The 55,715-nt window shown below is 63.6% G+C and carries 55 protein-coding genes (2 of these 55 cut by a window edge); 37 read left to right on the top strand and 18 right to left on the bottom strand.

Annotated elements, in window-relative coordinates:
- Positions 1 to 2,118, top strand: the 3' portion of a protein-coding gene (locus IEY62_RS00790; RefSeq protein WP_189013084.1) for a DUF2156 domain-containing protein. Its footprint begins 399 nt before the window's first position; the window shows 2,118 of its 2,517 coding nt (coding positions 400-2,517); its start codon lies off the left edge, out of view; the stop codon is at positions 2,116 to 2,118.
- A 198-nt stretch (positions 2,119 to 2,316) separates the two neighbouring features.
- Here IEY62_RS00790 and IEY62_RS00785 read toward each other — a convergent pair whose 3' ends face one another.
- From IEY62_RS00785 to nucS, 3 genes are all read right to left on the bottom strand, one after another.
- On the bottom strand, positions 2,317 to 2,520 hold the full coding sequence (locus tag IEY62_RS00785) for a cold-shock protein (protein ID WP_018776337.1): 204 nt from the start codon (positions 2,518 to 2,520) through the stop codon (positions 2,317 to 2,319).
- 276 nt (positions 2,521 to 2,796) lie between these two features.
- Positions 2,797 to 4,044: an N-acetylglucosamine-6-phosphate deacetylase gene (locus IEY62_RS00780; protein WP_189013082.1), complete on the bottom strand. Its 1,248-nt coding sequence runs from the start codon at positions 4,042 to 4,044 to the stop codon at positions 2,797 to 2,799.
- A gap of 44 nt (positions 4,045 to 4,088) precedes the next feature.
- On the bottom strand, positions 4,089 to 4,784 hold the full coding sequence (nucS, locus tag IEY62_RS00775; RefSeq protein WP_018776335.1) for an endonuclease NucS: 696 nt from the start codon (positions 4,782 to 4,784) through the stop codon (positions 4,089 to 4,091).
- 49 nt (positions 4,785 to 4,833) lie between these two features.
- Here nucS and IEY62_RS00770 point away from each other — a divergent pair, with 49 nt between their 5' ends.
- Together IEY62_RS00770 and IEY62_RS00765 are read left to right on the top strand one after the other, a co-directional pair.
- Entirely contained in the window at positions 4,834 to 5,178 is a 345-nt protein-coding gene (locus IEY62_RS00770) for an ATP/GTP-binding protein (RefSeq protein WP_189013075.1), read from the top strand.
- A gap of 19 nt (positions 5,179 to 5,197) precedes the next feature.
- Complete coding sequence (locus tag IEY62_RS00765) at positions 5,198 to 5,992, top strand: alpha/beta hydrolase (protein WP_189013074.1); 795 nt, start codon at positions 5,198 to 5,200, stop codon at positions 5,990 to 5,992.
- Between the two features lie 75 nt (positions 5,993 to 6,067).
- On the opposite strand, the gene IEY62_RS00760 is transcribed toward IEY62_RS00765, so the two are convergent.
- Positions 6,068 to 7,360: an AI-2E family transporter gene (locus IEY62_RS00760; RefSeq protein ID WP_189013073.1), complete on the bottom strand. Its 1,293-nt coding sequence runs from the start codon at positions 7,358 to 7,360 to the stop codon at positions 6,068 to 6,070.
- A 202-nt stretch (positions 7,361 to 7,562) separates the two neighbouring features.
- Between IEY62_RS00760 and IEY62_RS00755 the strand changes: the two genes are divergently transcribed.
- From IEY62_RS00755 to IEY62_RS00720, 8 genes are all read left to right on the top strand, one after another.
- On the top strand, positions 7,563 to 9,320 hold the full coding sequence (locus IEY62_RS00755; RefSeq protein ID WP_189013072.1) for a hypothetical protein: 1,758 nt from the start codon (positions 7,563 to 7,565) through the stop codon (positions 9,318 to 9,320).
- A 37-nt stretch (positions 9,321 to 9,357) separates the two neighbouring features.
- Entirely contained in the window at positions 9,358 to 10,341 is a 984-nt protein-coding gene (locus tag IEY62_RS00750; RefSeq protein WP_189013071.1) for a tetratricopeptide repeat protein, read from the top strand.
- A complete protein-coding gene (locus IEY62_RS00745) occupies positions 10,341 to 11,441 on the top strand; it encodes an NADH:flavin oxidoreductase/NADH oxidase (RefSeq protein WP_189013070.1) in 1,101 nt (366 codons plus the stop codon). The genes IEY62_RS00750 and IEY62_RS00745 overlap by 1 nt, the downstream gene beginning before the upstream one ends.
- Before the next feature lie 40 nt (positions 11,442 to 11,481).
- A complete protein-coding gene (locus tag IEY62_RS00740; RefSeq protein WP_229784967.1) occupies positions 11,482 to 12,372 on the top strand; it encodes an ABC transporter ATP-binding protein in 891 nt (296 codons plus the stop codon).
- Positions 12,354 to 13,925, top strand: a complete 1,572-nt coding sequence (locus IEY62_RS00735; RefSeq protein ID WP_189013069.1) for a transporter — start codon at positions 12,354 to 12,356, stop codon at positions 13,923 to 13,925. The genes IEY62_RS00740 and IEY62_RS00735 overlap by 19 nt, the downstream gene beginning before the upstream one ends.
- A 92-nt stretch (positions 13,926 to 14,017) precedes the next feature.
- Positions 14,018 to 14,800, top strand: a complete 783-nt coding sequence (gene nagB / locus IEY62_RS00730; RefSeq protein WP_189014341.1) for a glucosamine-6-phosphate deaminase — start codon at positions 14,018 to 14,020, stop codon at positions 14,798 to 14,800.
- A gap of 8 nt (positions 14,801 to 14,808) precedes the next feature.
- On the top strand, positions 14,809 to 15,147 hold the full coding sequence (locus IEY62_RS00725; protein WP_018776325.1) for a DUF3039 domain-containing protein: 339 nt from the start codon (positions 14,809 to 14,811) through the stop codon (positions 15,145 to 15,147).
- A 112-nt stretch (positions 15,148 to 15,259) separates the two neighbouring features.
- On the top strand, positions 15,260 to 17,035 hold the full coding sequence (locus IEY62_RS00720) for a DEAD/DEAH box helicase (protein ID WP_018776324.1): 1,776 nt from the start codon (positions 15,260 to 15,262) through the stop codon (positions 17,033 to 17,035).
- Between the two features lie 121 nt (positions 17,036 to 17,156).
- On the opposite strand, the gene IEY62_RS00715 is transcribed toward IEY62_RS00720, so the two are convergent.
- Together IEY62_RS00715 and IEY62_RS00710 are read right to left on the bottom strand one after the other, a co-directional pair.
- Positions 17,157 to 17,783 (bottom strand): isochorismatase family protein, encoded by a 627-nt coding sequence (locus IEY62_RS00715; protein ID WP_189013067.1) that lies wholly within the window; start codon positions 17,781 to 17,783, stop codon positions 17,157 to 17,159.
- Positions 17,783 to 19,111 carry a nicotinate phosphoribosyltransferase gene (locus tag IEY62_RS00710; RefSeq protein ID WP_189013065.1) on the bottom strand — a complete coding sequence of 443 codons (1,329 nt, stop codon included), beginning with the start codon at positions 19,109 to 19,111 and terminating at the stop codon, positions 17,783 to 17,785. Before IEY62_RS00710 ends, IEY62_RS00715 begins: the two co-directional genes overlap by 1 nt.
- A 37-nt stretch (positions 19,112 to 19,148) precedes the next feature.
- On the opposite strand from IEY62_RS00710, the gene clpS reads away from it, so the two are divergent.
- From clpS to rdgB, 6 genes are all read left to right on the top strand, one after another.
- Positions 19,149 to 19,511, top strand: a complete 363-nt coding sequence (gene clpS / locus IEY62_RS00705; protein WP_189013063.1) for an ATP-dependent Clp protease adapter ClpS — start codon at positions 19,149 to 19,151, stop codon at positions 19,509 to 19,511.
- Entirely contained in the window at positions 19,504 to 20,070 is a 567-nt protein-coding gene (locus IEY62_RS00700; RefSeq protein WP_189013061.1) for a DUF2017 domain-containing protein, read from the top strand. The genes clpS and IEY62_RS00700 overlap by 8 nt, the downstream gene beginning before the upstream one ends.
- Positions 20,071 to 20,134: 64 nt before the next feature.
- Complete coding sequence (murI, locus tag IEY62_RS00695; RefSeq protein WP_189013059.1) at positions 20,135 to 21,193, top strand: glutamate racemase; 1,059 nt, start codon at positions 20,135 to 20,137, stop codon at positions 21,191 to 21,193.
- Positions 21,190 to 21,987 (top strand): MBL fold metallo-hydrolase, encoded by a 798-nt coding sequence (locus IEY62_RS00690; RefSeq protein ID WP_039242026.1) that lies wholly within the window; start codon positions 21,190 to 21,192, stop codon positions 21,985 to 21,987. Before murI ends, IEY62_RS00690 begins: the two co-directional genes overlap by 4 nt.
- A 104-nt stretch (positions 21,988 to 22,091) precedes the next feature.
- A complete protein-coding gene (gene rph / locus IEY62_RS00685; RefSeq protein ID WP_308424471.1) occupies positions 22,092 to 22,850 on the top strand; it encodes a ribonuclease PH in 759 nt (252 codons plus the stop codon).
- Positions 22,847 to 23,518 carry an RdgB/HAM1 family non-canonical purine NTP pyrophosphatase gene (rdgB, locus tag IEY62_RS00680; protein ID WP_189013057.1) on the top strand — a complete coding sequence of 224 codons (672 nt, stop codon included), beginning with the start codon at positions 22,847 to 22,849 and terminating at the stop codon, positions 23,516 to 23,518. The genes rph and rdgB overlap by 4 nt, the downstream gene beginning before the upstream one ends.
- A gap of 95 nt (positions 23,519 to 23,613) precedes the next feature.
- On the opposite strand, the gene IEY62_RS00675 is transcribed toward rdgB, so the two are convergent.
- On the bottom strand, positions 23,614 to 24,378 hold the full coding sequence (locus tag IEY62_RS00675; RefSeq protein WP_018776315.1) for a DedA family protein: 765 nt from the start codon (positions 24,376 to 24,378) through the stop codon (positions 23,614 to 23,616).
- 130 nt (positions 24,379 to 24,508) lie between these two features.
- Here IEY62_RS00675 and IEY62_RS00670 point away from each other — a divergent pair, with 130 nt between their 5' ends.
- From IEY62_RS00670 to IEY62_RS00650, 5 genes are all read left to right on the top strand, one after another.
- Positions 24,509 to 24,910: a GntR family transcriptional regulator gene (locus IEY62_RS00670; protein WP_229784965.1), complete on the top strand. Its 402-nt coding sequence runs from the start codon at positions 24,509 to 24,511 to the stop codon at positions 24,908 to 24,910.
- Positions 24,907 to 25,839, top strand: coding sequence for an ABC transporter ATP-binding protein (locus IEY62_RS00665; protein ID WP_189013054.1), 933 nt, complete (start codon positions 24,907 to 24,909; stop codon positions 25,837 to 25,839). Before IEY62_RS00670 ends, IEY62_RS00665 begins: the two co-directional genes overlap by 4 nt.
- Entirely contained in the window at positions 25,836 to 26,522 is a 687-nt protein-coding gene (locus IEY62_RS00660) for a hypothetical protein (RefSeq protein ID WP_189013053.1), read from the top strand. The genes IEY62_RS00665 and IEY62_RS00660 overlap by 4 nt, the downstream gene beginning before the upstream one ends.
- 96 nt (positions 26,523 to 26,618) lie before the next feature.
- Positions 26,619 to 27,629 carry an exonuclease domain-containing protein gene (locus IEY62_RS00655; RefSeq protein WP_189013052.1) on the top strand — a complete coding sequence of 337 codons (1,011 nt, stop codon included), beginning with the start codon at positions 26,619 to 26,621 and terminating at the stop codon, positions 27,627 to 27,629.
- 67 nt (positions 27,630 to 27,696) lie between these two features.
- Entirely contained in the window at positions 27,697 to 28,245 is a 549-nt protein-coding gene (locus tag IEY62_RS00650) for a DUF4395 domain-containing protein (RefSeq protein ID WP_189013051.1), read from the top strand.
- 6 nt (positions 28,246 to 28,251) lie between these two features.
- On the opposite strand, the gene IEY62_RS00645 is transcribed toward IEY62_RS00650, so the two are convergent.
- Positions 28,252 to 29,322, bottom strand: a complete 1,071-nt coding sequence (locus tag IEY62_RS00645) for an ADP-ribosylglycohydrolase family protein (RefSeq protein ID WP_189013050.1) — start codon at positions 29,320 to 29,322, stop codon at positions 28,252 to 28,254.
- A 135-nt stretch (positions 29,323 to 29,457) separates the two neighbouring features.
- Between IEY62_RS00645 and IEY62_RS00640 the strand changes: the two genes are divergently transcribed.
- The 6 genes from IEY62_RS00640 to IEY62_RS00615 all read left to right on the top strand — a co-directional run bounded on the left by IEY62_RS00640 (position 29,458) and on the right by IEY62_RS00615 (position 36,981).
- Positions 29,458 to 29,760, top strand: a complete 303-nt coding sequence (locus tag IEY62_RS00640; RefSeq protein WP_308424470.1) for a YidH family protein — start codon at positions 29,458 to 29,460, stop codon at positions 29,758 to 29,760.
- Positions 29,761 to 29,773: 13 nt separating this feature from the next.
- Positions 29,774 to 30,136: a DUF202 domain-containing protein gene (locus IEY62_RS00635; RefSeq protein ID WP_189013048.1), complete on the top strand. Its 363-nt coding sequence runs from the start codon at positions 29,774 to 29,776 to the stop codon at positions 30,134 to 30,136.
- Positions 30,137 to 30,336: 200 nt separating this feature from the next.
- Positions 30,337 to 31,248 carry an MIP/aquaporin family protein gene (locus tag IEY62_RS00630; protein ID WP_189013046.1) on the top strand — a complete coding sequence of 304 codons (912 nt, stop codon included), beginning with the start codon at positions 30,337 to 30,339 and terminating at the stop codon, positions 31,246 to 31,248.
- Positions 31,249 to 31,319: 71 nt separating this feature from the next.
- Positions 31,320 to 32,495, top strand: coding sequence for an exonuclease SbcCD subunit D (locus IEY62_RS00625; protein ID WP_189013044.1), 1,176 nt, complete (start codon positions 31,320 to 31,322; stop codon positions 32,493 to 32,495).
- Positions 32,492 to 35,533 carry an AAA family ATPase gene (locus IEY62_RS00620; RefSeq protein WP_189013042.1) on the top strand — a complete coding sequence of 1,014 codons (3,042 nt, stop codon included), beginning with the start codon at positions 32,492 to 32,494 and terminating at the stop codon, positions 35,531 to 35,533. Before IEY62_RS00625 ends, IEY62_RS00620 begins: the two co-directional genes overlap by 4 nt.
- A gap of 86 nt (positions 35,534 to 35,619) precedes the next feature.
- Positions 35,620 to 36,981: an MFS transporter gene (locus IEY62_RS00615; protein WP_189013040.1), complete on the top strand. Its 1,362-nt coding sequence runs from the start codon at positions 35,620 to 35,622 to the stop codon at positions 36,979 to 36,981.
- Here IEY62_RS00615 and IEY62_RS00610 read toward each other — a convergent pair.
- The gene (locus IEY62_RS00610; RefSeq protein ID WP_189013038.1) at positions 36,972 to 37,583 is read right to left on the bottom strand and encodes a TetR/AcrR family transcriptional regulator; all 612 of its coding nucleotides are present in this window, start codon (positions 37,581 to 37,583) and stop codon (positions 36,972 to 36,974) included. The two genes, IEY62_RS00615 and IEY62_RS00610, sit on opposite strands and share 10 nt — an antisense overlap.
- Before the next feature lie 233 nt (positions 37,584 to 37,816).
- Between IEY62_RS00610 and IEY62_RS00605 the strand changes: the two genes are divergently transcribed.
- Genes IEY62_RS00605 through IEY62_RS00580 form a run of 6 tightly spaced genes read left to right on the top strand, consistent with a single transcriptional unit; the run spans position 37,817 to position 44,585 of the window.
- Positions 37,817 to 39,523 carry an amidohydrolase gene (locus tag IEY62_RS00605; RefSeq protein WP_189013036.1) on the top strand — a complete coding sequence of 569 codons (1,707 nt, stop codon included), beginning with the start codon at positions 37,817 to 37,819 and terminating at the stop codon, positions 39,521 to 39,523.
- A gap of 46 nt (positions 39,524 to 39,569) precedes the next feature.
- On the top strand, positions 39,570 to 40,562 hold the full coding sequence (locus IEY62_RS00600; protein ID WP_189013034.1) for an ABC transporter substrate-binding protein: 993 nt from the start codon (positions 39,570 to 39,572) through the stop codon (positions 40,560 to 40,562).
- Positions 40,563 to 40,589: 27 nt separating this feature from the next.
- Entirely contained in the window at positions 40,590 to 41,366 is a 777-nt protein-coding gene (locus IEY62_RS00595; RefSeq protein WP_189013032.1) for an ABC transporter permease, read from the top strand.
- On the top strand, positions 41,363 to 42,142 hold the full coding sequence (locus tag IEY62_RS00590) for an ABC transporter permease (RefSeq protein WP_189013030.1): 780 nt from the start codon (positions 41,363 to 41,365) through the stop codon (positions 42,140 to 42,142). The genes IEY62_RS00595 and IEY62_RS00590 overlap by 4 nt, the downstream gene beginning before the upstream one ends.
- Positions 42,143 to 42,177: 35 nt before the next feature.
- Complete coding sequence (locus IEY62_RS00585) at positions 42,178 to 42,981, top strand: ABC transporter ATP-binding protein (RefSeq protein ID WP_189013028.1); 804 nt, start codon at positions 42,178 to 42,180, stop codon at positions 42,979 to 42,981.
- Complete coding sequence (locus IEY62_RS00580) at positions 42,978 to 44,585, top strand: sulfatase family protein (protein WP_189013026.1); 1,608 nt, start codon at positions 42,978 to 42,980, stop codon at positions 44,583 to 44,585. Before IEY62_RS00585 ends, IEY62_RS00580 begins: the two co-directional genes overlap by 4 nt.
- 68 nt (positions 44,586 to 44,653) lie before the next feature.
- Here IEY62_RS00580 and IEY62_RS00575 read toward each other — a convergent pair whose 3' ends face one another.
- Complete coding sequence (locus IEY62_RS00575; protein ID WP_189013024.1) at positions 44,654 to 45,613, bottom strand: AraC-like ligand-binding domain-containing protein; 960 nt, start codon at positions 45,611 to 45,613, stop codon at positions 44,654 to 44,656.
- Positions 45,614 to 45,847: 234 nt separating this feature from the next.
- Between IEY62_RS00575 and IEY62_RS00570 the strand changes: the two genes are divergently transcribed.
- A complete protein-coding gene (locus IEY62_RS00570; RefSeq protein ID WP_189013022.1) occupies positions 45,848 to 47,323 on the top strand; it encodes an APC family permease in 1,476 nt (491 codons plus the stop codon).
- A 72-nt stretch (positions 47,324 to 47,395) separates the two neighbouring features.
- Here the strand turns inward: IEY62_RS00570 and IEY62_RS00565 are convergent, their stop codons facing one another.
- A complete protein-coding gene (locus IEY62_RS00565) occupies positions 47,396 to 48,196 on the bottom strand; it encodes a MoaF C-terminal domain-containing protein (protein ID WP_189013020.1) in 801 nt (266 codons plus the stop codon).
- A 122-nt stretch (positions 48,197 to 48,318) separates the two neighbouring features.
- Positions 48,319 to 49,065 carry an IclR family transcriptional regulator gene (locus IEY62_RS00560; RefSeq protein WP_404594111.1) on the bottom strand — a complete coding sequence of 249 codons (747 nt, stop codon included), beginning with the start codon at positions 49,063 to 49,065 and terminating at the stop codon, positions 48,319 to 48,321.
- A 126-nt stretch (positions 49,066 to 49,191) separates the two neighbouring features.
- On the opposite strand from IEY62_RS00560, the gene IEY62_RS00555 reads away from it, so the two are divergent.
- A complete protein-coding gene (locus IEY62_RS00555; protein WP_189013016.1) occupies positions 49,192 to 50,526 on the top strand; it encodes an MFS transporter in 1,335 nt (444 codons plus the stop codon).
- Between the two features lie 53 nt (positions 50,527 to 50,579).
- Here IEY62_RS00555 and IEY62_RS00550 read toward each other — a convergent pair whose 3' ends face one another.
- Positions 50,580 to 51,302: a phosphoribosyltransferase gene (locus tag IEY62_RS00550; RefSeq protein ID WP_229784964.1), complete on the bottom strand. Its 723-nt coding sequence runs from the start codon at positions 51,300 to 51,302 to the stop codon at positions 50,580 to 50,582.
- Positions 51,303 to 51,373: 71 nt separating this feature from the next.
- Here IEY62_RS00550 and IEY62_RS00545 point away from each other — a divergent pair, with 71 nt between their 5' ends.
- Entirely contained in the window at positions 51,374 to 51,787 is a 414-nt protein-coding gene (locus IEY62_RS00545; protein ID WP_189013014.1) for a MarR family transcriptional regulator, read from the top strand.
- Positions 51,788 to 51,815: 28 nt separating this feature from the next.
- On the opposite strand, the gene IEY62_RS00540 is transcribed toward IEY62_RS00545, so the two are convergent.
- The 5 genes from IEY62_RS00540 to IEY62_RS00520 form a co-directional block, all read right to left on the bottom strand.
- Positions 51,816 to 52,646 carry an alpha/beta fold hydrolase gene (locus tag IEY62_RS00540; RefSeq protein WP_189013012.1) on the bottom strand — a complete coding sequence of 277 codons (831 nt, stop codon included), beginning with the start codon at positions 52,644 to 52,646 and terminating at the stop codon, positions 51,816 to 51,818.
- A 1-nt stretch (position 52,647) separates the two neighbouring features.
- Entirely contained in the window at positions 52,648 to 52,977 is a 330-nt protein-coding gene (locus IEY62_RS00535; RefSeq protein ID WP_018776287.1) for a biotin/lipoyl-containing protein, read from the bottom strand.
- Entirely contained in the window at positions 52,970 to 54,028 is a 1,059-nt protein-coding gene (locus tag IEY62_RS00530) for an alpha-ketoacid dehydrogenase subunit beta (RefSeq protein WP_189013010.1), read from the bottom strand. Before IEY62_RS00530 ends, IEY62_RS00535 begins: the two co-directional genes overlap by 8 nt.
- Complete coding sequence (locus IEY62_RS00525) at positions 54,021 to 55,070, bottom strand: thiamine pyrophosphate-dependent enzyme (RefSeq protein WP_189013008.1); 1,050 nt, start codon at positions 55,068 to 55,070, stop codon at positions 54,021 to 54,023. The genes IEY62_RS00530 and IEY62_RS00525 overlap by 8 nt, the downstream gene beginning before the upstream one ends.
- A gap of 138 nt (positions 55,071 to 55,208) precedes the next feature.
- On the bottom strand, positions 55,209 to 55,715 hold the end of the coding sequence (locus IEY62_RS00520) for an amino acid permease (RefSeq protein WP_189013006.1). Its footprint extends 879 nt past the window's final position; 507 of the gene's 1,386 nt are visible here — the last part of the coding sequence; the start codon falls outside the window, past its right edge — the gene reads right to left on this strand; its stop codon occupies positions 55,209 to 55,211.

Below are 55,715 nucleotides of genomic sequence, written 5' to 3'. Positions count from 1 at the left end.
CAGGCTTTCGACGACGACTGGCTGGCCCGGATGGCCGACACACGTCTTATCGGGCCCTATGCTGCGGTCCTGTCCACGTGTTTGGCGGCCAGTGCGCTCCTTCCCATGCTGTGGCAACGACGCCTGCGGACCGTGGTGCTCTCGATTTCCTTGCTTCTTGTGCTGTACGTTGGCCACGCGGAAACGGTGGTGGGTTTCCTGGGCGCCTTGATCGGACTGGCTGCCGGCTGGTGGACGCAAAGCAGCCAGGGGCACCTCCACCTGCACAGGTCCACCGGCAGGGAAGTCCGGAACTTGTTGTCCCTGACGATGGCGATTTTTGCAGTTGGCCCGATTGTGACGGCCGCGGCGAAGAGCCCGTCAGGTCCCTTGGCTCTGCTCAGGGACGTCATTCTCAATCCGATACCCACGCTGGGCCAGGTTGAGAGCAACTGCGGGGGCACCATTGATGTCTCCTGTTTGGAGCTTGGCCGTCAAGGCTACACAGGGCCCTTCGGCCTGGCCTTGGCCGTTGTTCCAGTGGTGCTGCTGCTGATCTGCGCTGACGGGATGAGGCGGGGACGCCGTCTCGCGCTGGGGATCGCGATTGGCGTGCAAGTGCTGGTGGTTGTGCTCTCGGCTATCTACCTTGGTCTTTTTGCCACCATCCCGAGGCCGCAAGGTCGTCCGCATGGAGGGATGATGAACTCAGCGGTGGTACACCTGATCCCGCTTGTGCTGGTTCCCTTGATTCTCGCTGTGCTCTTGTATGCCTACCGGGGACACTTCCGGGTTGTCTCCTCGCATCGTCTCCGGCGCAGGGTGTTCTGGTCGGTTGGCCTGACCGGCGTCGGGCTTGGTCTCGCTTACTGCATCGTGTGGTTTTCTTCGGGCGGTATGTCGCGGGACGGCGGACTGCTTGGCCTCGCCGCGGAGCTTGCCCGACAGTATCTTCCGGTTCCCCTTCCAGGGGCTTACCGGAAGGTCTTTGCTGAGCGGGACGTGCTGGAAGTGTTCCTGTTCTCCTATTCCGGCACGGTGTTCTGGCTGGTGGCCCTGGTTGGGGTCTGGGTCCTGTTCATCCGCGGGAACCACACCGGAGGCCGTGATCAGGAAGCGCGGTGGCAGGCCCGTCAACTGGTGAAGTCCGGTGGGGATTCTTTGTCGTGGATGGCGATGTGGGAACCAAACAAGTACTGGTTCGCTCCGGACGGCAACGGGGGAGTGGCCTACCAGCAACACGGGCATGTGGCGTTGACGATGGCCGGTCCGTTCGGACCGGCCGGGAAACATGTGGAAACAGCAGCGGATTTCCTGGAGTACTGCTCCCAGCACGCGCTGATCCCTTGCTTCTACTCCTGCACTGATGAGCTGTGGCCCATGCTGCAAGGCCGGGGCTTCCGTCGGGTGGCGGTTGCACAGGAAACCCGCTTGCGGATCAGGGACTTGGAATTCCGCGGCAAAGAATGGCAGAACGTCAGGACGTCCCTGAACCGCGCGGCGAAGTTGGGCATCACGGCGCGTTGGAGCAGGTTCTCCGAGCTGCCCAATGGGATACGTGCGCAGATCAGTGAGGTCTCGGAGGAGTGGGCGGCCCAGAAGAAGATCCCCGAAATGGGCTTTACCTTGGGAGGCCTGGATGAGCTCGAGGATGATGACGTGCTCTGTGGCGTGGCGGTGGATGATTCCGGTCATGTCCATGGCGTGACCAGTTGGCTGCCGGTCTTTGAGGACGGGAAGGTGGTCAGCTGGACGCTGGACTTCATGCGGCGGCGCGGCGATGCCTTCCCCGGGGTGATGGAATTCCTGATCGCTTCGGCGGTCCTCCACCTGCGCGATTCAGTGGAAGTGATCTCATTGTCGGGCTCGCCGCTTGCCCGGGAGAAGGGCGAGCTCGAAGAGCAGGCCAAGGGCCTGGCAGGCTTGCTGGATGTGGTGGGGCAGGCGTTGGAACCCGTTTATGGGTTTAGGTCCCTGGCATCTTTTAAGTCGCGATTCCAACCCGAGTACCGGACGCTGTACATGTATTACCAGGACCCGCTGCACTTGCCGGCAATGGGACGGGCGCTCAGCCGTGCATACCTTCCGGGGTTGTCGGTTCGACATTCCGCCAGGCTGCTCCGGACGTTGGTTGGTTGAATTGTCAATCCTTTTATCGCCGCGCTTTCTTCGCTTTCTTCACGTTTAGTAACAGTCGCTGTCGTAATAGGACCGGGCGGCGGGCCATTGAACTGGTTTATGCGGTTGAACCAGACTCTTAAACAGGGTGGCCCCGGCTCGAAAGCCGGGGCCACCCTGTTTGTCGTTTCTGCAGGAAGCAGAAATCAACAGCTAAGACTAGACGACGGTAACGCCGGTGGCCTGGGGGCCCTTGGCGCCCTGGCCGATCTCGAACTGAACGCGCTGGTTCTCATCGAGGGTCTTGAAGCCACCGGTCTGGATCTCGGAGTAGTGAACGAAAACGTCCCCGTCCGAGTCGTCCGGGGTGATGAAGCCGAAGCCCTTTTCAGCGTTGAACCACTTTACGGTTCCCAGTGCCATGTATATCTCCTCATTATGGAACTTCAGTCCGATACACTTCGTACCGGCCTTGTTACTCCGCGAGAAGACCTGAATTCCTCCCAGGCAGACCTGGTTGGATTCGCAGGAGCTTCACGCTCGCAACTCGTCTTGCGAGCATGAAAACCACCTACACAAAGACTGCTACAACACTTTCATGTGCTCCGCCGGAGGTCAACGGTCTTTAGGCCCATTTGAGGAAAATTTAGGTAAAAAGAAGGTAACGCATCGTTGCCTGCAATTATCCGCCTGGCTTCGCTAGGACAGCCATTGTCCATTGCGCATCACACCGGTCAGTTCAAGGTCTTCATTGGTGACGACAACATCGGCACGCAGCCCGCGCCGCAGCCCGCCTATTTCATCGGAAAGGCCCAGGACCGCGGCCGGCACTGCAGTAGCGGAACAAACAACCTCAGGAAGAGCGACGCCGGCGGCCACCGTTTTGCGGACAACGTCCAGGAGCGTGGCGGTGCCTCCGGCAATCGAACCAGTGGCATCGAGCGTGGCTACGCCGTTGCTGACTGTCACCGGGGACGGACCGAGCATGTAGCTGCCGTCGGACAGGCCGGCGGCAGCCATGGAATCGGTCACGAGGACAACGTTGGCCGCTCCTACCAGCTGGAAGACCGTGGAGACCATGCTGGGGGCCAGATGCGTTTCATCGGCGATCAGTTCCACCACGGCCTTGCCTTCCTGCGCCATGCGCAGGCAAGCGGCCACGGGTCCCGGCGCGCGGTGATGCATCGGAGGCATCCCATTGAAAAGGTGGGTGACGGTGGGAAGGGAACTCACGCCGTCGAAACCTGCTGACTCAAGCCCTTCGCGGGCGGCGGCCAAGGACGCGACAGCGGTGGCGTCGTCACAGTCGGTATGTCCCAAGGAGGGCGTCACGCCGTGGGAGGTCATGAGGTCCACCAGCGCGGCCGCGCCGGGGAGTTCCGGGGCATACGTCATGGTGGCGAGCTTGCCGGCCGCTGCGGCCACCAACTCATCCATGAGTTCCAGGTCCGGCTCAAGCAGGTAATCCGGGTTCTGGGCTCCGCAGCGCGCATGGGAGAGGAACGGTCCCTCAAGGTGGATTCCGGCGACCAGTCCTTCCTCCGAGAGCTTGACGAAAAGTTCTATTCCACGCAGGAGGTCCTCCCGCGGAGCGGTGACCATGCTCGCCAGGAAAGTGGTGGTTCCCGAGCGGTGCAGGAACTCGATGGCTTTGCGGGCCGAAGCTTCTTCGCCGCTCGGAAAGTCGCCGCCATTGCCGCCGTGGCAGTGGACGTCAACCAGGCCGGGAAGGAGGTAGCTGCCGCTGGGGATTCCAAGACGGATTGCGCCTTCGAAACCTTCGAAGGCTTCCTGGTCAAAGCCGTCAGCGGGACCGGCATAGGCAATCCGGTCCCCATCGATGGCCAGCAGGCCGTCTTCCACCACCTCGCCGTCGCTGACCAGCGTTCCTTTGATGATCTGATGGCTTGGCGCGGACGATGTGGCAAAACGGGTTGCGGCAGTCATGTTCCGATTCTAGTGGCCCGCGGCACACTCACCTTGAGGCCTCTTCAGAAGAGGCGGGACTCGCTGTCATCCACGCCGCGCATGGCGTCATAATCCAGGGTGACGCAGTCGATTCCCCGGTCGTTGGCGAGGACCTTCGCTTGTGGCTTGATTTGCTGGGCGGCGAAGATACCGCGCACCGGTGCCAGCAAAGGATCCCTGTTGAGCAGTTCCAGGTACCGCGTGAGCTGTTCGACGCCGTCGATGTCACCGCGGCGTTTAAGTTCGACGGCGACCGTGGCGCCGCTGGCGTCACGGGCCAGGATGTCCACGGGGCCGATGGCCGTGAAGTATTCGCGGCGGATCAGCGAGTAACCGGCACCGAGGGTCTCGATTTGTTCGGCCAGGAGCCGCTGCAGGTCCGCTTCGACTCCATCCTTGATCAGTCCAGGGTCAGTGCCAAGGTCATGTGAGGTGTCGTGCAGTTGTTCGTAGATGTTGATGATGAGGCGGTCATCTGTCTTGGCCGACTGCACCGTCCACTGCTCCACCACGCCCTCTTCCACCTCTGTCTCCTCGGGGGTCGTTACCCGGAGCGTGGCGGGCGGGCTCATCCAGTTCAGCGGCTTGTAGGAGCCGCCGTCGGAGTGCACCAGCACCGAGCCGTCCGCCTTGACCAGCAACAGCCGGGTGGCGAGGGGGAGGTGGGCCTTAAGACGGCCAACATAATCAACAGAACAACGGGCTATGACGAGTCGCACCCGCCCCACATTACCGCCTGAGCCAGGTTCTCTGGGGCAGAATGGAGGTATGCCCCGCTCCAACCGTCCCCGCCGCAACGCGCCCGGCCCACGTCCGGGCAGTGGTGGCGGCAAATGGGCGGAACCGGTGCCGGAGCTCGACCTTGAGCGGGCCCGGGCGGGGATCGCCCGGCGTGAAAGTGCTCCGGATGGTGACTGGATGGTGCGGACCATGACGGCCAAAAAAGCGGAAAAGCAGTACATCTGTCCGGGCTGTTCAACTGCGATCCTGCCGGGAATCGCCCACCTGGTGGTGTGGTCCGACAACCACCTGTTCGGCCAGGCTGCCGGGCTGGCTGAACGCCGCCACTGGCACACCAATTGCTGGAACACCAGGACGTACCGCTACCGCTGATGCAATTAGGCTTGGATGCATGACTTTCGATCCCGCCTCGTTCGTTTTCACCCCACAGGACGCGCCCTCCGAGATCCGTGCTTCCACGGTGCTTCCCGCCAAGCGCGAGAATGTGAAGTTCACCACCGAGGACGGCAAGGTCCTGCTGGGTGAGCTCGCCCTTCCGGAATCAGGGGAGATCACCGCCACGCTGATAACGCTTCATCCGCTGCCTACCCACGGTGGCTTCATGGATTCCCATGTCTACCGCAAGGCGTCCTACAGGCTTCCTGCCCTGGCCGGCGTCGCGGTGCTTCGCTTCAACACCCGTGGCACGTCATCCCCCCGCGGGACCAGTGAGGGGCAGTTCGAAGAAGGCATCGGTGAGCGGTACGACGTCGAGGCAGCGGTGCGTTTCGCCGTTGAACGGGGCCTGCCCAACCGCTGGCTGGTGGGGTGGTCCTTCGGGACGGAACTGGCTCTGATGTACGGCCCTGTTGAGCCAGTGGCGAGCCAGGTCGAAGGCGCGGTGCTGTTGTCCCCGCCGTTGCACCGGGCCACCGACGTCCACCTCAAGGAATGGGCCGCCTCCGGGAAACCGCTGACGGTTCTGGTTCCCGAGCTTGATGACTACCTGCAGCCGGCCGAAGCTGCCGCCCGGTTCAGCCTGGTGCCCCAGGCCCGGGTTGTCGGCGTCGATGGAGCGAAGCACCTTTGGGTGGGCGAAAAGTACGCGGCGCGCGTTCTGGATGAGGTCGTCGACGACGTCACTCCAGCAGGTGCCGGCGCGCAGGGACTGCCGCGTGAGTGGGCCGGCCCAGTGGCGAATGCCTGATCCCTTGCGGAGTTGAAAGATAAAGCCCCTGAACCATCCGGTTCAGGGGCTTTATCTTTCAGTGTGACCGGACGGTCAATGCCGGTCCTGGCGGACGATGAAGACTTCCTTGATCAGGAGCATGATGGCGGCCGCGGTGGGAATGGCGATCAGTGCGCCCAGGACGCCCAGCAGGCTGCCTCCGGCAATAACGGAGATGACCGCCACTGCACCCGGCACTGCGACTGCACGCTGCATGATGCGCGGCGAGATGAAGTAGGCCTCGAATTGCAGGTATGCGAAATAGGCGATTGCGTAGACCACTGCTGTCTGCCATCCCGCTGTGAGGGCCACGAGGATAACAACGACGGCGGCGATCATGCCGCCCACCAGCGGGATGAAGGCGAGCAGTGCCACCACAAACGCCAGAAGGACGCTGAAGGGAATCCCCAGGATGGTCATGACGATGAAGGCGAAGACGGCGTTCAAGAGGGCGACGCACGCCTGGCCGATGACGTAGTTGCCCACGGAATCGGTGATGGCCTCGGAGAGGGCTTCCACGCGGGGGCGCCGGGAGCGGGGTGCCAGCCGGTAGGCCCACTTCTTCATGGAGGGCAGTGCTGCCAGGAAGTACAGGCTCAGGACAAGGACGATCAGGGAACCGAAAAGGCCGTTGGCCACGGTGGAACCGAAACCAACGACACCGCCAAAGATGCCCCCCATGGCTTCGGGGTCCTTGACGAACTTGTCCAGTTCGGTGGTAATCCGGTCGCGCACGCCGAACTGGCTGTCCACGTTGCGGAAGAAGTCGGAGTCGAGGAAACCGCGGATCCAGTCCGGGGCTTGCCGCACGATTTCGGACACCTGCTCAACGATGGTGGGAATCAGGGTCGCAAAGAAGCCCGCAACGGCGAGTACCAGGGCGGAAACGGAGATCAGGATGCCTGCCGGGCGCGGTACTTTGTGGGATTCCAGCCAGCGCACCACGGGATCAAGGCCCAGGGCAATGAAGAGGGCGGCCACGATCCACAGGATCAGTTGGGTGGTGTTGCTTGCGATATAGAACACAGCAAGGGCGACACCTACGCCTGCTGTTCCCATGAAACCGACGTAGAGGGGGTGCTGCGACGACATCCGGGGGCCAGGGGCGCCAAAGCCGTGGTCGTCTTCCGGACGGAAGCCATCCTGGTCGCCTGCTCCGTCGTCTTCCGGAGGCATCTCGAAGCGGACGCGGTTGCGCGCACCCGGGATCGGCTGCCTGAGCCTGCGGCTGATGGCCGCGAGCCGCCCGGTCCGGACGGGAACCGAGGCCGACGGCGCGTCCGATGACGCGTTCACCGCGGCTGCCCCGGGCTCATCGTCGGGACGGGACTCCATGTGGTCTTTCACGCGCTTGTACAGCCTTTTCGTTGGTGGTGCAGGGTCAATTCAGGCAATGATGAGCCCGGATATCATGATCATCGCCACACTATCAGGAGGGCGGAATCGGGCCACGGCGGCGCCACGGCAGGCTTTTTGAGGTGTCGCCGGGATCACCCCGATCTGACTCCTTGATAACAAAACGGTTACCCTTGAAGTTCAACGACCGCTGATGATAGGTGATCCTGTGCGTTTGAAGACTGCAGCCTTGCTGGTGCTGCTGGGCCTGCTGACGATGCTGGCCGGCATTGGCCAGCTGACTTTCTGGGCCCCCGCTGAGACCGTGACGGCTTCGGTTCCCAGCGATACCAAAGCTGCCCCGCTGACCGTGATCGATCAAAAACTGATTGACCTGCACGAGGGGCCGGTGAAGATCAAGATCCAGGGTGAAGGCAACTACACCATTGCCACTGGCCGCCCCGACGACGTCAATGCCTGGGTGGGCAAGACAGCCCACACCACCCTGACCGGCGTGTCGGCAGACCAGAAGTCACTCGAAGTGACCTCTGCCGACGGTGAGGCCACTGCGCCGTCCCCGGCAGGATCCGACCTCTGGGTCAGCACTGAGGACGCGAGCGGCGAGTTCGAGTACACCTGGAACCCGCCGGCCGACGGCGAGTGGTCCTTGCTGGTGGCAGCTGACGGAACCAAGCCTGCGCCGTCTGCGATCTCCATGACCTTCCCGAACAAGGAAACCACCCCCTGGGCTGTGCCGCTGATTGTTCTGGGCATCATCATCATCCTGGCAGGTGCGGCGCTGCCGTTCGTTGCCAAGGCTTTGAGCAGCCGCCGTAAAGATGGCGAAGGAGACGGGCCGCAGGGTGGCGAGGCAACCACCACGCTTCCCGTACAGTCGCCCGCGGTCGATGAGGGCCGTCGTCGTACCGGTGGAGCTGAAGGTCCGGCGCTGCGTGTCACGGCCGTCGCGGCCGCCCTGGCCGCCGTCATGGTTGGCGGGTCCGCCGTGGCCGCACAGGCCACGACTTCACCGGAGGCCACCTCCACCGCATCGGCTTCTTCATCTGCTGACGGCGACGGCGCAACGCCGGTCATGCTCGAATCGCAGCTCCAGCGCATCCTGGAGCAGGTAGCCAGCACCGTGGACGCAGCCGATGCTGCGAAGGACGCGGCCAAGCTGGCCCCGCGCGTAGACAAAATGGAACTCCAGATCCGGACCCAGAACTACAAGATCCGGTCAACCGTTTCGGCGTACGAACCGCGCATGCCCGTCCGGGCCACCAAGCTCCAAAGCAGTGTCATCAGCACCAAGAAGGACTGGCCCCGGACCGTTTATGCCCTGACCCAGGGTGAAGGAAACGTCGTTCCGCAGGTCCTCACGCTGGTTCAGCTTTCCCCGCGTGAAAACTACAAGCTGTGGGGCACCGCGCCGCTGCAGCCGGGCACCAACTTCCCGTCCTTCCCTGTCCCGCGCAAGGGCACCGAGCCTGTTGCTGCCAGTGACAGCACCGGCTTGGCCTACAGCGGCAACCAGGCGTTGGAGATCCTCAGTGAGATGCTGACGAACCCGGAATCGCCCAACAGGAGCAAGCTCGCCGATGGCCAGTCCTCCCCGTATATCGCCGGAGCCCTGGCCTACCAGGCGGACACCGTGAAGAACGGCACCAGCGCCAACTTCAAATTCACCCACACGCCGGTCACCAACCAGACCGTTGTGCTGAAGACCGCTGACGGGGGAGCCTTGGTTGTGGGGCGCCTGGACTTCGCCTTCGAAGGAACTCCCAAGGCAGCGGGCGACAAGCTCCTGCTTGAGGACGACTCGGCCGTCTTTGCCGGCGGCAAGGAAACCACCACCGGCATGGTCCTGAACTTCGCGGAGTCTGTGGCCGTGTATATCCCGCCCGCGGGATCGTCCGATCCCATGAAGCTCGTGGCCGCTACCCGCGGCCTGGTGGGAGCCAGCTTCAAGTAGCCGTACCAGCAGGTAGGCAGCGGCTAGAGTGGACGGTATGAGTTCGCCCGGATACCGACCCACTCCAGCCGCTGCCAGCCAGCTCAACCTGCGCGGCGCCGTCGACCTCTCGTCGTTGCGCCGTCCCACTCCGCCGCAGGGGCCTCCGGCTCCCGTCGCTGCGGACGGCGAGGCACCCCAAGGGGGTGACGCCGGCAAGGCCCCGCTTCGCGTGGATGCAACAGAAACAAACTTCCAGGATCTGGTGCAGTTGTCCGCCCAGATTCCCGTGCTTTTCCTTCTCTGGTCCCGTTACGCCCCCGAATCGCCCGCTGTCCTGGACACAGCCCAGCAGGTCGTTGAAAGCTATGGCGGACGCCTGGTGCTTGCCGCCGCGGACGTGGATGCCTTCCCGCAACTTGCCCAGGCCTTCCAGGTAGAGGCAGTGCCGACCGCCGTCGCCGTAATCAAAGGCCAGCCGGTTCCGCTGTTCCAAGGCCCGGCCGATGACGCGCAAATCCGGAACCTCGTCGATGAACTGCTCAAAGTGGCCGCCGCGAATGGTGTCACCGGGAGCATTGGCGACGCCGGACAGGCTGAAAGTGCTGAACCTGCCCCGCTCCCGCCGCTGCACCAGGCCGCCGTCGATGCCATCGAGGCCGGTGACTACGACGCCGCCGTAGCGGCCTACAAGCAGGCGCTCCTTGAACAACCGGCTGATGCCGAGGCAAAGGCGGGCTTGGCCCAGGTTGAATTGATGGCCAGACTGGAGAAACTCACCGCCCCCGAGGCAGACGCCCTCCGTGACCGGGCCGCCCAGGAGCCCGACGACGTCGAGGCGCAGCTGGGCGTGGCTGACCTTGACATCTCAGGTGGCCACATTGAGGACGGCTTCAACCGGATCATCAGCTTCATCGGCAGGAACTTCGGTCCCGAGCGGGAGACTGCCCGACTGCGGCTCCTGGAGCTCTTCGAGGTTGTAGGAATCAAGGACGACCGCGTGGCCAAGGCCCGGCAAGGATTGGCGAGGGTCCTCTTCTAGTGGGATCGGCGCTGTTTTCTCCGCTCACCTTGCGCTCACTCACCATCCCCCACCGGGGCTGGGTCTCGCCGATGTGCCAGTACAGCTGCCATCCGGAGACGGGGGAGGGAGTTCCCAACGACTGGCACCTGATGCACTTGGGTTCCTTCGCCGCCGGAGGTGCGGCGCTGATCATGAGTGAGGCAGCGGCTGTCAACCGGACGGGCAGGATCAGCCCCTTGGATGCCGGGCTCTATTCCGACGAGCAGGCTGCCGGCTGGGAGCGGATTGTGCAGTTCGTGCACAGGCACGGCGCCGTGGACTGCAGGATCGGTGCCCAGCTGGCCCACGCCGGGCGCAAGGCGTCGACCTACTGGCCGTTCGCGGACCGCTCGGGTTCGGTTCCGGAGGACGACGGCGGGTGGCCGACGGTCGGTCCGACGACCCAGGCCTATGACGGCTATGCAGCGCCAACGGCCATGAGCGAAGAGGACATTCTTGGGGTCGTAGCCGACTTTGCCGCAGCGGCCGGCCGGGCTGTGGACGCAGGCTTCGACACCGTGGAAATCCATGGCGCCCACGGGTACCTCCTGCACCAGTTCCAGAGCCCGCTCATCAACACCCGCACGGACCGGTGGGGTGGAAACGAGGAGGGCCGGAACCGGCTCATGCTCACGGTGGTTGAGGCCGTCCGGGAAGTCATCCCCGATTCGATGCCCCTCCTCCTGCGGATCTCCGCCTCCGACTGGGCCGACGGTGGTGTCGAGATTGGAGCCTCCACCAGGCTCGCCCATGCTGCGGCAGAGCTGGGCGTTGACCTGGTGGATGTCTCCAGCGGCGGCGCGGTAGCGCATCAGAAGATCAACGCGGTACCCGGCTATCAGGCCGGGTTCGCCGAGCAGCTAAGGCGCGACGCCGGCGTACCCACCGCCGCGGTGGGCCTGCTGACAAGTCCAACCCAAGTGGAAGACATCGTGGCCAACGGCAGGGCCGATGCCGTCTTCATGGCGCGCGCCGCGCTCCGCGATCCGCATTGGTGGCTCCGGGCAGCGTATGGGCTGGGCCATGATCTGCCATGGGTTCCGCAGTACCAGAGGGCCGTGCCCCGCCACGGCTTCTAGAACCCGGGCGCGCCTCTGCGTACGCGGTTAGGCTGGTCACATGACGGAACCACGCCATGAATCCATGCCCATATCCACGCCCGCCCAGGCATCCGAGTCCCCGCCCGTGTCTTTCACGCCCGACGCCGCTGACAAAAAGCGGTCGGTACAACCGCAGCAAACACCAGGTGAGCCGCCCCTGGCCGCCCTGTCCATCAGGGGACTGGCCAAGAGATTTGGCGAAAAAATCGCCGTCGACGGAGTCAGTCTGGAAGTGCCGGCCGGTTCGTTTTACGGAATGGTGGGACCCAACGGGGCAGGCAAGACCACCACGCTGTCCATGGCCACAGGCTTGCTGCGTCCTGACTTCGGCACTGCCTTGGTCCACGGCGTCGATGTCTGGGCCCAACCGCTGGCGGCCAAGAAGCTCATGGGAGTGCTGCCTGACGGGGTCCGCTTGTTCGATCGCCTGACCGGCGAACAGCTGGTCACGTATTCGGGCCTCCTGAGGGGCATGGATCGTGACGTCGTAGCTACCAGGGTTTCGGAGCTGCTGGCTGCCCTTGACCTCGAAGCTGATGCGGGCTCGCTGGTGGTTGACTATTCGGCCGGCATGACCAAGAAGATTGCCTTGGCTTCGGCGCTGATCCATGCACCGCGGCTGTTGGTGCTGGATGAGCCGTTCGAATCGGTGGATCCGGTGTCAGCGGCCAACATCCGGGGCATCCTGGAAAGCTATGTAGCGTCCGGGGGCACTGTTATCGTCTCGAGCCACGTCATGGATCTTGTGCAGCGCATGTGCAGCCACGTCGCGGTCGTTGCCGGTGGCCGGGTCCTGGCCGCAGGCTCTGTTGACGAGGTACGCAACGGCTCAACCCTGGAAGAGCGTTTCGTCCAGTTGGTAGGCGGCGGACACCGGACGGAGGGCCTGGAATGGTTGCGCACCTTCTAAGCCTGAAGTGGCGCCTGCTTCTGAACGGGTTCAAGCGGAGCCCATTGCAGTTGGTTGGTATGGCGTTGGGCTTGCTCTACGCCTTGGGAATGCTGGTCCTCCTGGTTGGAGGCCTCATAGCGCTGCGGTGGGCTGATCCGGAGATCGCCCACACCGTGGTGGTATTGGGTGGAGTGGCCACCGTTCTGGGCTGGGCAATCATCCCTTTGATAGCTTCTGCGGCCGACATGACACTGGATCCTGCACGGTTCACCACATTCGCTGTTCCGCCGCGACAGCTCCTCACCGGTTTGGCCCTTGCCGGTTTCATCGGCATCCCCGGCCTGGCAACGTTGATTGCGGCTTTGGGAACGGTCGGGACCTGGTGGCGGAGTGCTCCCGCTGTTGTGGGGGCACTGTTGGGTGCCATCCTGGGCGCGCTGACCTGCATCGTGTTGTCCAAGGTGGTGACGACGGCGACTGCCGGGCTTGCGGCTTCGCGGCGGTTCAAGGACATCAGCAGCATCATCGTCTTCATCCCTCTGGTGCTGCTGGGACCCATCATGATGGGAATCGTCGAGGGTGTCCGCAACACCTCGGACTACCTTCCAGGGCTGGCCCGCACCTTGTCGTGGACACCACTGGGTGCGGCGTGGTCGCTCGGTGGTGACCTTGAAGCAGGGGACTGGGCAGCCGCCGGACTGAAGATTTTGATTGCGCTGGCCACCATCGGTGCGCTGCTGCTGTGCTGGCACTTGCTTCTTAGGCGTGCGCTGGTGACTCCCACGTACTCGGGGGGCTCAGCCCGGAAGGGCGGGAAGCTTGGACTCTTCGGCACGCTCCCCGGCACTCCGACCGGTGCAGTGATGGCCCGTGCTTTGATCTACTGGATGAAGGATCCGAGGTACGCGGCATCGTTGGTGATCGTCCCTCTGTTCCCTGTCCTTTTCTTCTTCGGCAGTTCGCAGAGCGGCAGCTACGGGTTGTTCATGATCCTTGGACCTTTGACGGCGTTTACCATGGCCTGGTCCATTTGTGCCGATGTTTCCTACGACAACACCGCCTTCGCTCTGCACCTGGCCGCGGGTGTCCGGGGACTCGATGACCGGTTGGGCCGCGCCTTGGCCTGCCTGGTTATCTCGCTCCCGGTGGTGCTGGTCTTTACCGTGGGTCCGTTGTTCCTTACCGGGGAGTGGCACTGGCTGCCCAATCTTTTGGGATTGTCGCTTGGAACGCTGCTCACCGGGTTGGGACTCTCGTCGGTAATCTCGGCCCGGTATAACATTGCCGTACCCTTGCCTGGCGACAGCCCCTTCAAGAAGCCTCCGGGAAACGTTGCCCAGACGCTGCTGGTGCAGGGGGCCGGGATGGCTGTCCTGGCTCTGCTCCTCATTCCGGAACTTGCCTTGGTGGCCGTCCAGGCCTTCAGCGGCGGTCCTGAAGCAGGATGGATCAACCTCGCTGTTGGTCCCTTGCTGGGTTTGGCTCTTTTCGTTGTGGGCGTTCGCCTCGGGGGAAAGTGGCTGGACGCACGTGGACCGGAGATGTTCGCTGAACTCAGTGTGAACCGCTGATTCCGTAATAACCGCAATTGCCGTGGCCTATAGATGGGACATGGGATAACCTCTGTGACAGAAGATGATCCTCAGAAAGAAAGGCCATGACGATGGAAGTTGTCATTCTCCCGGGCACCAAGCAGATCGGTGCGCTTGCTGCCGATGCCATCGAGGCATTGGTGCGGCGCAAGCCGAATGCCGTGCTGGGGCTCGCCACGGGATCGTCTCCTCTGCCCATCTATGACGAACTGGCCAGCCGCTACGAAGCCGGGGGCCTGGATTTCAGCCAGGCCCACGGCTTTGCCCTGGACGAATATGTTGGCCTTGAAGCCGGACATCCGGAGTCCTACCGCGAGGTCATCCGGCGTGAATTCACCAACAGGGTGAACATCAAACCGGAGAACGTCCACGGCCCGGATGGAGCCGCTGAGGACCTCGAGGCCGCCTGCCAGGCCTACGAGGACGCCATCAAGGCCGTGGGCGGGGTGGATCTCCAGATCCTGGGCGTGGGCACTGACGGCCACATCGGTTTCAACGAGCCGGGTTCGTCCCTGGCCTCCAGGACACGGATCAAGACGCTGATTGAACAGACGCGCAAAGACAACGCCCGTTTCTTCGACAGCATCGACGACGTCCCGCACCACGTGGTGACCCAGGGCCTTGGGACCATCATGGACGCCAAGCATGTGGTGCTGGTGGCCACAGGTGCCCAAAAGGCGCAGGCCGTCCGGGATTTCGTGGAAGGCCCGGTGGCTGCCATCTGTGCAGCATCCATCCTCCAGATGCATCCCCACGCCACCATCCTGGTGGATGAAGCTGCCGCTTCATCGCTGAAACTCGCTGACTACTACCGGCACACCTACGACAACAAGCCGGAGTGGCAGGGCCTGTAGACGGTAAGATGTTTGGCATGACTACGCTTCCTCCGGATCCATTCGAAAACGACCCCATGCGCGAGCTTTCCGGAGCCGGAACGTCCACTTCCACCATTGAGCGTGAAGAAACACGCCAGGAAGTGGAACCCGGCGACCGCGAGCGGTTCTCCCACTATGTCCGCAAGGAAAAGATCATGGAGTCGGCCCTGACGGGTGAACCCGTGATTGCCTTGTGCGGCAAAGTTTGGACGCCGGGCCGCGATCCGCAGAAGTTCCCGGTCTGCCCGGAGTGCAAGGAGATCTACGAAGGCCTCCGTCCCGGCAACGACGGTGGAAACAACGGCGGCCCGGGCAACTCCAAGTAGTGGGTGGGAAGAAAACACAGGCCCCTTCTGATCGTCACCGCTTTCCGCACCGCTTCGGCGTGCCCGGAAAGCATGAGGCAACCGCAACTGCCGTGAGGCCGGGGGAGTCAGCATGACAGAAACACTTTTCGGTGGTCCTTCACTGCCTCCCGCGTATCCGGAGCGCGCAGCTTGGGGAACAGCTCCCAAGCTGCGTGCCTGGCAGCAGGAGGCACTTGACCTCTATATGACCCGCAACCCGAAGGACTTCCTTGCCGTGGCTACGCCCGGCGCAGGTAAGACCACCTTCGCCCTGCGGATTGCAACCACGTTGCTGGACAGCGGGGTGGTGAACCGCATCACCATCGTGGCGCCGACAGACCACCTCAAAAGGCAGTGGGCAGATGCTGCCGCCAAAGTGGGCATCGCCATTGATCCCAACTTCAAGAACTCCGACGGCCAGCACGGCAGGGGTTTCGTGGGCGTCGCCGTCACGTACGCGCAGGTGGCCAGCAAACCCATGCTGCACCGCGCCAAGACCGAAGCGGCCCGTACCCTGGTGATCCTTGATGAAATCCATCACGGTGGTGAAGCCCTGTCATGGGGCGACGGCCTCCGGGAGGCTTTTGATCCGGCCGCCCGCCGCCTGTCGCTGACGGGTACGCCGTTCCGGTCCGACACCTCACCCATTCCTTTCGTCGAATATGCCGAGGACCGGGATGGGATCCGCAGGTCCAAGGCCGATTACACCTACGGATATGGCAACGCTCTGCGTGACCACGTCGTCCGTCCGGTGCTGTTCATGGCCTACTCCGGCCAGATGCGGTGGCGAACCAGCGCCGGGGACGAAATGGCGGCGTCCCTGGGTGAGGCCGCGGTCACCAAGGACATCACCTCACAGGCCTGGCGGACAGCGCTGAACCCCACGGGTGAATGGATTCCCGCCGTTTTGGCGGCCGCGGACAAGCGCCTCAGCGAAGTCCGTCGAACGGTGCCTGATGCCGGCGGCCTGGTAATCGCCACCGATCACGATGACGCGAGGGCCTACGCCGGCCAGTTGAAGAAAATCACAGGCCAATCGCCCACGGTGATTCTCTCGGATGATTCCAAGGCATCGAGCAAGATCGAGGAGTTCTCGGCAGGGGACAAGCGCTGGATGGTCGCCGTGCGCATGGTGTCCGAAGGCGTGGACGTACCCCGCCTCTCGGTGGGTGTCTATGCCACCTCAACGTCCACGCCGCTGTTCTTTGCCCAGGCTGTGGGTCGTTTTGTCCGTGCGCGCAAAAGGGGCGAAACGGCGTCGGTCTTCCTGCCGTCAGTACCGCCCTTGATGATTCTCGCCAACACCATGGAGGCCGAGCGCGACCACGCCCTGGACCGCCCGGAAAAGGATGAGGACGGGCTTTTCAGTCCCGAAGAAAATCTCATGGCCGAGGCCAACCGCGAAGACAAGGCATCCGACGAACTCACCAAGGGCAAGTTTGAAGCGTTGGACTCCCAGGCGTCCTTCGACCGCGTCCTGTTCGACGGCGGCGAGTTCGGTACCGGGGCGGATATCGGCTCCGACGAGGAACTGGACTTCCTTGGCATCCCCGGACTCCTTGATGCCGAACAGGTGGGAACGCTGCTTCGGCAGCGCCAGCACGAGCAGCAGTCGCGCAAGAAACGCCAGTCACCATTGGCTGCGGCGGCATCGCCGGCCATCCCGGACCACCGGATGCTCATGGACCTGCGCAATGAGCTGGCCAAGAACGTTGCTGCATGGGCTGCCCGTACGGGTACGCCCCACGGGGTGGTCCACACCAAGCTGCGCGAGGTCTGCGGCGGGCCGGCTGTTGCCCAGGCCAACGAGGAACAACTGCAGGCACGGCTTCGCAAGCTCCAGGACTGGTTCATCGGCCGGAAGTAGCCAGGCCGGAAGTCGGCCGGAAGTAGCCGGAAATAACCCGGCCGGAATGACGAAAGGGCGCCGCTACCCGCGGCGCCCTTTCGTCATATATGCCTGGCTGCAAGGACCCGAAGTCCGCGGGTCAGCTGCGATCGACGTCGACGCCGGCAGCTTCCATCTCGTCGAAGGCGTCACTGGGATCCTCGGCGATTCCTGCGGTGAGATCGGCTATCACCGTGGTGTTGTACCCGGCCTGGACAGCATCCAACGCTGTGGCCTTGACGCAGTAATCGGTGGCCAGGCCAACAATCACCACGTCTTCGACGTCATGGCTCTGGAGCCAGTCATCGAGCCCGATTGCGTCCTCGTCGAGTACTTCCTCGACCGTTGCGCCCGCCTTGAGGTCCCCGGTGGGAACGTCGTCTTCCGGTGCCAGGACGCCCTCGAAGCCTGAGTAAGCGGCCGTGTACTGGCCTTTGCGGAAGTACGCCTGGATGTACTCGGGGTCAAGGTCTTCATGGAGTTCGGCGCCCTTGGTGCGTGCCCGGCAGTGCGGTGGCCACGAGTCAACCATGTCGGGATCGTCCGAGAAATGGTCGCCCGGTTCGATGTGCCAATCCTGCGTGGCGACGATGTGATCGAAGTGCTGCTGGTTGGCGTCCACATATTCGGTAATCGCAGCAGCGACATCCGCGCCGCCTTCGACCGCCAAAGCGCCACCTTCACAGAAATCGTTCTGGACATCAACGATGATCAGGGCCCTGGACATCAGTTCTCCTCGTAAATGGTGGGAATGGCGGCCTCGCCGCGCTGCAGGCGGTTCACGACAGGGGGCAGTTCCGCCATGGTTGCCGCATGGCGTTCTTTGGCTCGGACAACGCCTTCCGGGCCTGTCCATCCCGGCAGGACCTCGCCGTTCTTGACGAACTGGTGAAGCAGCGGACGGTCGTTGCCGTCGTCTTCCGGGCGGTGGCCGATGCCTACTACTTCGTGGGTGGCCCGGCCACGCTCGTTGAGCTTGCGGAGGGCGTACTTGCGCCCACCGACGCTTGCCTTGTTTTTGGCAGCCTTGGCCACGGAGATGAACTCGCCGGCATCGTTGGTGCGGCTGACCAGTTTGTAGACCATGCTCGCCGTCGGAGCGCCGGAGCCGGTGACCAGCGACGTCCCCACGCCGTAAGAGTCAACGGGGGCCGACTGCAGTGCGGCGATGGCGAACTCGTCCAGGTCCGAGGTCACCACGATCCGCGTGTTGACGTTGCCGAGGTCATCGAGCAGCTGCCGGACCCATTGGGCCTGCGCAACGAGGTCTCCGGAGTCCAGGCGTACAGCGCCCAGTTTGTCACCGGCCAGCTCGACGGCGGTCCGCACCGCTGTTTCGACGTCGTAGGTATCGACCAGCAGTGACGTCCCCGGACCGAAGGTTGCGATCTGGGCTTCGAAGGCCTCCCGTTCGGTGTCATGCAGAAGCGTGAAGGAGTGGGCCGCCGTGCCGACGGTTTTGATGCCGTAGCGCCGGCCGGCCTCGAGGTTGGAGGTGCTGGCGAAGCCGGCAATGACAGCGGCGCGTGCTGCCGCCGTCGCCGATTCCTCCTGGGTGCGCCGGGAGCCCATCTCGATGCACGGGCGGTTTCCGGCCGCCGAGGTCATGCGCGACGCGGCCGAGGCGATGGCGCTGTCGTGGTTCAGGACCGAGAGGACGAACGTCTCAAGGATGCAGGCCTCCGCGAAAGTTGATTCCACGATGAGGATGGGGGAGTTGGGGAAATAGGCATCGCCTTCTGCGTAGCCCCAGATGTCGCCGCTGAACTTGTAGTCGGCAAGGTAATCCAGGGTCTCCCTGTTCACCACCTTGTTCTGTTCCAGGAACGCGAGCTCGGCATCGCCGAACCTGAAGTCCGCAATGCCTTCCAGTAGGCGTCCCGTGCCACCCACCACGCCGTAGCGGCGGCCGTCCGGCAACCGTCGGGCGAAGGCTTCAAACACTGAACGGCGATGGGCGGCACCTGAGTGCAGGGCGGCCTGCAGCATCGTCAGTTCGTAGTGGTCTGTGTACAAGGATGTTGCGGGGTGGTCCCACGACGCGGCTCTACTCACGAATTCACTCTAGTGCGAGCCGCCATAGAATGGACAGATGAGCCCTAGCGTTGCGTTTGGCACGGACATCGATGAGCGGACGGAAGCTGCAGAGCAGACGTCCACTGATGTCCTGACAGCCCCTGATATCCCGTGGAACCTGGTGATCTGGAACGATCCCGTCAACCTGATGAGCTACGTGAGCTACGTTTTCCAGAGCTACTTCGGCTACTCCGAGTCGAAAGCACACAAGTTGATGATGGAGGTCCACAAGAAGGGCCGCTCCATTGTTGCGTTCGGAAGCAAGGAACAAGTGGAGCAGCATGCAGTGGCCATGCACGGATTTGGCCTGTGGGCCACCGTGGAGAAAGCCGCGAGCGGCAATGAGACACCCGGAAAGGGCGGCCGCCAGCGTGGCTAAGGCATTCAAATACGGTCTCAAGGGCATCACCGGGTTCCTTGAACCGGCTGAACGTGACCTCCTCCGCGGATTGCTGGACGACGTCATCTCCATGCTGGACCCGGAAGTCCGGGAGAACGAAGACCCGCTCGCGGCCCTCATTGGCTTGGACATGGACGTCAAGCAGCCAACGGACCGGGCACTGCTGCGGCTCCTGCCCAACGTTGTGAAGGACGACGACGACGGCTCGCTTGAGTTCCGTCAGCTCACCGAACGCTCAGTGCGGGAAAACAAAATCGGTGCGCTGCGGGCAACGGCCATAGGTTTGGACAAGGAAGACCTGGTCTTGACGCCGGAAGAAGCCGCCCGCTGGTCAATGGCGCTCAACGACGTCAGGCTTGTTCTTTCCGAACGCCTGGACATCCGTGATGAAGCGGACGCCGAGCACATCCACAGCATGCAGGACTGGAGCCAGGCAGAGGATGTGGAGAGCTACTTGGCCTTGGTCTACAACTTCACCACCTGGCTCCAGGAGTCCCTGGTTCAGGCCATGATCTCCGCCAGGCAGGCAAAATCCTGATCCCGGGGGCCAGGTGCCGCTCACGCCTTGTGACACATAAGACACGAGGCGGAGGCCACACCTGATGGCCGCACTCCGCGGGAAGCCTTATTCTCGAATAATCATGACTTCAGCATCGGGTTCACCAAGCGGCGCTACGGGCAGTAGCGCCCCCATCAGCACAGGGGAAATCGTGGGAACGCGCCCGATCGGCATTTTTGATTCCGGCGTTGGCGGATTGACGGTGGCACGGTCCATCATCGACCAGCTGCCCAACGAATCCATCCTCTACGTTGGCGATACAGCGAACGGACCGTACGGTCCGCTTCCGATTGCAGAGGTCCGCGCCAACGCCCTCGGCGTCATGGACGAACTGGTGGATTCCGGAGTGAAGCTGCTGACCATTGCCTGCAATTCGGCGTCGGCGGCCGTGCTTCGCGATGCGAGGGAAAGATACACGGCCCGCTACGGCATTCCGGTGATCGAAGTCATTCAGCCCGCCGTGCGCCGTGCAGTGTCTGCAACCCGGTCCGGAAAGATCGGCGTCATCGGAACTTCTGCCACTGTGGGTTCGAGAGCCTACGAGGACACCTTCGCCGCTGCTCCTGACCTCAGCATCACGTCCGTGGCATGCCCGGCTTTCGTGAGTTTCGTAGAGGCAGGCGTCACCACCGGACCTGAGCTCCTTGCAGCCGCCAACGAGTACCTGGCACCCCTCAAGCACGCCGGTGTGGACACCGTTGTCCTCGGATGCACGCACTATCCGTTGCTGACTGGCGTCATCTCTTTTGTCATGGGGGAGGACGTCACACTCGTTTCCAGCGCGGAAGAAACCGCCAAGGACGTCTACAGGGCCTTGGCCACCCACGGCATCCAGCGCACAGGATCGAGTGCGCCGAGCCACGAGTTCGTCGCCACCGGGGACGCTGCGCAGTTCGAGACGCTGGCACGCCGTTTCCTGGGACCTGAAGTGCTGTCCGTGAAGCATGTCGACCACGTGGCAGCGCAGTATCCAACCGGCAGCCTCGCCCGGATCACCCCCGAAATGCTGGAAGCAGCCAAGGCCGGTGGCGGCCTGTCCCGCCGCTCGTATTTCGTGAACCCCGGAGAAAGCGCGGACGCAGCCATGGGGCGTGGCTTGTGAAGCTGACCATCGTTGGGTGCACCGGATCCTTCCCCGGGCCCGGATCGCCGGCGTCGTGCTACCTCGTCACCGCGCACGACGGCGAACGCGAGTGGAAGATCGTCATGGACCTTGGCAGCGGCGCCCTGGGCGCCATCCAGCGTTATACCGACCTTGAAGACATCGACGCGATCTTCCTCACCCACCTGCACCCGGACCACTGCATGGACCTGTGCGGCCTCCACGTCGCGGTGCGTTGGAAGCCGGGCGGCTGGGGACGGGACCGTCTGCCCGTGTGGGGCCCTGCGGCCACTGCGGACCGGATGGCCACGGCCTACGGTTTGGAGCTGGATCCGGGCATGCACGAGGAATTCGATTTCACCAACTGGACTGAACTCAAGCCAGTCACTGTTGGTCCTTTCACCGTGACGCCCTTCGCCGTGAACCACCCGGTGGAGGAGGCCTACGCCTTGCGTGTCACGGCCACCGAGCCGGGCAAGGATGGCGTCCCCGTGACCAAAATCCTGACGTATTCGGGCGACACGGACTCATGCCAGGGACTGGAAGATGCCGCCAAGGGATCGGACCTCTTCCTGTGCGAGGCGGCATTTGAAGAGGGGCGGGACGACGACATCAAGGACGTCCACCTCACCGGCAAGCGCGCCGGCGAAGCCGCAACAAACGCAGGAGCCAAACGGCTTCTGCTCACCCACATCCCCGTGTGGACCTCGCAAACCAAGGTCTTGTCCGAGGCCAAACCCGTATTTGCGGGGGACGTAGCCGTGGCAGTGGCCGGAGTCCACTACACGATCTAGAGTCCACAGCACGTTCCGGAGCCGACTGCACGTTCCGGAGCCGACGGCACGATCCGGCAAAGCCCCGGCGCGGGCAGCGCCGTCATCGTCGCTAAGCTTGGAACATGACTTCTGAAGCTACAGCCACACCCGTCATCCGCGCCGATGGCCGGACCCCCGACCAACTGCGACCCATCAGCATCACCCGCGGCTGGTCCAAGCAGGCTGAGGGCTCTGCGTTGATCGAGTTCGGCAACACCCGGGTTCTGTGCACCGCTTCCTTGACCGAGGGTGTGCCCCGCTGGCTCAAAGGCGAGGGCCGCGGTTGGGTGACGGCCGAATACGCCATGCTTCCCCGTGCCACGAACACCCGCTCGGACCGTGAGTCCGTCAAAGGCAAGATCGGCGGCCGTACGCACGAAATCTCGCGCCTGATCGGCCGCTCCCTGCGTTCCATCATCGACACCAAGGCACTGGGCGAGAACACGATCGTCCTGGACTGCGACGTCCTGCAGGCCGACGGCGGTACCCGCACCGCTGCCATCACGGGCGCTTACGTCGCGCTCGCCGAGGCCATCCGCTTTGCCCGAGAGAACAAGCTCATTTCGCGCAATGCCGAGCCCTTGGTCGATACCATTGCGGCGGTTTCCGTTGGCATCATCGACGGTGTGCCCATGCTGGACCTGCCTTACGTGGAAGACGTCCGTGCGGAGACCGACATGAACGTCGTGGTGACGGGGTCGGGCAAGTTCGTCGAGGTCCAGGGCACGGCGGAAGGTGCGCCTTTCGACCGCGACGAACTCAACGCCCTTCTTGACCTCGCGCTGCTGGGCACGACCCAGCTCGCCGCCATCCAGCGCGAAACGCTGGCAGAGGCTCCGTGAGCGCCGCTTCAGGCGCCGTGGGCCCCCGCCTGGTCCTCGCCACCCACAACAAGGGCAAGCTGAGGGAACTCCGCGAACTGCTGCGGGGCCAGGTGCCGGGCCTCGACGTCGATACCCAGGTTGTGGACGCTGCCGCAGCGGGTGCCCCGGACGTAGCAGAAACCGGAGTCACCTTTGCCGAGAATTCGCTTCTCAAAGCCCGCGCTGTGGCGGAAGCGACCGGCCTGGTTGCCATTGCCGACGATTCCGGGCTGGCAGTGGATGTCCTCGGCGGCGCGCCGGGGATCTTCTCGGCCAGGTGGTCCGGCCGGCACGGGGACGACACCGGCAACCTGAACCTCCTGTTGGCGCAACTGTCCGATGTTCCGGACCAGTTCCGTGGAGCAGCGTTCGTGTGCGCCGCGGCCCTGGCTGTCCCGGGATCTGATGGCATCGCCCACGAGACCGTGGAGTATGGCCAGCTGGAGGGGAAGCTTCTCCGGGAGCCACGCGGCGAAGGTGGCTTCGGCTACGATCCCGTGCTGCAACCTGCCGGCATGGACCGCAGCTGCGCCGAACTCAGCTCTGAGGAAAAGAATGCCATCAGTCACCGTGGTCAAGCATTCCGGGCTCTGCTGCCTGCGATCATCTCTGCCCTTTCCGGGGCCGGGACGCCTGCGGAGCAATAAGGTCATCCGCTGACTTTGCAGCGGTAAAGCAAGAGGCACCCCGCGGCGCGGGGTGCCTCTTCTTTGCGGTGAAGCTTTTGCCGTGGTTGGTGAGCTCAGTGCTCGCCGTGCTTTCCGCCGTCGTGTTCTTCGATGAATTCCTCCACCGGGTCCGTCCCTTCGGCTGCGGCCTTACGCTTTGCCACGAATCCGCGGGTTACCTCGATGATGACCGGGATGACGGAGATCAGCACGATGACAATGAAGATGATGTCCAGGTTCTTGCTGACCCAGGGAATGCGATCGCCCAGAACGTACCCCAGGAACGTGACGCCGCCTCCCCAGAGCACTGCACCGATGACGTTGAAAATGAAGAACTTCCGCTTGTCCATCTGGGCAACGCCCACAATGACAGGGACGAAGGTGCGGATAATGGGGACGAACCGTGCCAGGATCAACGCCTTGCCACCGTGCTTTTCGAAGAAGGCGTGGGCGCTTTCGACGTTCTCTTTCTTGAAGAGCTTGGAGTCGGGTCGGTTGAAGATCGCGGGACCGGCCTTGGAGCCGATGAGGTAGCCCGTCTGGTTGCCGATGATCGCGGAGACGATGATCAAGCCTGCCAGAGCCCAGATGTTGAACTTGATGGTGTCCGTGGCAACCAGCAGACCTGCGGTAAACAGCATGGAGTCGCCGGGCAGGAAGAAGCCCACCAGCAGGCCCGTCTCCGCAAAGACGATGCCGCACACCAGGAGAACAACCCAGGGTGCCAGGGCAGGGTCGGCCAGGAAGATCTGGGGGTTAAGCCAGTCAGGCAGGAACGAAGCCATGGAGGGCTGCACCGGTCCTGCACCCCCGAAAGTGGATACGGCAAGGTCGCTCATCGCAGAAAAGATCACCCAACAAGCCTACTGGACGGCCGTCGTCGTCTTTTTCGACCCAGTCGCTTGACGTTAGCCTCGCTGCTTGTATGGTTAGTTACATGAGTAATGAACCAGTGAGGCGGTGGTGCTCATGATCGATGACAGCAAGCCCATCTTCATGCAGATCGCCGAACTCATCGAGAACGGAATCGTGGACGGCACCATGCCCGAAGAGTCCCAGGTGCCTTCGACCAATGAGTTCGCAGCTTTCCACCGCATCAACCCGGCAACGGCTGCCAAAGGCGTCAACGTGCTGGTGGATTCAGGAATTCTCTACAAACGCAGGGGGATAGGGATGTTCGTAGCCACAGGGGCGCGCGCGCAGGTCATAGCGCGGCGCACCGAGGAATTCTTCGAACAATACGTCAAGCCGCTGACGCTGGAAGCCCGGAAACTGGGCATCTCTGCCGAGCAGCTGAACACCATGATCGAACGTAGCTCCGGACTCGCCCAGGAGACCGGAACGGACAAGGAAAGGAGCGCGGCCCTGTGAACGACACCATCGTCGAGGCCCGTAACCTGTTCAAGCACTACAAAGACCTCAACGCGCTGGACAACGTCAACCTGAACCTCTCGACCAACCGTATCTACGGCTTGCTCGGACGCAACGGTGCCGGCAAGACCACGCTCATGTCCATCCTCACAGCACAAGCGTTCGCGAGCTCAGGCGAAGCCCTGGTCTTCGGTGCCAGCGCCTACGAGAACGACTCAGTGCTGTCCCGGATCTGCTTCATTCGTGAATCCCAGAAGTACCCGGATGACTTCCAGCCGCAGCACGCTTTCCGGTCTGCCGCGCTGTTCTACAAGGACTGGGACCAGCAGTTCGCCGACCGGCTGGCCGAAGACTTCCAGCTTCCCCTCAAGCGTCGGATCAAGAAACTCTCACGAGGCCAGTTGTCCGCCGTCGGCGTCATTATCGGCCTCGCCTCCCGGGCGGAACTGACCTTCTTCGATGAACCATACTTGGGACTCGACGCCGTCGCCCGGCAATTGTTCTACGACCGGCTGGTGGAGGACTACGCGGATCACCCGCGAACCATCATCCTGTCCTCGCACCTGATTGATGAGGTAGCAAACCTCCTTGAGCACGTGGTGGTGATCGATCGGGGCCGGATCATCATGGACGCAGATGCCGAAGACATCCGCGGTTCCGCCGTGACGGTTTCCGGTTCCGCCGACACAGTGGATGCCTTCCTGATGGGCCGGAAGGTCCTGCACCGGGAAACCCTGGGTTCCCTGGCCTCGGTGACCGTGGACGAGGCACTCAACAGCCGTGAACGCGCCGAAGCCCTGGAGCTGGGCCTTGAGCTCTCGCCCGTGTCCCTGCAGCAGCTGGTGGTGCGCAAGACCATGGCCGGAGCAGGCACCGCGGCATCCGGCGCTGAGAATTTCACCGATGACGTGATGGAGGCAAGGCGATGAGCAGGACTTTGGCAGTTGCACGGATGCAACTGATCAACAAGTGGACCTACATCGGATGGCCATTGACCATTCTGGCGGCATCCTTCCTGATGTCGCTGGCCATCTTTGCACTCATCCCCGTCAACGAAGGCAAATACGGCGGGGGAAGCCAGGCACCCATGTGGTACTTCCTGGTTCTCGGGATCCAAAGCATGACCCTGGTGTTCCCGTTCTCCCAAGGGCTGAGCATCAGTCGCCGGGCGTTTTACCTGGGCACCTTGGGGCTCTTCTCGCTCATTGCGCTTGGCATGACAGCCCTCTACCTCTTGGGCGGTGCCATTGAGGGCGCAACCAACGGATGGGGTGTCTACGGCTACTACTTCAAGATCCCGTGGGTCACGGACGGACCTTGGTACTCCACGGCAGCGTTCTTCTTCGTGGTGATGATGTTCATGTTCATCATCGGATTCTGGTTCGCCACCATCTTCAAACGCTGGGGAACAACCGGAACGCTGGTATCCACGCTGGGGACGGCAGTGGCCCTCATTGGCCTGGCCGCCCTCACCACCCTGCTCGAATGGTGGGGATCGGTTGGTGCCTGGTTCGCCCAGCAGAGCCCGCTGAGCATCAGCGGCTGGGCAGCTCTGCTCTGTGTGGTGCTTGCCGCATGCTCATATGCCACTCTTCGCCGGGCCACGCCCTAAGCAGCACGATGTAGCGTTCCCCACATTATTGGCAGCAAGGGCCGCCCCGCCGCTGAAATCGGCAGGGGCGGCCTTTTCCGGCTGTAATCTTGTCCAGTGGCATTGGACTTTACGGCGATCGACTTTGAAACAGCCAACGGCTTCAGGGGGTCGCCCTGTTCAGTGGGTCTCAGCAAGGTCCGCAATGGCGTTGTGGTTGAGGAAGCCTCCTGGCTGATGCGTCCGCCGGAGAACCACGACCACTTCGAGTTCCACAACACCCGCATCCACGGCATCCGCGCTCAAGATGTCGCGGGCATGCCCAGGTTCGGGGAGCTGTTCCCCGAAATCGGCGCGTTCATTGGCGGCGATATCCTGGCAGCACACAACGCCGCCTTCGACCTTGGAGTCATCAGGTCAGGATTGGAAGTCTCCGGCCTCGCCGGGCCGGCTTACGACTACGTGTGCACCGTGATGCTGTCACGCCGGTGTTATTCACTCGTTTCGAATTCCTTGCCGTACGCGGCCGAAGAAGCCGGCGTGCCACTTGTGAACCACCACGACGCCGCGGAGGATGCCCGCGCCTGCGCCGGGATCCTGGTGGACATAGCCCGGCGCAACGATGCCAACAGCATCGCCGAGCTCTACCTTTCCCTGGGACTCAACTTGCCCAGCCAGCCCGCTTTCGACCCCGCATTCGGCTTGTCAAAGGCAACGATGTCGGCGTTGGCCGCCAGGACCGGCAGTTCCTTCGAGCGGACACTGGAAACCGCTCCGGGCATCGCCGGCGGTTGGTCTGCCTGGCCGGAGGAAGGACCCAATCCTCTGCCCAACCCCGCAGCAGAGCCCGGCCACCCCCTGTTCGGGCAAACCGTGGTCTTCACCGGCGACCTCGCCATTACCCGGCCGGAAGCGAAGTCGCGGGCCGCGGAGATGGGGGCACGGCCCGAAAGCCGCGTTACCGCACGGACCACGGTTCTCATTGTCGGCGATGGTTTTGTGGCCGGAGACCTTCGGGCCGGACGGCTCACGGGCAAAGCCAAGCGGGTCCTGGAACTGCACGCCAAAGGCCAGCAAATCGAGGTCGTCTCAGAGGGCGAGTTCCTGCAAATGGTCGGCGGCGCATAAGGGCCCCGTGGGTCATAGTAGGCAACAATGCTTCCCGTCCGGGGAGCGGCACTCCTAGCCTTGGTCAATGAGCAAGCCAAGCCTTTCCCGGGCCCCGGCGCGACAAACTGCCAAAGCCCCCGAACGCGGGGTTGATTGGCGGAGAGTCTTCGCTTTTCCCAACCCGGTCAACGAGTACGCCGCCCGGATAACAGCGGGGCTTGTGGTGATCCTTGCCGTTGCCACGCTGCTGACCGGCTGGGGTTGGGGGCTGGTTGCACTGGCTGCCGGGTTCTGGCTGCGTGTGCTGTTTGGTCCCCGGATTTCGCCCTTGGCCCTGCTGTCCGTCAAGGTCCTGGCGCCCGCGATCGGCCGTGCCAAGCTTGTGCCCGGTCCTCCCAAGCGTTTCGCCCAAGGCATCGGGGCCGCCCTGGCGAGTGCCGCCGTCGTGCTGTTCTTCATGGGCGTCCAGCCGGCGGCATGGATATTGCTGGCGTTGCTGATCGTGGCAGCCTCACTGGAATCATTGATCGGCTTCTGCCTTGGTTGTGCCATCTTTGGCTTCCTGCGGCGCCGGGGCTTCATCCCTGCCGATGTGTGCGAAGCGTGCGGCGACATCGCGGACCGCAGATCGTAGAGTCCCTCAGCCGGTGGTCACGGCAAGCAGCCTGTCCGCCATGCCGCGGATGACCTCGGGCGCTTCCAAAGCTTCCAGCCAGTCTGCGGGCAGGCATTCTTCACCGTAAAACGCGCCCAGGATGTTTCCCGCGATGGAGCCTGTGGAGTCGCTGTCGCCGCTATGGTTGACCGCAACGGCCACCGCCTTACGGAAGTGTTCGGCGGGGTCCTGGCCGCTGGTGGACAAAACGGCGTAAAGCCCGACGGCAAGTGCCTCCTCAGCGACCCACCCCTCACCGAGCGCTGCGGTCAGCTCTTCCGGACCCAGTACCGTCTGCTGGGCGGAGAGCTGCAACGCGGATTCCAGACGTTCGGAGAGCTCCGGTGCCTTGGTGGGGACGTTGTCCACGTAGGCGAGGGCTTCGGTGGCTGCGTTCCGGAGATCGCTGCCGGCAACAAGGTTGTGGATCAGCAGGCTGAAGGCGGCCGCGCTTAGCCGTGCTGAAGGGTGCCCGTGGGTCAACGAGGCCGCGTCGGAACTGAGTTTGTAGACGGCTTCCCTGGAAATGTGGGGGACCAGGCCGAACGGCGCCGCACGCATCACTGTGCCGCATCCTTTGGACTCCGGGTTTACCGGCCTTGCCACGGTTCCCATCTCTCCCGAGGCCAGCCCGCTGAGGCAGGCGTTGCCGGGGGCGCGTCGGTGCCTGAGTACGGCCTGTGTGTCGATCCATCGGGGCTGCGGGACGGGCGCGGAGGAGGAAGCAGCCACATCCTGGGTCGCAAGCCAGCGCAAGTAGGCAAGCCACAGGCAGGCGATCTCGTCAGCTGCCACTCCGTCGTTTGCCCATTCGAGCGCTTCCACCAGACCATCCACCGTGTACAGCGTCATCTGGGTGTCGTCCGAAAAGTGGCTGCCGCCGTCGAGCTGTCCAAAAGAGGTCAGGCCCGCGGATCCGTAACGTGCCCGAATCGCCGCAATGGAGTCAAACTCGATGGCGTATCCCAGGGAATCGCCCAAGGCTCCGCCCAAAAGGGAGCCGTAGACACGGGAACTGAAGGAAGGTACGGCGGGGGAAACAGCTTCAACACTCATGCCAGTAACTTACCGTGCCGGCGAGGCCCCGCTGATATGGTGGGGAAGCTGTCCGGCATTGCGAAAACTTGGAGAGATAACGTGCGTGAACCTGCTTGGCGACGAACAGGTAAGACACCTGACTACAGGTTTTCGATGGCGAATGAACGCACTTTCCTGGCCTGGATCCGCACGTCGCTGGCCTTGCTCGCCGGTGCTGTCGCCGTCGATCAACTGGCACCGAATATCGCGCCGACGCCGGTCCGCCTGGTTTTGTGCGTGTTGCTCGCCTTGGTCGGGGCCGGCCTGGCGGCACTGTCCTACCGCCGGTGGGGCCAGATGGAAGCCGCGATGCGGCACGACCAGGCCTTGCCTTTCTCGCGGGTGATGTTGTTCATGACCATCGTGGTGGCTGTGGCGGCGTTCGCCTTCGCCGTGCTGATCCTGGTGGCACGGTGAGCAGGGAAGCCCCGTGACCGGCTCCGTTCCGGAAAGTACGCGGGATCCCGGCCTGCAGCCCGAACGGACCACCCTTGCCTGGCGCAGGACGCTGATCTCCCTGGTGGTGGTTGACCTGTTCATCTGGCGGAGTTGGCTGACATCCGAGCCTTCCGCCGGCACCGTGATCGCCGGCCTGCCCGGACTGGATTATCAAGGGATCTGCGCCTTGGCCGCCGCCGCAGCCACTGTTGTCCTTGCTTCCGTGGTGTGGGTGCGCTCGCGGCAACTGCACGCCGGTTTCCAGGCAGCCCACTCGCGGCTGATCCTGGCCAGCACCCTGGCCGTGATGGGCCTCGGCGCCGCCGCGATCGCGGCCATTTCCTTGGGCGGATAAGCTCAAGGGGCAGCTTCAACCGTCCCCAGTGTTAACCCAGCAACTGTCCAGATTCGGGTGGCAAGATACTGAAGGGCTCCGGCGCGTTCCGGGCCGGGTTCGTTCAAGTGTGTGCCCGTTCATGGGCGCCCGAAGTGTTCCCCGTTGTGCTTAGGCACCCCCACACCAGCTTTCACACCGACCGTAAGGACCCGTTCCACATGACCTCTTCTGTGCAGGCCGCTACCGATCCCCAACCGGGACTCCTGGCCAGGCTGTCGGCTGAAGCCCTGGGATCGTTGTTCATTGTGCTCGTTGCAGTGGGTGTATCCATTCTCTCGAACCCTGCAGGGGCGCCTTTGCCTGCAGCCCTGACCGCGGGGCTGACTGTGACCGCGTGCATGGTGGCGTTCGGTTACGTTTCGGGCGGGCACTTCAACCCGGCGATCACCTTGGGCAACCTGATCGCCGGACGCATCCGGGCGATCGCCGCCGTGGCGTACATCGCAGCCCAACTCATCGGAAGCGTGCTCGGGGCGGCCCTCGTCTACGTTGTGGTGACTACCGTGCCCCTTCTTACGGATGCTCGGGTCGCTTTTGGTACCACGGCAGCCGGCTTTGATACGCACGCTCCAGCCCAAACCCAGCTGGCGGGCGTGCTGCTGGTGGAGGTTGTCGGTTCTGCTTTGCTTGTTGCCGTGTTCCTCGGAGCGACGGCGGGCCGCCGTGCCCTTCCTTCCCTGGCACCGTTCGCGGTGGGGCTGGCGACGGCCGTGCTGCTGCAGTTCGGCCAGGCTCTTGGCAACCTCCCTTTCAACCCCGCACGCGCAACAGCGCAAGCCGTCTTCAGCCCCTCCTGGGCCGTTGAAGGACTGTGGCTTTTCTGGGTGGCTCCGCTGATGGGCGCAGCACTTGCCGGACTCGCGTTCCGCGGCTTCCAGGGATTGTCCCTCCCCGCGGGCACGGCTGCTGAAGACCACGCTGGATCAGATGCCATCAACGACGACTTCGATGCTGGAACCGAGACCGCTGAGGAAACTGTGGACGCCGGGGCCGAAACGACTCCGAAGCCGCTTCCGGCGAAGCCGGCGAACGACGACGCACGCGACTTTTTTGACGGGAAGAAAGGCTAGCGACCGGCCAGGATCGACGCCGGGCGGCTTGTCTGCGCTTTATTGTCGGTGACCCCGGTTAGCTTGGGATTATGCGGTTACTCCATACATCGGACTGGCATCTGGGCCGGTCGTTCCATGGCGTTGGCATGCTCGATGCCCAACGCGGCTTCGTGGACCAGCTGGTGGCGTTCGTCGAAGCCAACTCGGTGGATGTTGTGCTGATCGCGGGCGACGTTTACGATCGCGCTTTGCCGGGCCTGGACGTCGTCACGCTGCTGGACGATGCTTTGGTGCGTCTTACGCAGGCGGGGGCCAGTGTGGTGCTCACCAGTGGCAATCACGATTCCGCCATCAGGCTGGGTTTCGCTTCCCGGTTGTTGGAACGCGGGGGAGTGCACTTGCGCACGCGCGTGGAGGATCTGGATGTGCCCGTTCTTTTGCCCGTCGGAGCGGAAGGGGACGTTGCGGGCCAGGTGGCCATCTATGGAATCCCCTATCTTGAACCCCGCCTGGTGGCGGAGCGGCTGGGCGTGGACTCTGCCAACCACTTTGACGTGACACAGCGGGCAATCGAGCGCATCACGAACGATGTTGAGCGCCGCCGCGAATCCGGATCCGTCTACCCGGTGGTGCTTGCGCACACTTTTGCCAGTGGAGGCATCACGTCCGAAAGCGAGAGGGACCTCAGCATCGGGGGACTGGGAGCGGTGCCCTTGGACCTCTTCGAGGGATTCACGTACACGGCACTGGGCCACCTCCATGGCCGGCAGCAATTGGCCGGCAATGTCCGCTACTCGGGGTCGCCCCTGGCCTACTCATTCTCCGAAGCCAAGCACAGCAAAGGTGCTTGGCTGGTGGACATCAGCCCTTCAGGAGTCATCGACGTCCAGGAAGTAGTGTGGGAAGCCCCCAAAGCCCTGGCCGTGCTGCGCGGAACTTTGGACGAACTGCTGGAGTCGGGGCAGTATGCCTGGGCGGAAGAGGCCTACTGCCAGATCACCATCACGGATCCACAGCGGCCGACGCAGGCCATGGAAAAACTGCGGGTCCGCTTCCCGGACACATTGGTCCTTTCCTTCGATCCCGAGGGCGCCGGAACCCGGACCACGACGAGTTACAGCGACCGCCTCGCCAAGGCCCAGGACGATCTTGGAGTCTGCTGTGGCTTCCTGGAGCATGTCCGGGACCGTGGAGCCGGTGATGCCGAAGAAGCCGCGCTTCGGGAAGCGCTGGAAGCCGTTCGTTTGGAAGAAGCGGAACTGTGAGAATCCATCGCCTGGAAATAGAAGCTTTCGGCCCGTTCGCCACTGCCCAACACATCGATTTCGATCACTTGGGAGCGCAAGGACTGTTCCTCCTCAATGGCGCCACCGGGGCAGGCAAGACCAGCATCCTTGATGCCATCTGCTTTGCCTTGTACGGGGCCGTGCCCGGCGCACGCCAGGAAGGAAAGCGGCTCCGCAGCGACCACGCGGCACCGTCAGCCGAACCGCGCGTCGTGTGCGAATTCTCGGCACGCGGCCGGCGGTTCGAAGTGACGCGCTCCCCCGCCTGGGAACGCCCGAGTGCCCGGGGCAAAAAAGGGTTCACCACCCAGCAGGCCAAGACCCTCCTTCGCGAACGGATCGCCGGAAGCTGGGAGGAGAAGTCCTCAAGGAACGACGAAGTCGGCGCCGAACTCGCGGACATTTTGGGGATGGACAGGGAGCAGTTCACCCGTGTGGTGATGCTTCCCCAGGGTGACTTTGCGGCGTTCCTGAGGTCCAAAGCCAACGACCGCCTGGAACTCCTGCAGAAACTCTTCGGTACGCAACGCTTTGAAGCCGTCGAGCGCCAGATCGCAAGCCAGGCGGCGGAAGCTTCCCGCGCCGTCCAGGAAAACGCCTCGGACCTCAAGAGTTTGCTTGACCGGGCTGCGGCAGAGCGCGTCCAGCCGGCGCTCGAGAATGCCGACAGGAACCCTGCCGGGACCACCGTTGGGAACGCTGATGCCCCAGGCGCCCCCGGCCAGGAGCCTGAGGCATGGCTGGCCGGCGTGGCAGCGGAGGTGGGCGCTGAATGGACGCGAAGAAAGGACGAGGCAAGCCACGCCGAGTCACTGTCCTCGCGGCTTGCTGAACAGTTCCGGCAAGCCCAGGAAAAATCGTTGCGGCATGGCCGGCTCGGAGCCGCAATGCAGAGGCGCGTCCTTCTTGAACTGGCCGCGCCGCGGGCACTCGAGAACAAGGACAAGCTTGGGAGGCACCGCCGGGCTTCTGTGCTGAGCGGCCAGCTTGATGCCGTTGATTCCTCCGCCCGCAAGTGTCGCTCCGCCGTCGCGAAGGTTGCGCAGCTACGGGAAAGGCTCCAAGCCGCAGGCTTGGACGCCTTGGACTCCACCGCGTCCCTTGAAAGCCTCAAGTCCACGTACGCGGTCCTGGAGGCCCGCCTCCCGGACGAACGGCGACTGGAGGACATCGCTGCCCGGCTTGCGGCCAAGCGTCGCGAACAATCAGAACATGAAGCAGCAGCTGGGCAAGCCTTGTCCGCACTGGAACGGCTGCGCGAAGAAGCGTCAGCTGTGAGTGGCCTGATGGAACCTCTGGAACCGGCGGCTGATGGGCTGGCGGAGCTTGAACGGGAAACCACCACAGCTACTGAGCTGGTGGCGATTGTGTCCCGCCATGCCAAGGCGGCCAGTGAGTTGGCAGAGATTTCCGGGAAGCATCTTCAGGCCCGTGCCACAGCACAGGATCACCGCCAGGAATGGCTTGACGTTCGTGAGCTCCGCCTGGCCAATGCGGCAGGGGAGCTGGCTGCGGCCTTGGTGAGCGGGCAGCCGTGCGCTGTGTGCGGGAGCGAGTCCCACCCGCATCCCGCCGCTGCGGTACGGTCAGCCCTGTCCCTGGCCCAGGAAGAGGAAGAAGCCCGGGAGCGGTTCGAGGCCAGCGAGAAAGCCCTCGGGGTGCTTGCTGAGCAAGTCTCCACGGCCGCCCAGGTCCTTGCCGGGCTGGCGGCCCAGGGCGGCACCGTGGATGCCGAAGAGGCGGAGGCTCGTCTCGTCGCCGCCCGGACCGCAACCTCGGCTGCGAAGAACGCATCCAGGACCCTGGACCAGCTTCGGGGCAAGCAGGAAGACATCACCAAGAAGCTGGCTGAAGTTCAGGAGCAGCACGCGGAGGACGCCGGCGCGGCCTCGCGGGCGTCATCGGCCGTCCTCCTCCTGCAGGAGCAGCACGACACCCTCAAGACCGACCTGGCCGGTTTGCGGGAAGACTTCCCGAGCCTGCGTGAACGTTTGAAGGCCCTGTCCGCCGAGCGCACACTGCTTCAATCGGCCGCCGACGCCGATCGCGAACTCGAGCAGGCAGCCCAGGCCCAGGCCGACGCCGCCGTATCGCTCCAGAATGCCTTGCCCGACTCGGGGTTCGACTCGGCAGAGGAAGCGCGTGGCGAACTGCTCCCGCCGGCCGATGTTGTTGGCTTGGAGAAGGACGTGGCCGATTTCGACACTGAAGCGGCCCGCTTGGACGAGTTGTTTGCCGGCGAGGACCTGGTTCTGGCGGCCAAGGAAGTTCAGGCCGGCGAGCTTCCCCTGCCCGAAGCCGAACTCGCCGAGGTCAAACTCGACGCCGCCGACGCGGCTGATCGTGCGAGGGCTGCGGCATTGGCGGCAGCCCTTGCCGGGAAGTCGGCCGAAGCCGTTGAACGGATCCGGGTCGAGTACAACACCCTGGCCGAGGCCGGAAGGGAGCCCCGCAACCGCGCTCGTATCCTGGCCGAACTGGCTGACACTGTCCGGGGCGCCGGGGACAACAACTACCGGATGAGCCTGAACGCCTATGTGCTGGCGGCCCGCTTGGAACAGGTAGCCCTCGCAGCCTCGGAAAGGCTCGTTGCCATGAGCGATGGCCGCTATACGCTGCAACACACCGACGCCCGGGCGGCCCGTAACCAGAAATCCGGCCTCGGCCTGGAAGTGGTGGACGAATGGACCGGCCAGCGGCGCGACACCTCCACGCTGTCCGGCGGCGAATCCTTCATGGCCTCGCTGGCTCTGGCCCTCGGCCTGGCCGATGTGGTCCAGCAGGAGGCAGGTGGCGTGGACATCGAGACCCTGTTCGTCGATGAGGGCTTTGGCAGCCTGGACGAACAAGCGCTGGAGCAAGTGATGGACGCTCTGGAAGGATTGCGCGACGGCGGCAGGGTGGTGGGCTTGGTCAGCCACGTCGCCGAAATGAAGCAACGCATCACCAACCAGCTCCAAGTGGTCAAGGGACGCCACGGTTCCACCGTGCGGATTGCCGAAGCTGTTCCGCTCTGACAGGTATCCGATAGACTTAAACCGTTACACCGGGTCGCGCGCATCGGGAGGAGGGACGATGCGCAACCTTTAGCGAACCCGGATTAATGGAAAAATCTTCTGTGGCTTCCCAGCCCTTGTCATCAACACCCGCACGGACCTCGCGTCTGCCTGGCCGTTTCGCACGCCTTCCGGAACTGGCCGGACCTGGATTCCTGCCGCTGGGCCTCTTCGCCCGGCTTCCTCTTGCCATGTTGACCGTTGGCACCCTGACCCTGGTGACGGCAGTCAGCCATTCGTATGCCATCGGTGGCATGGCTGCCGGAGCGGTGGGCATCGGCTCGGCCCTGGGCGCACCGGTCCTTGGCTCGTTGGCTGATCGTGCCGGACAACGCATCGTCCTGCTCGTTGCCGCGGTCATCAATACCTTGGCTGTGGCCGGGCTCTTGGCTGCCGCGTACATCACTCCCGGCTACGCGGGTGTGGCCGACGCCGCAGGTGTCCTGGTCGCAGCCTTCCTGGCGGGTGCCAGTTGCCCCCAAGTTGGCCCCATGGCCCGCGTGCGTTGGATGGCCCTGACCACCCGCAACCTTTCTCCCGGACCCGCCGGGGTCAAAAGAAGTGTTGCCGCCAACCGGGCTGACCTGGATACGGCATTGTCCTACGAGGGCACCGCTGACGAGATCACGTTCGTTCTCGGCCCGGCGTTGGTGGGTGTGTTGGCCAGCGTGGTGGCCCCATGGCTGCCGCTCGCGCTGGCTGCCGTGATGACCATCACCCTGGTTCCGGCCTTTGCTGTCCACCCCAGCCAGCGTGCCGTGGTGCCGGCTCCGCGCAAGGCGACGGCCGGCGTCGGGGTTTCGGTCGAAGAGGGTACGCGGGCAGCCGGGCCGCGGCGCAAGCGCTGGGCAGCCGCAGTGGTGGCGGTGCCGGTGGTTGCGATGGTGTGCATGGGCACATTCTTCGGCGCGACGCAGAACGCGTTGAGCGCCTTTTCAGCGCAGTACGCCACGGCAGAAATTGCGGGCCTGCTGTACGCGGTGATGGGTCTCAGCTCGGCGGTTGCGGCGTTGTCCGTCGCGTTCTGGCCGCAGCGCTTCACCTTGGCCTCGAGGTGGGTTGTGGCAGCCCTGGCGATGTCCGTTTTGTCCTTGCTGCTGCTTCTTCCCGCGGGCATTTGGCCCATGATTTTCGTGCTGCTGGTGCTCGGCATTCCGGTGGGTCCGGTCATGGTTACGGTGTTCAGCATTGGCGGCGTTGTTGCTCCGGCTGGCCGAATGGCTACCGTCATGACGGCTTTGGCCAGCGGGATAGTGGCCGGAACCGCGCTGGGATCCTATCTGGCCGGACAGTTGGCCGAGACGCAGGGGGCGGGCGCGGCTTTCATGGTGTCCATGGCCGCCGCGGCGGGCCTTCTTCTGCTGGGTGCGGTCACGTCCCTGGTGATGAAGCGCCAACCTCAGGCGTAATCGAGCGCACCGGACAGGGACCGTGCCATGAGTTCCACCAGGCGCTTTGACCGCTCCTGGTCGGGATCGGCCAGGTGTTGCATGCTGATGCCGTCGATCCCCGAGATGAATAAACGGGTGATGTCCTCCAGGTTGGTGGGGACGGGCTCGCCGGCGGCTTCGGCGGCTCCACGGAACAACTCCAGCGTTGAGCTTACCCAACCGTCGTACATGGAACGGTTCATGAGCAGCGCCTGTGGCTGGTCGTCGGCTTCCACGCGGAAGCGTCGCAGCAGCAGTTCAAACGTAGTGACTTGCTCGTGCGGGTTTTCAAGCATGCGGCTCCAGATGCGCCGGGCGTGGGCACCCACCATGTGGCGCAGGCCCAGGCCGGGGTCTGCAACGGGGTCCAGTGCTTTGGCGTAGTCCCTGCTGAGGAAGTTATAGACCTCTTCAAGGAGTTCATCCTTGCTGCGGAAACAGTAGTGCAACGCCGCGAGGGGGGCGTCGGCCTCGCTGGCGATCCGACGTGTCGTAGCCGAGGCCAGCCCATCCTGTGCGATGACCCTGGCTGCCGCTTCGACGAATTGCAGGCGCCTTTCTTCGGCGGGAACCCTGGCCATCCGTTCACCTTCCTCATGCTTTTTCCACCCGTGCCCGGATGCAACAACCCAACGGTCTCATCGATCGTAGGCGTTCTCCGCCGTGACGGCCCTGTGGCCGTGCCGTGGGGGCGGAAAAGTCCTTTGAAAGAAATTTTACGTCAAAACCTAGTCAAGTGACCCAGTCAAGCGACATACTTCTTGCAAGAACGTTGTCTGCATCACATTCGGATGCGGTGACCTGAGGAGAACCGATGCAAGATTTCGCTGATCTGGTGATCATGAATGCCTCGGTCCACACCATGGACCCGGCACAGCCACACCGCATGACCGATGCCATTGCCGTCAAGGACGGGTGCGTTGCCGGACTTGGCCACGATGATGTGAGCCGGCAGATTGGCCCGGGTACGCAGGTTGTTGACGCCGCCGGTGGGGCCGTCATCCCCGGCATCAATGATGCCCACTTGCACTTCGTCTCGGCGGCGATGGCCGCCTTTGGTTATGTGCGGCTGGACCCGTCCGTCACCCCGGACTGGGCGACCGTCGTCGAAGTCCTGAGCGCGGCACAGGAAGGCGCGGATGGCTGGATCCGCGCCCACGGCTGGGACGAGTCGATACTGGGACCAGCCATGGGTCTGTTGGACTGCCAGGCTGACACGCCCCTGGTGGCGTTCGATGCCACCGGGCACCAACTCCTGGCCAACCGGGAAGCGCTCAGGCGCGCCGGCATCACCGCCACAACCCCGGACATCCACGGTGGCGTGATCGTGAGGGCAGACGACGGCGCCCCCACCGGACTGTTCCAGGACGGTGCCATGGAACTCATCTCGCGGGCCATGCCGCCCGTTCCCGCCGCAACGCTCCGACCCGCGGTGCTTCGCTTCCAGGAATACCTGCACTCGCTGGGCATCACCTCCCTCACGGAGCCTGGTTTGGGGCCGGCCAGCGCCGGACTCATGGACGGAGCGGGTACGACGGCGGCGCTCGGGCTGTTGGGTGACCTCGCCTTGTCAGGTGAACTGACGTTGAGGATCAATGTCCTCATGCTCTTCGCGGGAACCGGGGGAGCCAATGCCGTGGCCGTTGAGGACGGTCTTAAGAGTGGGCTGGCACAAAGCTGCAAGGACCGCGGCATTGATCCGGAGCAGCTGAGGATCGCGGGCGTCAAAGTCTTCGCAGACGGGATCCCGCGCAGCGGCACCGCCTGGATGAGCGAACCCTATGGCACGGCTTGTACGCACGGCAGCCTGGTGATCCAGGGAGACAGCGATGCCGAACGGGTGGCTGAACTCCACAGGATTCTGCAACTCATTAACGATGCCGGATTGCAGGCAGGCGTGCACGCCACCGGAGATGCTGCCACCGCCGCGGCTGTGGAAGCGATCGTTGCAGCAACCACTGCTCCCGGTGGAAGTCCCACGCCCACCGGAACTCAGCACAATCGTCACTACATCATCCACGGTGCCTTCAGCGACACAAGCACCCTGCGCACCATGGCTGAACGGGGGATCGGTTACAGCACCAACCCCCTGATCCGCCAGGAGGCCGGCGACATCATGCGCCAAGTGCTCGGAGAGGATCGCTTCTCCCGCCACCAGCCCCTGCGTTCAGCCGTGGAAACGGGCGTCCGTTTCAACATTGCTTCCGACGCACCTGTGACCAGCCCGGATTGGCGGCGCACCGTGGTAGCTGCCGTCCGGCGTGCCACCCGGTCCACGCCCGGCGCACCGGGCGACCCCGAGCGGATCACCGGTCTGCAGGCGCTGGCCGCCATGACCGTTGAGGCTGCCTGGCAGGATCACGCGGAGCACTTCAAGGGCTCCCTGTTACCCGGCAGGACAGCAGATCTGTGCCTGTTGTCCACCGCATGGCCGGCCGATGAGGAGATCGACAAGCTCACCGACACCGACATCCGGCTCACCATGAGCGGTGGCCGCGTTGTCCACTTATCCACCAGCTAGAACCATCGTCTTCCGTTCCAACCATTCGTCATTCAAGGAGCACCATATGCGACGCACTATTCCTTTGGCTGTTGCCGCTGTACTGTCCATGGCACTTGCAGCCTGTGGAGGCGGCTCGGGCCCGGCAGCCGTCCCGGCCGCCGATGGGACCACCACCCTCAAGGTGGGAACCATCGGCATCGGGTCAGACGCCGGCATCCGCCTCGCGGCCGACAAGGGCTACTTCAAGGAACAGGGTCTCAACGTCGAGATCTCTGTCATAGCCAACCCTCCGGCGGGCATTGCAGCAGCCCAGAGCGGACAGATAGACCTCACCTATACTCCCTCCATTCCGCTCCTGAACGCCTTGAGCCAGAATGTGCCGCTCAAGATCGTCGCCGCAGCCGATGGATACAAGGACGGGGCAGGAGAATCCAGCGACCTCAACCGCGTGGACGATACCGGCCTTCTCGTCGGGAAGGATTCATCCATCACCCGGCCGAAGGACCTGGAAGGCAAAAACGTCAGCGTTCCGGCAAGGAAGGCACAGCTGGAGGTGACAGTGAGCAAACTGGTGAAGGACGACGGGGGAGATCCCGCAAAAGTGAACTGGATGGTCCTGGACCCGTCATCGGCGCTGCAATCGCTCAATTCCGGGCGCGTGGACGCAGCTTCCCTGATAGCTCCGTTCACGTCCAAAGCGGTGTCCGAGGGAAACCGCCTTCTGGCCTCTCCAGGGGTGGAGTTCTTTGAACAGGGAGCCATTGGGCTGTGGGTCGCCGGGGCGAACACGGTGAAGTCCAAGGAGAAGGCCCTGGCGGGGTTCAAAGCCGCCATCTACAAGGCGAACGCCTACGCCAACGGCCACCTGGATGAAGCACAGCAGCTCAGCGCCGGGATCACCAAGACCCCGCTGGATGTGGTCAAGTCCGGGGCAGTCAACTACTGGCCCGGCGAGGTACGTGTGGAAGACATTGAGCGGGCCAACAACAATCTTGCCGACCTCGGCTTCCTGAATGCCCCGGTGAAACTGCCGGCCGACATCATCTTCGGCAAGTAGGCAAGAGAACGACATGGGAGATTCATCATGAAAGCGTCCGTCCGCCCCTACGCCTTCAGCGTTGTGGGTGTAGCTTGTGCCCTGGCCATCTGGCAGGTACTTGCAGAGGCCAAGATCGCGGGAAATGCGCTGCCGCCGGCCACTACAGTGTTCTCAACCCTCGCGACCATTCTGGGGACCGGAACATTCTGGTCCTCGCTGGGGGCCACGATTGGTATCGCATTGCTCGCTTTGGCGCTGGCCGCCGTGGCTGGTGTGGCAATAGGGCTGCTCGTCGGCAGCTTCGAGTCCGTGAAGTACGCCACTTTGGCCGTGTTGGAGTTCCTCAAGCCGGTTCCACCGATCGTCATCCTGCCCCTTGCCGTGCTGGTACTGGGCCCTACTGCAGAGATGTCTCTGTTCCTCGTGGTGTTCGGCTGCTTGCTCCCCATTGTCATGCAAACTGTGGATGGCGTGCAGGGCACCGACCCAGTGGCACGCGACACCGCCCGCTCCTATGGCATGGGAGAGGGTGAAATCCTGGCCCGGGTGGTGCTGCCCAGTGCCATGCCCTACATCGGAACAGCGATGCGCGTGGCAGCGCCCGCTGCCCTGGTGGTTACCGTGGTGGCCGGACTCCTGGGCGGCGGCCCGGGCCTCGGCCAAAACATCTACCAAGCCCAAGCTGCGGGTGACTACGCCAGCCTCTACGGTTTGGTGATTGTCCTCGGAGTCCTGGGTCTTTTGTTCCAAGGTGTCACGCGGCTGGCCGAGCGCCGGGTCCTGCATTGGCACGAGTCCTACCGGGAAGCGGTGCCGCGATGAGTAACATCACAATGCGTAATTGGGTGATCGGCATCGCCGCCCCCGTGCTTCTCCTGGTGGCATGGTGGTTCCTTTCCGCGAACTCCACCGACCCCTTCTTCCCCCCGCTGGAAACCATCATTGTCCGCTTCCGGGAATTGTGGCTGTTTGAGCACTTCCAGTCCGACGTCCTGCTCAGCCTGGGAAACCTGTTCCTCGGTTTCGCCATCGCGGCCATAGCCGGGATCGCACTGGGGTTCGCCACGGCTCTGGTTGCACCTGTCCGGTGGATGATGGACCCCTTGATCCACTTCCTCCGCGGAATACCTCCAGTGGCGCTGGTGCCCATCTTCATCTCACTTATAGGCTTCGGCACCCAGATGCGCGTCACCAGCATCGCCTTGGCGGCGCTGTTTCCCACCATGATTGCCACGGTGGACGGCATCCGCAGCGTCAGCAGCGACCTCATGGATGTTGCCAAGGTCTACCGCCTGACCCGGAAAGAACGGGTGCTGGATGTTCTCCTGCCTGCAGCGACCCCGCAGATCTTCTCTGGCCTGCAGGTGAGCCTGCAGGTGGCGTTCATCGTGATGATCGCCAGCGAGATGCTGGGAAGTTCGCAGGGCATCGGAGCCATGACCTTGCTGGCCCAACAGAGCTTCATGACCGCCGACATGTGGGCAGGGATCCTGCTCTTGGGCGTCATTGGATTCCTGGTCAACATCCTGTTCAGCCTCCTTCGCCGCAAGGTCCTTTCCTGGTACATCGGATCCCGTCGCCTGGCGCGTGCATCATGAGCAACAGTCTTTCCACCCGAAACAGAAAGTCCACCATGGCACAGCAACCAAAAACACGTCTCAGCGCGTCCACGCCCCGGCTGGACGTGGCGCATCTTGCCAAGACCTATGGCAGCGGCGGAAAAGCACGCACGGTCATCGAAGACCTGACCTTCACCGTGGATGCCGGTGAGGTTGTCTGCATCGTCGGCCCTTCCGGCGTCGGCAAGACCACACTCCTCAAATGCCTGGCCGGACTCCAGCCGGCCACCAGCGGAAGGGCAGCCATCGATGGGCGGACCATCAGTGGCCCGCCTCCGGAAATGGCATTGGTCTTCCAGGACTACAACCGGTCGCTGATGCCATGGCTGACCGTTCGAAAGAACCTGGTCCTGCCCTTGAGGCATCTCAAGTTGTCCGCAGCGGAACTGAGGGAGCGCTGTGATGGCGCGCTGGCCGCCGTCGGGCTATCCCACGCCGACAACCAGTATCCGTGGCAGCTGTCCGGAGGCATGCAGCAACGCGTCGCGATCGCCCGGGCGTTGGCGTACCGGCCCGAGATCCTGATCATGGACGAACCCTTCGCATCAGTGGATGCGCAGACGCGTTTCGACCTGGAGGACCTGTGCCTGAAGATCCGGCGGGACTTTAACATGACCATCCTGGTGGTGACCCACGACATCGACGAAGCCGTCTACCTTGCGGACCGGGTGGTGGTCCTCGGATCACGGCCCGCACGGGTGCTCAAGGTGGTGGACGTGGACCTGCCCGGTCCCCGCGACCAGATCACTACGCGCTCGCTGCCGGAGTTCGCCCGGCAACGCACCGAAGTGCTGTCCCTCATCAAGAGGCCCGCATGACAGCGCAGCGCACCAGCGAAAAGCGCCGGCCCAACATCCTGTTCATCATCGCCGACCAGCTCCGGGCGGACCACCTGGGCTTCAGCGGCAACAGCACCGTCAAGACCCCGCACCTGGATGCGCTCGCAGCCAGAAGCACCGTTTTCGGCAACGCGACAGTGGCCAATCCCACGTGCATGCCCAACCGTGCCAGCCTGATGACGGGACGGTGGCCGTCAGCGCACGGAACACGGTGCAACGGCATCACCCTGGACCCCCTGACGCAGACCATTCCGGGATCCTTGGCAGCCGGAGGCTACCGGACTGTAGGGGTGGGAAAACTGCACCACCAGAACATGGGCTGGGAATTTGAACCCCACCAGGCCGAGGAAATCCGGGCCACCGACCCCATGCTGTTGGACGCAGCAGCCGGTGACGCCCGCCGTCATGCTTTCGCTGCGGGGTGGGACCAGTGGGAAAACCGCGAAGCGCACGATGACCGGTTCATTGCGCTGCCGTCGGACTACTACGGCTACCAGCACGTGGACCTGGTGATCGGCCACGGGGACCGGCCCGGCGGCCACTACGTGCACTGGGCCCGGGAACGGGGCATCGACCCGGAAGCTTTGGGCGGGCCCGGCAACTCGTCGAGCAGGTACGGCGGGTGGGACCAGGTGTACCAGACAGCCATTCCGGCCGAGATCCACCCCACAAGCTACGTGAGCGAGAAAGCAATCGAGCACCTGAAGGACGCCGCAGGTCAGGATCAACCCTTCTTTATGTTCGTGTCCTTCCCCGACCCCCACCATCCGTTCTCCCCGCCGGCCGGATACTCCGATCTCTATGATCCCGCGGCCATGCCACTCCCACTCGGCTTTGACCAGGACCACGAAGCATCGCCGGCGCACGTGAGGGACATGATTGAACACCGTGGTGAGCCGAATCCGGACCCCACCATGACGTGGGCAGCAACCGGGGAGCAGTACAGGAACGCGGCGGCCGCGCAGTACGGCCTGATCACCATGATGGACGAGCACATTGGCCGGATACTCGATGAGCTGGACCGGCAAGGGCTGGCGGAGGACACCATCGTGGTGTTCACCAGTGACCACGGCGACCTTTTCGGCGACCACGGCCTGATGCTCAAACACTTTGTCCATTACCGCGCCGTCACGAATGTTCCCTTGGTGGTGCACATTCCCGGAAGTCCGCCGGGCCGGACGGAAGCCCTGGTTTCCAGCGCGGATGTGGCGCCGACGCTCCTTGAACTCACTGGAGCCCGCGGCTACCGGGGAATCCAGGGACGTTCGCTGGTGCCATTGCTGGAAGGAACCACCCAACAGCACAGGCACGCGCTGTTGGTGGAGGAAGAGCAGCCGTTCGGTTTGCCGGGACTGCCTGGGCCGGTCCGCATGCGCACAATCATCACCGCTGAGGGAAGGTTGACCAGATACTTCGGCACGGAGATTGCCGAACTGTACGATCACCGCAACGATCCCGGCGAGTTGATCAACCGCGCCGGCGATCCTGCTTTTGCAGGGCTGGAGGACCGCCTGCTGCGAACCATGCTGGAGGAGATGGCCGCTTTGACCGATCAGGGGACGGCCCCGACGGCGGCCGCGTAGTCAACTGCAGCGGTCACCTGACTGCAATGACTGTCCGACGGCGGCCCTGGTTTTGGTGCAGGGTGTCGTCAGTGGCTGTTGCGGTAGCCGGTGGGGGAGTTCCCGAAAGCTGCCCGGAAGATCCTGCTGAAGTGGGCGGCGTCTGTGAACCCCCAACGCGCCGCAATGGCCGTAACGGGACGTTCTGCCAGCACTGGATCCCTTAGGTCGCGCCGGCATCTCTCCAGCCGCCGTTGCCGGATGGAGGCAGCCACCGTTGTTCCGATCTCCTGGAAAAGATCGTGGAGGTGCCTGGTGGAGATGTAGTGGGCCGCAGCGATGGTTCCGGGGGAGAGCCCGGGATCGCCGAGGTTGGCTTCGATGTAGTCGTGGATGCGCCCCAGGAGAAGGAGATGGGGATCCCGGCCGGTCTCGATCAGTTGGTCGAGTTCGCCGTTGAACAGGGTGGTCACCAGGTCCAGGGCGTTGTGGACCAGCCGGAGCCCGTTGGTGCCGGAGAGGGCGTCAAGGTTGTCGGCCAGTTTCACCAGGAAGGGGCTGATGAGTTCACCCAGGCCTTCGTCGCCGGGTATCCGCAAAGCAGTGACGTGGCCCATGGCCTCGGCCGGCAAGTCCAGCAGGACGTGCGGAAACATGAGCACCAAAGTGCGGAAGTCGTCGTCGAACGTTAGTTGATAGGGGCGGGAGGTGTCGTAGATGGAGAGGTCGCCCGGGCGCAGGACGGCTTCACGTTCGTCCTGGACCAGGCGACCCGAGCCACTGAGCTGGATGCTGAGCTTGAAGAAGCGACCCGTGGACTTGGCAATCAGCTCCGGAGTGCGCAGCACAGTGTGGGGTCCGGCATTGATTTCCACTACGGAGATCTGTCCCAGAACGCGGGCACGCATGGTTCCGTGAAATGTCGAATGGCGTGGCCCCTGGGCCAGCAGGGGTACAAAGGACGCGGAGATTGCCCTGCTCCACTCCTGGAACGACTCCGCCACGATGGTTTCCACGGTTGCGGGGCCCGTATCAGCCGCGACGGTCATCAAGTTCCCTTCCAAAGGCCCGTGGTGCCGCTGCCAGGAGGCAGGAAGGCCGATGGCGCGGACGTGAGCTTGCCCACGATTCTACACCGGCGGCCGGGCTCGAACGTGCTTGCGTGCAGCGACAAGCTCCTTGCCGTGTGAGACAAGTCACGCACGCTCCGTGCGGTGGAAGATTGCGGAATGACAGACATCGTGCCGCGCAAATCTCCCGCGGCACCGAGGCAGGAGCACACTATGAGCGTGGATAACCCCGTCAAGGGCACGACCGCCCGAACGGTCGAAACCAAGGGACGGCTTGGCGTACCGGCAGTGACCTTCATGATTATCGCGGCGTCGGCGCCGTTGACCGTCCTCGCAGGCGGAGTGACCACAACGTTTGCGGTGACCGGCGTGACGGGTGTTCCTTTGTCCTTCCTGGTCCTTGGTGGAATCCTGGCGCTCTTCGCGGTGGGATATGCAGCCATGAGCCGCTACGTCACCAACGCCGGCGCCTTCTACGCCTACATAGCCCAAGGCATCTCGCGGCCCGCCGGCGTAGGCGCGTCCCTGGTCGCCCTCATGGCCTACAACCTGATGCAGGTAGGCATCTACGGGCTGTTCGGGTTCACGGTTTCATCCTTGTTGTCCGCGAGGCTTGGCGTTAACGTTCCCTGGTGGATCCCGGTGCTGGTATGCATCGCCGTTGTTGGCTGGCTGGGTGTCAACAGGGTTGATCTTTCCGCCAAGGTACTCGGTGTCCTGGTGGCCTTCGAGTTCCTGGTGGTCATCGTGTACGACGTCATCAGCCTCGCAGTGGCTCCGGAGGGTGTCAGTGCTGTGACCTTCAGCCCGGAAAGCCTGTTTGTTCCCGGGGTCGGAGCGGTCCTGTCCTTCGGCATTGCCGCATTCATGGGTTTCGAATCCGCCGCCATCTACGGTGAGGAGTCAAAGGATCCCCAACGCACTGTCGCCCGGGCCACCTTCGCCGCAGTGGGGATCATCGCTGTCTTCTACGCAGTATCGGCCTGGGCCATGACCATGGGGGCGGGCCCCTCCGCGGTCATCGGGACAGCCACAGACAACGGCCCCGACATGATCTTCGCGTTCCTGGGTGCCAACGGAGGCGTGCTGCTCAGCGACATCGCCCAGCTCCTCTTTGTCACCAGCCTCTTTGCCGCCCTCGTCAGCTTCCACAACGCAGTAGCGCGGTACTTCTTCTCCCTCGGCCGCGAGCGCGTCCTGCCTTCGGCGCTGGCAAAGGTCCGGGCCGGCAGTGGGGCGCCGTACGCAGGTTCGCTGGCGCAGACGGTGATTGCCGTCGTCGTGACCGTGGCCTTCGCCATCGCGGGATCCGGTTCCGATCTCGGTGAACTGTACCCCGTGCTGACCATGTTCACCTGGCTGACAAACAGTGGGGCCATGGGCCTGGTGCTCCTCATGACAGTGGTTTCGGTGGCCGTGATCGGCTTCTTCCGCCGGCAGCAGCATGGCGCGAGCCTGTGGGTCAGGGTCATTGCGCCGGCGCTGGGCTTCGTGTTGCTTGCGGTGGTTTTCGTGCTCATCCTGGCCAACTTCAACGTCTTGCTGGGACAGACGGAGTCGACGGCTGCCACGTTCGTCCTGCCGCTGTTGGTCCTGCTCCCCGGAGTCGTGGGCGTGGTGTGGGGCCTGCGCCTGCGGCGCTCGCAGCCTGCGCTGTACGCCCGGATCGGGCACGGCTCGGAGGGCTGACTCTCTTAGTCCCGCGAAAAGAGCCCCGGCACGCACTCCGTGCCGGGGCTCCCTGCGATCCACCCTGCGGTGCTAGCCCGCTGTTGCCGGATTCAATTCCGGAGTGTGGTGGGTGATGCTGATCAAGCGGCCGTGTGCGCCGAACGTGAAATGTACGGGTTCGGTGCCTTCCTCGTTCCAGCCGAAGAGGCTGCCGTGGGAGCGGATGGCGCGGGGGTCACGGTGGTCGGCCACTGTGACCGAACCGCACGGGATGACTTTCTCCCGCCAGGTGAAGACAAAGATTCCAGGGCGGACCTGGAGGACGGTGTTGGAGTCGGTGTCTGCCAATCCGCGCTCGGGACCTGCGAGGCACTGCCAGGTATACCAGGTGGGGCTGAGGTAGATGTGTTCGTAGGCGTGCGATTCGCTGTAGACCCATTCGACGCGACGGCCGATGAGTGCCGTGCTTTCGGAGATGGCATCGCCCGTGGCGGGATAACCGTCCAGTGTTCCGGGGCGGAAGTCGTGATGCACGGCGACACTGGAGGCGGTGGCCCTGCCGAGCGCGGCGCCGATGTAGAGCGCCCGGCCCTGTGCAAGATCAAGGACCAGGGATACGGCGAGTTCCGGTTCCAGGACGCTATGCCATTGGCAGTAATACAGTTCCTCGGCGACAGCGAAGGCCTCGTAGGCGGATGTTCCAGCGTGGCCGGCGGCAGCCCATTGCACTTCTTCGTCGTCGAAACTGAAGGTCATGGGTCCGCCTTCGCCGCGGACGGAGAATTGTTGGCCGGCCAGATCCTGCACGGCAGGGGCCTTGTTGGCGTCGAAGCCGGGGGCCAGTCCGTCCAACGGCAGCCAATTGGAGGTGTCAAGAAGATTCAGGCTCATGGATTCCTTCTCGTGCTCGAAAGAAGGACCGGACGGCGTGTCCGGTCCTCCTTCGAGTATTCGGCGCCCTTGCTCCGCAGTCTTGTGCTGTGGGGCACACCGCTTGACCTGGAAGGAAAGGTTCAGGCCAGCTGGCTTTCGATACGTGCGGCACTGGCGGCCAGCGCCTTTCCAACGGCGTCGGCGTCCTGGTCCAGGCGGATATAGACGACGGCGATTGCCGCCGGCCGTCCGCCCGGAACCTTGATGGGAGCGGCGATGGAAGAGAGCCCGGCGACGACTTCGTCGTGACTGGTGGCGTAGCCGGCGCGTCGGGCCTCGTGGGCCTCGGGCCGGTAGGGGTTGCCGGCGCCTACTTGTTGCCAGCGTTCCTCGGTCATGGTGGATTGGATGGCAATGCCGGGGGCGCCGGTGCTGACGGGGTGCCGGCTGCCCGGGTGCTGGGCGAGTGCCGCGCCGGTGTGCCGTGGTTCGACGGTGACCAGTGTGACGCATTCCTGGTGGTCCCAGACGGCGATGAAGGCTGTCATGTGGAGGCTGTTCGCCAGTTGCGTGAGTTCGGGAAGGGCAGCTGTTTGCAGGTTCCGGGAGACGCCGCTGGCCAGGACTGAAAGGCCGGGGCCGGGCTGCACGCGTCCGGAGTCGTCGCGGACCAGCAGGGAGTGGTCTTCGAGGGTCCTGAGTATCCGGTAGGCCACGGAGCGGTGAACGCCCAGGGCTTCAGTGAGTTCTCCGATGGTGAGCGGCCGATCGGCTGCGGCGAGGATCTCCAGGGCCCTGATCCCGCGGGAGAGTGTTTGCGACGGCGGGACCTGCGTCCCGGTTTCCGGCTGGCCCTTGACTCCGCTGCGTGGATTCATGCGAACCATCCTATGTTGGCGGCGTGGCGCAGGGGCTGTGCTTTGAGTCACAAGCTGTAGTATCGTTTCCTAACTGACCGTTCTGTCGGTTAATACATCTCCGCATCGCTTAGTCACTCACCCTCTGGAGTTTCAATGACCGCAACTTCCACTGTCGACTCGCCGTCGGGCCCCAGCAGCAAGCGTGAAGAGCGCCGGGTCCTGGCCGGGACCCTGGTGGGCACCACCATCGAGTGGTACGACTTCTTCATCTTCGCCCAGCTCACAGCCACGCTGTTGGCGCCTTTGTTCCTCTCTCCCTTGGAGAAGTCCAACCCGGGAGTCGCCCAGCTCCTGTCCTTTGCCACCATCGGCATCAGTTTCCTCTTCCGTCCCCTCGGAGCCTTCGTCGCGGGGCACCTTGGAGACAAGCTGGGACGCAAGGCAGTACTCGTCATGACACTGGTCATGATGGGAGCGGCCACCGCGCTGATCGGTGTACTGCCCACCTATGAAACGATCGGGCTCTGGGCGCCTGTGCTGCTCATCTTCCTTCGCGTCGTCCAGGGGTTCTCCGCAGGCGGCGAATGGGGCGGAGCGGCCCTCATGGCCGTCGAGCACGCACCGATCAAGAAGCGTGGACTCTTCGGCGCCTACCCGCAGATCGGCGTGCCCATCGGAATGATCCTGGCTACCGGGCTGCTGTTCTTCCTGCAGTCGGGCATGTCGAAAGAGGATTTCAGCGCCTGGGGTTGGCGCGTGCCCTTCCTGCTGTCCGTGGTCCTGATCGTGGTGGGCTACCTGATCCGCCGCGCTGTTGGGGAGAGCCCCGTCTTCAAGGAACTTGCCCAGCGCAAGGCTGAGAGCAAGGCTCCCCTGGGCGAACTCTTCCGCCGGAACAAGAAGGAAGTTGTCCTCGCTGCGCTCATCTTCATCGCCAACAACGCAGCCGGCTACCTGCTCATTGCCTTCTTCATCTCCTACGCCACCAAGGCCCTGAAGATGCCCTTGCCGCCGGTTCTCCTGGCCACCACCATCGCTTCCTTTGGCTGGCTCATCTTCACCATGGTGGGCGGTTGGCTCTCGGACAAGATCGGGCGCGTGAAGACGTTCCTGATTGGTTACGGTGTGATCTTTGCCTGGATGCTTCCGATGTTCATCCTCATCGACACCAAAGACATCGTGCTCTACGGAACGGCCTTGTTTGTGCTGACCATCGGATTGGGACTTTCCTACGGTCCGATGTCCGCCATGTACGCAGAAATGTTCCCGGCGCAGGTCCGCTACTCGGGCATCTCCATTGGCTATGCCCTGGGTTCTATTTTGGGCGGAGCTTTCGCGACGTTTATTGCGCAAGCCCTCCTGGACGCGACCAAATGGTCCGGGTCAGTGAGTCTGTACATCATGGGGCTTTGCATCATCTCCGCCGTGGGCGTGATCCTCGCCAAGGAAACCCGCGGCCGGCCGCTGGGTTACAGCGTCCACCACTGACAGCAACACAACAAAAGCGGGTGCGGTCCTCATGGACCGTGCCCGCTTTGTGGTTACCGGGGCCCTTTGTTCGGTGCCGGGGCCGACGCCGGCCAGGGGCGTCCGGCGACGCCCGCGCCTTCCAGCTGGCTCACCACATCGGCGTCGGACAGTTGTTCGAAGTGGTCATAGAAAGCGCCGACAGCATGAAATTTGCCCGGAGTGTGCAGGGCCATGACGACGTCGCAGACCCGTGCGAGCGATGTCGAAGCTTCGAGGGATGCAACGGGGACGGCCGTCACTATGGTGTCCGCTCCTGCCGACCGGACCGCTTCCACTGCGGCGCGCATGGTGGCGCCGGTGGCCAGCCCGTCGTCTACCAGGACAACAGTCTTCCCACGGAGATCGTGATCCGTCCCCGGGTACTCCCTGGCCCGGCGCAGCAGTTCCGAACGTTCCCGGGCTTCGACGGCGTCCAAGGCCGCCTGGGAGATGCCCCGGGCAAGAATGAGGTCCCTCAAGGGTTTGTTGACGATCCGGAGCACATCACCCCGGGACCACGCCAAAGCCCCGAACGCGGTTTCATCCCGGCCGGGAATGCCCAGCTTCCGCACCAGGACAGCACCGAAGGGCAGGTAGAGCCCGGCAGCTGTTGCAGCGGCCACCGGAATACCACCCCGGGCGAGTCCGAGGACGATGGTGTCCGGACGTTCCCTCAATTGCGGGAGTCCTTCAGCCAGGCGTCGACCGGCTTCCGCGCGGTCCTTGAAACGCATGCCCATCTGCTCCACTTCCACGTCATTTGTTGCCCTTCCAAGCCTACCGTCCACACCTTGCCCGGCGCGGCCTCCACTGAAAGCATGGGCTTGTGAACAAGCCCATCGGATATTGGATCAAAAGGCTGGATGCTGCGCTGGAGATCCAGCTGGACCGCACCTTGGCGCGGATCAAGCTCACGCGCCGCCAATGGCAGACTCTGGCCACCCTGGCTGAGCATTCCATGCTTCCGGACCAGCTTGAGGAGGCTTTGCAGCCATTGTGGGGTGGTGATATCCGGTTGCGCGAGCGGGAACTCGCAGCTTTGGTGGGGCGCGGAATGATCACCATGATCGATGACCGTCTTGCGCTGAGCGAGCGAGGACGGGAGAAGTATCACGAGGCCCAGCAGTTAGTGGAAGATGCGCGCCAGGATCTTTCGATGGGCATCGGCATCGATGAGTACGCCATGGCGTTGAGCGTCCTGGAGCGCATGAGCCTCAATGCTGAACGGCTGGCCCGCTAGACCAGCCAGCCGTTCAGCACCGGGATGGCTACACCCCCAGGAATTCGATGGCAGCTTCCTTGAAGGCCCGGCTGGTGATCACATTGGTGTGCGTTCGCCCGGGAATCACCAAGGTCTCCACGAGTCCTCCACGCCTGGCCGCCAGGGAGGCCAGTTCCGGCATTGTTGCTGCCCGTTCGTCCTTTTCTCCCGCGACCAGCAACAGTGGCATGTGCGGGGCCGCCTCGGCCGGATCGAAAGGTTCGCCCTTGATGGCCTCAATGAGCGACAACATGGCAAACAGATTGTTGCTGGGCAGCATCTGGGCCATCTTCAACAACCCTGCCGTGGACTGGTCCTCGATGGGCGTGCCGTCTGCAAGGTGCCGTTGCGCGGCTGCGAGATCGAAGGCGGCCAGGGGGTCTGCCGAGCTCGGTCCGCCCAGGACGATCCTGTGGACCAGGTCCGGCTGCGTGGCACCAAACTCCCACGCCAGCCTCGAACCGAGCGAATAGCCAATGACGTCAAGGCCAGTGGATGGGTCCCCGTCGCGCAAGGGGCGTGCACCGGCGTCGGTCACTATCTGCAGAAGATCCGCGCGGATCCGGCTTGGGGTGTAGGAGTCCAGGTCTTCGGGGGAGTGGCTCCGGCCATGGCCGGGCAGGTCCACGGTGATGACCCGGCGTCCGGCATCCTGGAGCGTGGTGATCCAGCCACTGTCTGCCCAGTTCAGTTTGCTGGACGAGGAAAAACCATGGATCAGCAGGACGGGGCGCAGCCCGGCATCGGAAGCCGGCTCATGAACCTCGACGAACAGCCCGGGGTCGGTACCTTCCACCGTGTGCCTCTGCTGTTCCACGGTGTGCCTGCCAGTCATCATGTCAGTCCTCATCGAGTACGGCGCTCAGGCGGACCCTGCGCTTGGGTGCTTCGTCCTTCGGAACAGTGCCCACGATTCCGGCGGTGTCGTCCGGAACCTCGAACACGATCAGCGGTGCGCCTACGTTGATGGTCTCACCCGGCGCTCCGTGGATACGCACCACTTTACCCGCCTGGGGGCTGGGCAATTCGAGCGCCGATTTGCTGGTTTCGAGCTCCACGATCGGTTGGTTGCGTTCCACTTGCTGGCCCGGTTCCACCAGCCAGTCGAGCACTGTTGCCTCGATGAGGCCCTCACCGAGGTCGGGGAGCGGGAAGGAAATTTCAGCCACGGCGGTACTCCAGTACGCGTTGGATCCCAAAGAGGATGCGGTCGATGTTGGGAATGTATTCGTCCTCCAGGTCGCCGGAGGGGTAGGGGACATCGAAGCCTGTCACACGTTCCACGGGCGCCTTGAGGGTGTCAAAGCAACCCTGGGTAATGAGCTGGGCGACTTCCGCGCCAAGGCCTGAGGTCAGCGGCGCTTCATGAACGACGACGGCGCGCCGCGTCTTCGCCACGGACCTCGCCAAAGCTTCGGCGTCAATGGGCTTGAGCCAGCGCAGGTCCAGGACTTCGATATCGATACCGTCCTCGGCGGCCAGCTCGGCTACCTGAAGACAGCGGGACACCATGGCGCCCCAGGCCACCAGGGTCAGATGGCGGCCTTCCCTGGCCACGCGGGCTCCGGTGAGGTTGCCGCCGTCGGGCGCTGTTGTGTCCGCCGCTGCCGGGGTGAGGTCCACCGGACCCTTTTGCCAGTAGCGTGACTTCGGTTCCATGAAGATGACCGGGTCGGGCCGCGTGGCCGCGTACTTGAGCAGATGGTAGGCATCATGGGGGTTTGAAGGGGAGACCACTTTGAGTCCCGGCACGTGCGCAAACAGCGCTTCGAGGCTCTCGCCGTGGTGCTCGGGGGCGCGGATGCCGCCGAAGCTGGGCACCCGCAGGGTGATGGGCATGGGCAGGGTGCCGCGGCTGCGGTAGTTCATGCGGGCGATCTGGCAGACGATCTGGTTGATGGCCGGATAGGCGAAGCCATCGAACTGGACCTCGGGAATCGGGTGGAAGCCGGCCATGGCCAGTCCTACCGACATGCCGAGGATTCCGGACTCAGCGAGGGGTGTGTCGAACACGCGGTCCTCGCCGTGCTTGGCCTGAAGGCCGTCGGTGATGCGGAAGACCCCACCCAGGCGGCCGCAGTCCTCGCCGAAAATGACGGTCTTGGGGTTTTGGGCCAGTACTTCATCGAGTGCACGGTTGAGCGCCTGCTGCATGGAAAGTTGTTGAATGCCGGCCGCTGCGGGGATCACAGGCGGCATTTCGGTGATGGTCTCAGACATGTTCTGACTCCTCGCGCCACGCGGTGGCTTGGGATTGAAGGGCGGGAGTTGGTTCCTGGAAGACAAGGTTGAACATCTCGGCGCCGGGGCGGGGACCCAGGTCCTGGATTCCCATCCGGATGACTTCCGCTTCTTCCTCCGCCTTGCGTTGGGCATCGGCAAAGAAGGCCTCATCTGCGACGCCGTCCGCCAGCAGCCTTTGCTTGAACCGCTCCAGGGGGTCCTCACCGGCGTCGAGGCGCTCCTCTTCCAGGGTCCGGTAGCGGCCGGGGTCGTCGGCGGTGGAGTGCGGTCCGCGACGATAGGTCATGGCTTCGATCACTACGGGTCCGTTGCCGTTGCGGCAGTGGGCGAAGGCGGAGCGGGTGGCTTCGTAGACTGCCACGACGTCGTTGCCGTCCACCTGCAGTGCCGGGATGCCGTACCCGGCCGCCCTGGCTGCGACGGATCCGCCAGCTACCTGCCGTTCGGTGGGGACTGAGATGGCCCAGCCGTTGTTCTGGATGAAGAACACCACGGGGGCCTTCATGACGGCGGCGAAGTTCATGGCTTCGTGAACGTCGCCCTGGGACGAAGCGCCGTCGCCGAAGTACGTCATGGCGACGCCGGTTCCCTCGTCGGGAGCGGCGAGGGTCTGGCCGTGGGCCCAGCCAACGGCGTGCAGGACCGAGCCCGCCACGACTGCCTGGATGGGGGCGAATCGGGACTCCACGGGGTTGTACATTCCGCCATGCCACGTGGCCTTGTGGGTGGACATGTAACCCACCATGTCCAGCCCCATGGCCCGGGCCACGCCCATCTCACGGTAGGTGGGGAAAACAAAGTCCCGGCTCCGGTCCACGGCGTAGCCGCTGCCCACCTGGGCTGCTTCCTGGCCAAGTTCCGGCGCGTACCCGGGGATGATGCCTTGGCGCTGCCAGGCCACGGCCGAGGTGTCCAGATGCCGGACCGCTGCCATCAGCGTGTACAGCTCGCGAAGTTGCTGGTTGGAGAGCGGGGCGGCGTCGTCGTCGACGGCGGCCAGCGCTGGTTTGGTCGTCATGCTTGTGACCCTAGTCACCGCATAAGCTCCCTCGCAATAAGCTCAGTGACGGCACAACACTTTGTACAAGTTGAATAAGCAAAGAAGCCCTGCGCAGTACAAACTGTGCAGGGCTTCCGAATTCTTGCTAGCAGTAGATCATTTCGCCTGGCGTGCCGGCTTTCCTGCTTTTGCCTTGGCGTTGAGGAAGCATCCGGCGGCAATCACCAGAATCAGGATGAAGGTGCCCACCAGCTGGCCGGCGCTCTCCGGGTTGGCAAAACCAACCACGAGGATCAGGCCCAGCAGGACCAGCCCCAGGATGGTGAGATAGGGGAAGCCCTTCATGCGAAGGGGCAGCTCCGCCCCCTCGCGGTCTGCCCGGCGCCGCAGGATGAACTGGGACACCAAGGCTGTACCCCAGACAACCAGGCAGGTGGAACCCACAAGGTTCAGCAGGGCAGGCAGGATCTTCTCCGGAAAGAGCAGCTCCAGGATGGTGGCAATGAAGCCGAAGGCCACCGAGATTCCGACGGCGGCCACGGGCACCTTGGCGGAGCTCAGCTTCGAGAGGAGCCGGGGCGCTTCGCCGCGCTCGGACAGGGAAAAGATCATGCGGGACGCGCCGTAGAGGTTGGCGTTCAACGCGGAGAGGAGGGCCACAAC

The sequence above is a fragment of the Paenarthrobacter histidinolovorans genome (assembly GCF_014647595.1).
GTDB classification, from domain to species: Bacteria; Actinomycetota; Actinomycetes; order Actinomycetales; family Micrococcaceae; genus Arthrobacter; species Arthrobacter histidinolovorans.
This window is presented reverse-complemented; position numbering and strand designations above follow the sequence as displayed.

What these genes read in the sequence shown, in the direction of transcription:
- IEY62_RS00785 (WP_018776337.1), bottom strand. Translation starts at nt 2,520, where the DNA reads ATGGCACTGGGAACCGTAAAGTGGTTCAACGCTGAAAAGGGCTTCGGC.
- IEY62_RS00780 (WP_189013082.1), bottom strand. Translation starts at nt 4,044, where the DNA reads ATGACTGCCGCAACCCGTTTTGCCACATCGTCCGCGCCAAGCCATCAG.
- IEY62_RS00770 (WP_189013075.1), top strand. Translation starts at nt 4,834, where the DNA reads ATGCCCCGCTCCAACCGTCCCCGCCGCAACGCGCCCGGCCCACGTCCG.
- IEY62_RS00765 (WP_189013074.1), top strand. Translation starts at nt 5,198, where the DNA reads ATGACTTTCGATCCCGCCTCGTTCGTTTTCACCCCACAGGACGCGCCC.
- IEY62_RS00755 (WP_189013072.1), top strand. Translation starts at nt 7,563, where the DNA reads ATGATAGGTGATCCTGTGCGTTTGAAGACTGCAGCCTTGCTGGTGCTG.
- IEY62_RS00750 (WP_189013071.1), top strand. Translation starts at nt 9,358, where the DNA reads ATGAGTTCGCCCGGATACCGACCCACTCCAGCCGCTGCCAGCCAGCTC.
- IEY62_RS00740 (WP_229784967.1), top strand. Translation starts at nt 11,482, where the DNA reads ATGACGGAACCACGCCATGAATCCATGCCCATATCCACGCCCGCCCAG.
- IEY62_RS00735 (WP_189013069.1), top strand. Translation starts at nt 12,354, where the DNA reads ATGGTTGCGCACCTTCTAAGCCTGAAGTGGCGCCTGCTTCTGAACGGG.
- nagB (WP_189014341.1), top strand. Translation starts at nt 14,018, where the DNA reads ATGGAAGTTGTCATTCTCCCGGGCACCAAGCAGATCGGTGCGCTTGCT.
- IEY62_RS00725 (WP_018776325.1), top strand. Translation starts at nt 14,809, where the DNA reads ATGTTTGGCATGACTACGCTTCCTCCGGATCCATTCGAAAACGACCCC.
- IEY62_RS00720 (WP_018776324.1), top strand. Translation starts at nt 15,260, where the DNA reads ATGACAGAAACACTTTTCGGTGGTCCTTCACTGCCTCCCGCGTATCCG.
- IEY62_RS00715 (WP_189013067.1), bottom strand. Translation starts at nt 17,783, where the DNA reads ATGTCCAGGGCCCTGATCATCGTTGATGTCCAGAACGATTTCTGTGAA.
- clpS (WP_189013063.1), top strand. Translation starts at nt 19,149, where the DNA reads ATGAGCCCTAGCGTTGCGTTTGGCACGGACATCGATGAGCGGACGGAA.
- murI (WP_189013059.1), top strand. Translation starts at nt 20,135, where the DNA reads ATGGCCGCACTCCGCGGGAAGCCTTATTCTCGAATAATCATGACTTCA.
- rph (WP_308424471.1), top strand. Translation starts at nt 22,092, where the DNA reads ATGACTTCTGAAGCTACAGCCACACCCGTCATCCGCGCCGATGGCCGG.
- IEY62_RS00675 (WP_018776315.1), bottom strand. Translation starts at nt 24,378, where the DNA reads ATGAGCGACCTTGCCGTATCCACTTTCGGGGGTGCAGGACCGGTGCAG.
- IEY62_RS00670 (WP_229784965.1), top strand. Translation starts at nt 24,509, where the DNA reads ATGATCGATGACAGCAAGCCCATCTTCATGCAGATCGCCGAACTCATC.
- IEY62_RS00660 (WP_189013053.1), top strand. Translation starts at nt 25,836, where the DNA reads ATGAGCAGGACTTTGGCAGTTGCACGGATGCAACTGATCAACAAGTGG.
- IEY62_RS00650 (WP_189013051.1), top strand. Translation starts at nt 27,697, where the DNA reads ATGAGCAAGCCAAGCCTTTCCCGGGCCCCGGCGCGACAAACTGCCAAA.
- IEY62_RS00645 (WP_189013050.1), bottom strand. Translation starts at nt 29,322, where the DNA reads ATGAGTGTTGAAGCTGTTTCCCCCGCCGTACCTTCCTTCAGTTCCCGT.
- IEY62_RS00640 (WP_308424470.1), top strand. Translation starts at nt 29,458, where the DNA reads ATGGCGAATGAACGCACTTTCCTGGCCTGGATCCGCACGTCGCTGGCC.
- IEY62_RS00630 (WP_189013046.1), top strand. Translation starts at nt 30,337, where the DNA reads ATGACCTCTTCTGTGCAGGCCGCTACCGATCCCCAACCGGGACTCCTG.
- IEY62_RS00625 (WP_189013044.1), top strand. Translation starts at nt 31,320, where the DNA reads ATGCGGTTACTCCATACATCGGACTGGCATCTGGGCCGGTCGTTCCAT.
- IEY62_RS00615 (WP_189013040.1), top strand. Translation starts at nt 35,620, where the DNA reads ATGGAAAAATCTTCTGTGGCTTCCCAGCCCTTGTCATCAACACCCGCA.
- IEY62_RS00610 (WP_189013038.1), bottom strand. Translation starts at nt 37,583, where the DNA reads ATGGCCAGGGTTCCCGCCGAAGAAAGGCGCCTGCAATTCGTCGAAGCG.
- IEY62_RS00605 (WP_189013036.1), top strand. Translation starts at nt 37,817, where the DNA reads ATGCAAGATTTCGCTGATCTGGTGATCATGAATGCCTCGGTCCACACC.
- IEY62_RS00600 (WP_189013034.1), top strand. Translation starts at nt 39,570, where the DNA reads ATGCGACGCACTATTCCTTTGGCTGTTGCCGCTGTACTGTCCATGGCA.
- IEY62_RS00595 (WP_189013032.1), top strand. Translation starts at nt 40,590, where the DNA reads ATGAAAGCGTCCGTCCGCCCCTACGCCTTCAGCGTTGTGGGTGTAGCT.
- IEY62_RS00590 (WP_189013030.1), top strand. Translation starts at nt 41,363, where the DNA reads ATGAGTAACATCACAATGCGTAATTGGGTGATCGGCATCGCCGCCCCC.
- IEY62_RS00585 (WP_189013028.1), top strand. Translation starts at nt 42,178, where the DNA reads ATGGCACAGCAACCAAAAACACGTCTCAGCGCGTCCACGCCCCGGCTG.
- IEY62_RS00580 (WP_189013026.1), top strand. Translation starts at nt 42,978, where the DNA reads ATGACAGCGCAGCGCACCAGCGAAAAGCGCCGGCCCAACATCCTGTTC.
- IEY62_RS00575 (WP_189013024.1), bottom strand. Translation starts at nt 45,613, where the DNA reads ATGACCGTCGCGGCTGATACGGGCCCCGCAACCGTGGAAACCATCGTG.
- IEY62_RS00570 (WP_189013022.1), top strand. Translation starts at nt 45,848, where the DNA reads ATGAGCGTGGATAACCCCGTCAAGGGCACGACCGCCCGAACGGTCGAA.
- IEY62_RS00565 (WP_189013020.1), bottom strand. Translation starts at nt 48,196, where the DNA reads ATGAGCCTGAATCTTCTTGACACCTCCAATTGGCTGCCGTTGGACGGA.
- IEY62_RS00560 (WP_404594111.1), bottom strand. Translation starts at nt 49,065, where the DNA reads ATGGTTCGCATGAATCCACGCAGCGGAGTCAAGGGCCAGCCGGAAACC.
- IEY62_RS00555 (WP_189013016.1), top strand. Translation starts at nt 49,192, where the DNA reads ATGACCGCAACTTCCACTGTCGACTCGCCGTCGGGCCCCAGCAGCAAG.
- IEY62_RS00540 (WP_189013012.1), bottom strand. Translation starts at nt 52,646, where the DNA reads ATGATGACTGGCAGGCACACCGTGGAACAGCAGAGGCACACGGTGGAA.
- IEY62_RS00530 (WP_189013010.1), bottom strand. Translation starts at nt 54,028, where the DNA reads ATGTCTGAGACCATCACCGAAATGCCGCCTGTGATCCCCGCAGCGGCC.
- IEY62_RS00525 (WP_189013008.1), bottom strand. Translation starts at nt 55,070, where the DNA reads ATGACGACCAAACCAGCGCTGGCCGCCGTCGACGACGACGCCGCCCCG.